Below are 53552 nucleotides of genomic sequence, written 5' to 3' on the forward strand. Positions count from 1 at the left end.
GCCGCCAGCGTACCGCTGGCTTGCAGCAGGTTGCCCGGCTGGACATTGCGGTCCTCGGTCACGCTGCCCACATCCGGCGTCAGCGTCGGCACGTCGTCGGTGCCGTTGATGGTGATGGTCACGGTGTGCGCGGTGCCATCCACGGACTTGACCACAAAGGTCTCGACCTTGGTTTCATCCTTGCCCAGGTACTGCACCTTGCTGTTGTCGACGTTGTAGGTCCACTTGCCATCGGCATCGATGGTCAGGGTGCCCAGTGCCCCGGCGCTCGCGGTGATGCTAGCCGCGTCGGTCATGAACGCCACCTCGTCGGCGCTGTCCACGTCGGTCACGGTCAACACGCCGGTATCGGTCAGTACATCTGGGCTGGCATCTTCAGTCACAGTGCCGATGTCGTCACCCGTGATGATGGCTGCGTCGTTGACCGGAGTAACAGTCCCGGTCACACCGCCTGTCGAGCTGTTCACACCATCGGTAATGGTGTATTCAAAAGAGATATCACCGTTGAAATCAGGGGCTGGCGTAAAGATCAGCTGGCCATTGCTCAAGGTGACGGAACCATTGCTGATCGCTACCGTGCCGCCTTCGGCAATGGTCTGGCCGTTGATAGCGGTAATGGTGAGGCGATCGCCATCCGCATCCGTGTCGTTGCCAAGCACATTGATGGTGACGGTGCCGTCCTCCGCCACGGTGAACTGGTCGTCACCCGGCAGGGGCGCAGCATTCACCACGCTATTGTCGGTCCCCTTGGGTGAGGTGTTACCCACAGAGTCGGTCAGAGTGGCATCCACCGTGATCGGGCCATTGACAGGCAGATCCGTGGTGGGAATGGTCAAAGTAACCTGAGTACGGCCGATATCATCGGCTGTCAGAATCTTGCTGGAATCAGTCACTCCATCACCATTCCAGTCAACATCGAGACGATCACCGACCTTGGCATCACCCGGTAAACGGATAATGACACCCACTCCGGTTTCACGCTCATTAGCGGAGATGACATTATCTGCCCCATCCTGGATTTCGACCTGGGGAGCGGAAGGTGCTGTACTGTCAACGCTGCCATCATCAGTCGCACTGCCGGTATTCCCCGCAGGATCGGTCACAGTGGCAGTGACGGTATAGGTGCCCTCGGCCAATGGGGTGACCACATCCACGGTGAAGGTACCGCTGGGTGTGACGATAGCGGTCAGGGTTTGTTGATTACCGTTTGCATCGGTGACCAGCAAGGTTACGGTGCTGCCAGCAGGAGCATCCGTGGTCCCGGTCAGGGTCGGAGTCGTGTCATTGGTGTTATCTGGCGCAACCACGGAAATGGTGGGCGGCGTAAGGTCGAATACTTCATCTTCGCCAGCAGCACCCAGCGGTGGCTCGCCATTGGTGTTGTAGGTGGTATCGAAAGTGGCTTCAGCAATGGTTGCGGAACCGGTACGGTCGATGGTGACAAAACCGCCGTTGCCACTGGCACCGGCGACGCCCCCAATACCGCCACCACCGGCGGCAGGTGCACCGCCTGCTGCAGAGGCTTCAAAGGCCTGGGTCGGGTCCGCGCCGCCCAAAATGGCCTGTTGCAGGGCACTGATATCATCAGGAGTACCTGCAGCGCCGTTTTGTGCCAGCTGGGGAGCATCCCCCTCTTCGGCAGGCTCACTCTGCTCGCTGGCTGGTTGCACATTGAACGACTGTCCGCCGCCCATGAAACTGGCGCCATCCGGCGACATGATCACCGCCCCTTTTGGCAGCACATCACCTTCAGCCAACAGCTTCCGGCTGCCATCTGCGGCAACCAGATAAATTTGTCCTTTAAGTTGGGTTACGGTTACGCCCTGTTCCAAGGTAACGGCATTGGTGATCATGTTCTCTCCTGAATCCTGATTTGAATGCAATAAGCCACAGCCTACTTTGCAGACTGAGGGGAAAAATAACCAGCTCGAAAATTCGAAAGGATAGACCGATTTGAGGCTGAACTGTTCAGCCAGACAGAAGTGTATAAAACGAGGTTGCGAGAATGGCAAAAACCAAAATTATCAATAAATTACAGAGTAATGACAGGAGCATGACAAAGCATGCTCCCGTCAGGATTAACCCTATACACCCGCCCAGAGGATGATAGCCAGCAGCTGTGGCGAGATGATCCGCAGGAACATCACCAGCGGGTAGACAGTGGCGTATGAGAGCGCACTGGCGCCACTGGTCGGGTGCATGGCGTTGGCAAAGGCCAGCGCGGGAGGATCAGTCATGGAGCCGGCCAGCAAACCGCACAGGGTCAGATAGTTCATCTTGCCGTAGAGGCGCGCCAGCACACCGACCACCAGCAGCGGGATCAGGGTGATCGCCATACCATAGAGCATCCAGGCTGGACCATCGCCGTTGATCAGGGTATCGACGAAGCCGGCACCGGACTTGAATCCGACCACCGCCAGAAACAGTACAATGCCGATCTCCCGCAGCGCCAGGTTGGCACTGGGGGGCATGAACCAGTAGAGCTTGCCGATGCTGCCGATCCGCGACAGGATCAGCGCCACCACCAGCGGCCCACCCGCCAGACCCAATTTGAGAGCGGCCGGGAAACCGGGCAGGTAGAAGGGGATGGAACCGAGCAATACGCCGAGACCGATCCCGATAAATACCGGCAACATCTGCACCTGCTGCAGTTTTTGCTGCACGTTGCCGACCACATTGGTCACCGCTTCGATGGCGTCGAGACGGCCAACCAGGTTGAGAATATCGCCAAACTGCAGGCTAGTCTGACTGGTCGGCACCAGTTCGATACCGGCCCGGTTGAGGCGCGAGATCACCACGTCATAGCGTTGTTTGATATCCAGATCGCGGATCTTCTTGCCAAGAACCTGCTCGTTGGTCACCACTACCCGCTCGACGCGCAGATCGGTGCCGCGGGTCGATAGGGAGGTGTCGACCTCTTCACCCAGCACCAGCAACACCTTGTGCAGTGCATGGCGCTCACCAACCAGGTGGAGCAAGTCACCCAGCTCGATACGGGAATCAGGGCGCGGCACCATCAGCTCGTCGCCACGCTTGAGCCGTGAACAGATAACATCAGACTCGTCGAGACTCGGGATCTCGCTCAGCATCAAGCCGTGCATATTGGGGTTGCGCACCGCGATGTTGATGGTCTGCAAGCTCTCCTTGGTTTTACCGGTTTGTAGCTCGAACTGGGCGGCTTCATCGTCGATTTTGATGCGAAAGAAGACCCTGACCAACCACATGGTGAGCAAAATACCACAGATGCCAAACGGATAGGCAACCGCATAGCCCATCCCCATCAGGCCGGTAGAACCGGGCGCGGCCCCCAGCTCGGCCAGGATCTGCTGGCCCGCACCGAGGGATGGCGTATTGGTGACGGCACCGGAGAATACCCCCAGAATGACCGGCAACGGCACATCGAAAAATTGATGCAAGCCAGCAGCCACCACGCAGCCAAGGATGACCAGCAAAGCGGCAAAGGCGTTGAGTTTGAGACCTGAACTGCGCAATGACGAGAAGAAACCCGGCCCGACCTGGATGCCGATGGTATAGACAAACAGGATCAGGCCAAATTCTTGAATAAAGTGAAGCGTTTGTGCATCCAGCGCGAGATCGGAGGCGCCTGCAAAGTGACCCACTATGATGCCGCCGAACAGCACCCCCCCTATTCCCAAGCCAACGCCATAGACTCGCCAGTTTCCCAGCCAGAGTCCTAGCACTGCCACCAGCGACAACATGCTGATGGAAAGCGCGATTTCACTCATTTCGTGCATCCTTTGCGAATTGAACTGGCCCTAGCTTGTCAGCAAACGCTGATGCCAACTGTGTGATACCGCACGAATTTATCCTTTTACGCGCTAAAAATACCAATTAAGGGCTAGTTGCAAGACGTTAGGCGACGTAGCCGTAAATGGCCATAAAGTGACAAACGCTGCCACCCAGCACAAAGAGATGCCAGATGGCGTGGTTATAGGGGATCTGCTTGGCCACATAGAAGATGACCCCGAGGCTGTAGATAAGGCCGCCAAGCCCGAGCAGCAACAGCCCCTCACCGGCCAGATGGATGTAGAGCTGATAGATGACCACCAGCGACAGCCAGCCAAGCATCAGATAGGTGAATAGCGACAACTTCTTGAAGCGGTTGATAAATACCAGCTTGAACACTACGCCAGCCAGCGCCAGGGCCCAGATCACCACCATCAAGCCCTTAGCCAGCGGCGTGTCGAGCGCAACCAGCAGGAACGGAGTGTAAGTACCGGCGATCAGCAGATAGATGGCGCAGTGATCAAACACCTTGCACCAGCGTCTGGCCCGCCCTTCCGCCATGCTGTGATAGAGGGTCGAGGCGAGATAGAGCAGCACCAGACTGCCGCCATAAAGGCTGTAACTCACCAGCGCCTGCGTGCCCTGCCCCCATCCTTTGATGAGCAACAGCACCAGCCCGACAATCCCCAGCAACAATCCCGCACCGTGGCTCAGCCGGTTTGCCAGCTCCTCCCGGGGGGAGTAATCCATCACACCACTCATAGCATCGACTCCACAATAACTGTGGCTCACTCTACCCAGCGCCATTTCGGAGTACAAGTGTTCGCTTAAAAAATGGAGTGGCTGTCACCTGCCAACCTTTGGTGTATGCTCTGCCGCCGATGCCTGAGACAAGCGGCATAGACACCTACCCCGGTGACCTGGTCTGGAGAACCTGATGAAGTTGACTGAGCTGTTTGCACAAGCGGATCCCGCCTTTGGCGAGGCGATGAACACCTTGCTGGAGAGCTTCCACCACTCCGACGACAGTCAGGCCCCCTATCAGCGCGACCTGTTCACCCATCAGCTCGATCAATCCCGCATGCCTGCTGTCGGCCAATCTATCGAGGAGTATCTGGCGCGGCTGGCTACTCTGGTGCCCGGCGCCTCGCACCTCACCTCGCCACGCTACATGGGTCATATGACGGCACCATTGCCGGCCTATACCGCCGAGCTGTCGCGCCTGCTGGTGATGCTGAACCAGAATCCGATGAAGATGGAGTCCTCCCGCATGCTCAGCTTTCTGGAGCGGGAGGTGCTGGCCAAGCTGCACCGCCTCATCTATGGCAGGGATGATGCCTTCTACGGCGAGCAGATGCATGCCAAGGATGCCGCCCTCGGCGTCATGACCAGCGGCGGCACCATCGCCAACGTCACGGCACTGTGGCTGGCACGCAACCGCGCCTGTGGCGACAACCTGTTCGCCCTCTATGAGCAGGGCTATCGCGGCGCCGTCATTCTGGGTTCCCGGCTGATGCACTACTCCTTCGACAAGGGGATGGATCTGCTGGGACTGGGCGCCCGCAGCGTCTGGCGCCTTGAGACTGACGAACAGAACCGGCTCAGTCTGGCTGCGCTGGAGCAGGCGCTGATCCAGTGCAAGGAACAGAAATTGAAAGTGCTGGCATTGGTCGGCGTGGCAGGCAGTACCGACTTTGGCTCCATCGACCCCCTGCCGGAGCTGGCGACCATCGCCGAGCGCGAGCAGATCCACTTCCACGTGGATGCCGCCTGGGGTGGCCCCACCCTCTTCTCCCCCCGCTATCAAAACCTGCTGGCAGGGATCGAGCGCGCAGATACCGTCACTCTGGATGGCCACAAACAGCTGCTGGTGCCACTCGGTACCGGCATGCTGCTCTGCCGCCAGCCCGACCTGATGATGGCGGTCAAGCGAGAGGCGCCCTACGCTATTCGCGCCACCTCATTCGATCAGGGCCGCTTTACCCTGGAGGGCACCCGCCCGGCCAATGCCCTCTATCTGGATGCCGCCTTCCAGCTCTTCGGCCAGCAAGGCTATGCCGAGCTTATCGAAGCCAACTACGACCGAGCCCGGCTAATGGCCGAGTTCATCGAAAGCGACCCCGCCTTCGAGCTGATGTCTGCTCCGGTGATGAACCTGCTCTCCTATCGCTGCATCCCGCCCCATCTGCAGGGCAAGGTGCTGGATGAGACGGCCAATGCGCAGATCAACGACTTCAACGTGTCCCTGCAAAAAGCCCAGCGGGCCGAGGGGCACAGCTTTGTCTCCCGCACCCAACGAGCGGTGGTACGCTACGGTGCCCAACCGCTCACCCTGCTGCGGGCCGTGTTGCTCAACCCTCTGATTGAAGAGCGCCATATACGCGACCTGCTGGCCGATCAGCAGCGACTGGGGATCTCCATTGCACGCCAACTGTTTGGCGACGGCGCGGAACCGGCGTAAAAATGAGCGGTCTTATTCATTTGCCGTTGTCCGCCATGCAGGTAGACTGGGCGAAATTTGCAGGCCATTTTTGAGGACTAGGCGCCAACAATGAAGCAATTTATTGAATTTATTCCACTTATCGTTTTCTTCGCGGTCTACAAGTTCTACGACATCTACATGGCCACTGGCGCACTGGTGGTGGTCACCGGTCTGCAGCTCGCCTATAGCTGGATACGCTATCGCAAAGTCGAGAAGATGCAGCTCTTTACCTTCCTGCTGGTCGGCTTCTTCGGCGGCCTCACCGTCTTCTTCCACGATGACACCTTCATCAAGTGGAAAGTGACTGTCATCAACGTGCTGTTCGCACTGGGTCTGCTCATCAGCCGCTACGGCTTTGGCAAGAACCTTATCAAACAGATGTTGGCCAAGGAGCTGCAAGCACCCGATGCAGTCTGGGACAAGGTCAATCTCGGCTGGGTCGGCTTCTTTACCGTCTGTGGCCTGCTCAACCTCTACGTGGCGTTCAACCTGCCGCAAGAGATGTGGGTCAACTTCAAGGTGTTCGGCCTGCTGGGGATGACGCTGGTCTTTACCCTGCTGAGCGGCGTCTATCTCTATCGCCATATCCCTGCCGATCAGTTGTCCCAGCAAAAAGACGAACCCAAAAAATAACCCTCATCAGAAAAGGATCCTCTCATGTGGTATCTCATCTACTCAGAAGATGTCCCCGATAGCCTGCCACTGCGCAAGCAAGTTCGCCCTGCCCATCTGGCTCGCCTGCAAGCCCTGCAGGATGAGGGTCGCCTGCTGACCGCCGGCCCCAACCCCGCTATCGATGCCGAGGATCCGGCTGATGCAGGCTTTACCGGCAGCACCGTCATAGCAGAGTTTGCCTCGCAGGCGGATGCCCAAGCCTGGGCCGATGCCGATCCCTATGTGGCAGCTGGCGTCTATGCCAAAGTGACCATCAAGCCGTTCAAAAAGGTCTTCTGACCGCAAAGCGAATAGCGAAATAAAAAAGGCCGGACTGGAAGTTCATTCCAGCCCGGCCTTTTTGCATCCCGATATCTCGCTTATGCCTTGGCGACAAACCAAGGGTTAAGTATGTCGGGCTTGTTGTAGACAAGGGACGAGCCATCGAGTTGGGTGACGCTGCCACCCGCCCCCTCCAGCACAGCCTGCGCCGCACCAGTGTCCCACTCGCAGGTAGGTGCGAGGCGCGGATAGAGCTCGGCGCCCCCTTCGGCGATGATGCAGAACTTCAGCGAACTGCCCATGGAGACTAGCTCGAGCTCGCCAAAAGGAGCCAAGAAATCGAGGGTCTCCTGCGACAGGTGGTTGCGACTGCCCACCACTCGCCACGCCTCGCCTTCACGATGAGGCCGGGTCTGGATAGGCTCGCGCTTGCCATCGGCGATGCGCCAGGCACCGAGCCCCTTTCCGCCATACCAGAGCTTGTCCAGCACTGGGGCATAGACCAGCCCCCAGCGCGGCGCCCCCTCTTCAATCAGCGCGATATTGACGGTGAACTCGCCGTTGCGGGAGACAAACTCCTTGGTGCCGTCGAGGGGATCCACCAGCCAGTAGCGGGACCAGCCGTGGCGCGCCGCCATCACCTCGGGGCCCGACTCCTCTGACAATACGGGGATGTCTGGGGTCAATCGCGCCAGCGCCTGCACAATCACCTCATGAGCCCCCTTGTCGGCCGCCGTGAGCGGGCTCTCGTCGCTCTTGTACTCCACCGCGAAGGGCTGGCTATAGATGGCCATGATGGCCGCTCCCGCCGCGCGGGCGACAGGTTCAAGTTCGGTGATCTCGGGGTGATACAGGGGATGCGCCATAACAATCTCGTCCAGCTCGCAGGGTCAACAAGTGTAACCCTTTTGCCATCAACTGCTTATAGCCGATTGTGCTGGGTTATTACTGCGCGGGTGCCGCCCTCGCTTGAACAGGGCCTGAAATAACAAAGGACGCCGCTGCGTCCCTTGTTATTTTTGGCAGCCTATCTCAGGCCGCCGGTCTGGTGAGTCAGATCCCCTGACGGGCTTCCTGCATCAGCAGGCGCATATCGCTCACGGCTTTGGCCAGACCATCGAAGGCGGCGCGGCCGATGATGGCGTGGCCGATGTTGAGCTCATAGAGCTCAGGGATGGCGGCGATGGCCTTGACGTTGTGGTAGTGCAGGCCGTGACCGGCATTGACCTTCAAGCCTTTGCCAGCGGCATAGGAGGCACCGGCGGCAATGCGCTTGAACTCGGCGTTGCGCTCGGCATCTGTGGTGGCATCGGCGTAACGGCCGGTATGGATCTCGATAAAGGGGGCGCCACTCTCGGCAGCCGCATCGATCTGGATGGGATCGGCGTCGATAAAGAGGGATACCTGGGCACCCACAGCAGAGAGGCGGGCAACGGCGTCAGTCACCTTGTCCAGCTGACCGGCCACGTCCAGACCGCCCTCGGTGGTCACCTCGGTGCGCTTCTCCGGCACCAGACAGACGAAGTGGGGCTTGATGCGGCAGGCGATGCCGATCATCTCTTCGGTCACCGCCATCTCCAGGTTCATTCTGGTCTGGATAGTCTGACGCAGGATCTCCACGTCGCGGTCGGTGATGTGGCGACGATCTTCCCGCAGATGCACGGTAATGCCATCGGCCCCGGCCTGCTCGGCCACGAACGCGGCCTGTACCGGATCCGGATACTGGGTGCCACGGGCGTTGCGCAGGGTGGCGATATGGTCGATGTTCACACCCAGATAGATTTCACTCATTGAGAACTCCTTGAAAAGCTTCATCTGTTGACTGCGCGGTCAGCGAATCCCCCCGCGCCAATATCCGTATGTCTGTAATCTGTGTCAGCCTTGCATGCTGGCTTTGCGTTTTAAAAACAGCTCCCGGCTCTTTAGCTGACGCTTGCCCAGATAGGGTTGCAAGGCCAGCCGGCTGAAACGCTTGGCCGCCTGCAGCAGGGGCGGAGTATCGAAACGTCCCTCGGCGAAGGCCAGCAGGTGGGCACCGAGAAACAGGGTACGGGGATCCGGCGCCCGCTCGCAAGCAACAAAGCCCAATTCACGCTCGAAGCCATAGAGCAAGGTCGGCTCGATGGGCGACTCGTCGTCCGCCGTGTATTCGAAATCCACCGCATAGCCGAGCGCCTGCAGCAGCAGGAACTCGAAGCGGCGCAGCGGCAGCTCCGGCGTCTCGCCATCGGCCAGCGCCATGATGGCACGGGCATAGGCATCGAACACTTCGGGGAACGGGGTGTGCGCTTCCAGCAGGTAGTAGACCAGCTCGTTGAGATAGAGACCGTAGAAGAGGCGATCACCGCCGAGACGCAGGGAGTGGTCGGGGCACTCGACCTGGGTGAGGTTCTTGAGATCCCCCTTGCCGCGCCAGGCGATGGTGAGCAGGGTAAAGGGTTGCAGCAGCCCCTTGAGAGGGGAGCGTGGCCCGCGAGAACCGCGAGCCACCAGGGTAAATCGGCCACTATCCTGGGTGAAGACCTCGACCAGCTGGCTGGTCTCCCGATAGGGCCGACTATGGATGACGAAAGCCGGGGTCAGCAATCAGTCGTCGCCATACCCGAGGCTGCGCAGGGCGCGCTCATCATCAGCCCAGCCCGACTTGACCTTGACCCACAGCTCCAGGTGCACCTTGTTCTGGAACAGACGTTCCATGTCGAGGCGCGCCTCGGTGCCGATGGTCTTGATCTTCTCACCCTTGTTGCCGATGACCATCTTCTTCTGGCCATCGCGCTCGACCAGGATCAGGCCGTGGATGTGATAAAGGCCGCTCTCTTCCACCTTGAAGCGCTCGATCTCCACCGTCACCGAGTAGGGCAGCTCCTCACCGGTGAAGCGCATCAGCTTCTCGCGGATGATTTCGGAGGCCATAAAGCGGGAGGAGCGGTCAGTCACGTAATCTTCCGGGAAGAAGTGGACGTTTTCCGGCAGCAGATCCTTGGCCCACTCGCGGATCTTCTCCACGTTGGTGCCCTTTTCGGCACTGATGGGCAGAATATGGGCGAAGTTCATCTGTTGGCCCAGCCACTCGAGGTGGGGCAGCAGATCTTCTTTCTCTTTGACGTTGTCAATCTTGTTGACCGCCAGCACCACCGGGCACTTGAGATTGCGCAGCTTGCCCAGCACCATCTCGTCGTCTTTGGTCCAGTGGGTACCGTCGACCATGAACACCACCATGGCCACATCACCCAGCGAACTGGTGGCGGCACGGTTCATCAGGCGGTTGATGGCCCGTTTCTCTTCAATGTGCAGACCAGGGGTATCCACATAGATGGTCTGGTAGTTCTCCTCGGTATCGATCCCCAAAATCCGGTGACGGGTGGTCTGGGGCTTCTTCGAGGTGATGCTGACCTTCTGGCCAAGCAGCTTGTTGAGCAGGGTGGACTTGCCCACATTCGGGCGGCCCACGATGGCGACAAAGCCGCAGTAGGTGGTATCTGTCATGACAGTTTTTCCAATGCTTGCTGCGCCGCGGCCTGTTCGGCCTTGCGACGGCTGGTGCCGACCCCGACGAGGGGACCATCCAGACCTTCCACATCACACTGGACGGTGAACTCCTGGTTGTGGGCCTCGCCCTTGACGTTAGTCACGGTGTAGGTCGGCAGGGATTTGCGGCTTCCCTGCAAAATTTCTTGCAGACGGGTCTTGGGATCTTTCTGCTCGATGCCCGGCTTGATCTCTTCCAGGCGGCTGGCATACCAGCTCAGCAGCAGTGTCCGCACCGTCTCAAGATTGGTATCCAGATAGACGGCACCGATCACCGCCTCGACCGTGTCGGCCAGAATGGATTCGCGGCGAAAACCGCCGCTCTTGAGTTCGCCGGGCCCCAGGATCAGGTGATCCCCGAGGTCAAACTCCCGGCCCAGTTCGGCCAGGGTCTTCTCGCGCACCAGGGTGGCGCGCATCCGGCTGAGATCCCCTTCCGCCGCTTGCGGGAAGCGGTGGAACAGATCATCGGCAATCACCAGACTCAAAATCGAGTCACCCAGAAATTCCAGTCGTTCATTGTGACGGGAACCGGCGCTGCGGTGAGTCAGCGCGCGGGTCAGCAGTTCCAGATCCGCAAAAACATGCCCGAGACGGGACTGCAGTCTGTTCATCTTGATATTCATTTACTTGATTCCGCCAATGCGGTTGAAGCGCACACCTGTCGGTACCCAACTTGGCAGCAGGGAGCCTTCTTCGCGCTCGAATTCAAAACTTATCCAGATAGCGACCGCCTTGCCGACCAGATTCTGCTCGGGCACAAAGCCCCAGAAGCGGCTGTCGGTGCTGTTGTCGCGGTTGTCGCCCATCACGAAATACTGGCCTTCCGGTACCACCCACTCGTCGGGGTAGGTGCCGGGCTGGCGATAGTAACGGCCAACCATGTCGGGCATCAGCGGATTGCGCAGGGTCTCGTGGGAGACATCACCCAACTGCTCGGTATAGCGATCAAGGGGGATCCCCATCTGGGTAAATTCGCCTCTTTGTTCAAACTTGACGTCGAGCTTCTTGAAGCCCGGGCACGTTTTCCCTTCCTGCTCTTCGCACTTGGGCCGGATCATCAGCTCCTTGTTGCGATAGATAACCCGATCACCCGGCATGCCGACCACCCGCTTGATGTAGTCAACGCGCGGTTCAAGGGGATACTTGAATACCACCACGTCGCCACGCTTGGGCTCGCCAGTCTCGAGGAACTTGGTGTTGGTCACCGGGTCCCGCAGACCATAGGCAAACTTTTCCACCAGGATGAAATCGCCCACCAGCAGGGTGGGCATCATGGAACCTGACGGGATCTGGAACGGTTCAAAAATGAACGAACGCAGGATCAGCACAAAGGTGATGACCGGGAAGACCCCGGCGGTCTGCTCAATCCAAACCGGTACAGGGGCCACCTTGGCCAGAGTCTTCTCATCCAGGTGGGCACCGCCATGGGCACGAGCCACGGCAATCTTGGCGGCGCGCTGCTTGGACCAAATCATCTTGTCCAGACACCAGATAACACCGGTGATCGCGCAGACCACCACCAGGATCAGGGAAAACGTGCTTGCCATCTATTAATCCTTTCCGACGTGGAGAATCGCGAGGAAGGCTTCCTGCGGCACGTCGACACGGCCGAGGGACTTCATCCGCTTCTTACCTTCTTTCTGCTTGTTCAGCAGTTTCTTCTTACGACTCACGTCACCACCGTAGCACTTGGCGGTTACGTCTTTACGCAGAGCCTTGACGGTGCTGCGAGCGATGATCTGGTTGCCGATGGCCGCCTGAATGGCGATATCGAACATCTGGCGCGGGATCAGCTCGCGCATCTTCTCCACCACCTGACGACCGCGATACTGGGCGTTGTCCTTGTGGGTGATGATAGCCAGGGCATCGACGCGCTCACCGTTGATCATGATATCCAGACGGACCATGTCGGAGGTTTCGAAACGCTTGAAGCCATAGTCCAGCGAGGCGTAACCACGACTGGTGGATTTCAGACGGTCGAAGAAGTCGAGCACCACTTCCGCCATCGGGATTTCATAGGTCAGTGCCACCTGCTTGCCGTGATAGACCATGTTGGTCTGCACGCCACGCTTCTCGATACAGAGGGTGATCACGTTGCCCATGTACTCCTGCGGCAGCAGGATATGACACTCGGCGATCGGCTCGCGCATCTCCTTGATGCTGGTGATGGCGGGCATCTGGGCCGGGCTGTCGATATGGATGGTGGAGCCGTCGGTCAGCTCGATCTCGTACACTACGGTCGGCGCCGTGGTGATCAGATCCAGATCGTATTCACGCTCCAGACGCTCCTGAATGATCTCCATGTGCAGCATGCCGAGGAAGCCGCAACGGAAGCCGAAGCCCAGCGCCGTGGAGCTCTCCGGTTCGAAGAACAGGGAGGCATCGTTCAGGGAGAGCTTGTCGAGGGCGTCACGGAACGACTCATAGTCATCGCTGGAGATGGGGAACAGACCCGCATAAACCTGCGGCTTCACCTTCTTGAAGCCAGCCAGCGCCTTGTCGGCACCGTTCTTGGCCTGAGTCAGGGTATCGCCCACCGGCGCGCCGTGGATGTCCTTGATACCGCAGACAACCCAACCTACCTCGCCGCAACCCAGACCCTGGGTATCCACCTGCTTGGGCGTGAAGATACCGATACGATCGACACCCCACACCTGACCGGTGCTCATCACCTTGATCTTGTCGTTCTTCTTCAGGGAACCGTTCTTGATCCGCACCAGAGAGACAACGCCCAGATAGGAGTCGAACCAGGAGTCGATGATCAGCGCCTGCAGCGGGGCATCCGGGTCGCCTTCCGGCGCCGGGATCTTGGCAACGATCTCTTCCAGCACCAGATCAACACCCAGACCGGTCTTGGCGGAGCAGCGCACCGCATCGACCGCGTCGATACCGACGATGTCTTCGATCTCCTCGGCAACCCGCTCGGGTTCAGCGGCCGGCAGGTCAATCTTGTTCAGCACCGGCACCACTTCCAGATCCATTTCCATGGCGGTGTAGCAGTTGGCCAGAGTCTGTGCCTCAACCCCCTGGCCGGCATCCACCACCAGCAGCGCCCCTTCACAGGCCGCCAAAGAGCGGGAGACCTCGTAGGAGAAATCCACGTGGCCCGGGGTGTCGATAAAGTTCAGCTGGTAGGTGTTACCGTCTTGTGCCTGGTAGTTCAGGGTCACACTCTGTGCTTTGATGGTAATGCCGCGCTCGCGCTCCAGATCCATGGAGTCAAGCACCTGAGCCTGCATCTCGCGGTCGGACAAGCCACCGCAAGTCTGGATCAGACGGTCCGACAGGGTCGATTTACCGTGGTCGATGTGCGCAATAATCGAAAAGTTACGAATGTGTTTCATCGAGCAAGAGTCACTCAAAATTAGTTAAGGTCAGTTATGGAGGCGCGATTTTACTGGATAACCCGGCTGACGGCCATTCTTTAGTCGCCAGCGCCAGTGAAATAGCGCCTGTTCGGTCAGGGGAGGATGCGGACAGGGACGACAACGCCGAGCATCTGCGGGCCGTAGCGCCCCTGATCCAGGCGGTTGGAAAAGTAACGAACCAGTAAAAAGCCCAGCACGCCCCCCAGCAGGCAGCAGAGAATGGTAATCCCCTCCCCGCCCGAGAGCAGCGGCGCCAGCCAGAGCTGCCCCAGCAAGGCGCTGGCCAACAGACAAAAAAGCGGCAGCACATAGACCAGCGCAGCCCCGCGCAGCAGACTCTCCTGCGGGATACCGAGCCTCACTTGCTGGCCAACCCGCACCTCAGCGGTCAGCCTGACCCGCAAGCGGGGAGCTTTCAGGGGAAACGCCTTGGCCACGGTGCCGGTACCGCAGTTGGATTGCTGCTGACAACCACTGCAGGCGGAGCGACGCTCACATTCCACCCAGGCATGGTCACCCTCAATGGCCACCACGGTCGCCAGCTCTTCACTCATCTCATTCACGGCAACACCTCGGGTTCACACAATCAGGGGATCTGACCACGACTCGCCACACTCGGCAAGTGGGGGACAACCCCGCAGCCCCCGTTACTGCACCGCTTCGTTGCGGGCCAGCGGCTGGACTGACTCGGCGATGCGCTTGGCGGTCTCGGCAGGCACCTCGCCGACCACGGTGATCTCGACCCCCACCTCGTTGACATAGCTCACCAGCGAAGTCGCCCCCTGGCGGATCAGCTGCTGGCGCACCGCCTGCTTGGGATCGACCCGGGAGACATAGACCGAGAGATCCACCAGCCCATCGGAGAGCATCATGTAATCCACCGGCATACTGGTGGTCACCAGCTGGTGCCGGTCTTGCGACAGCACCTTGAAGCCATCGGGCAGCCAGGTGATCTGCCAGTTCAACTGCTGTTGTGGCGCTGGATAGGCATCCTCCAACGCCAGCGCCGGAGGCTGCTTGCTGTTGGCCAGCTTCACCAGCCAGGGGGCCGGTTTGCTCTGCAGATCCAGCTCGACACCGAGCACCTGCTCCACCAGATTGCCTTCCCGCTCGACCATATCGATCCGCAGCAGCAAGTGGCTCTGCTCGTCAATCCAGAGCACAAAACCATATTTGTCGGCCTCTTTAGGCACCAGCCTCACCACCTGCGCCACCACACCGGCAACCCGGCTGCGGCCGGCCAGCACAGGATCATAGCTCTCCAGCACCTGCGCCAGCGGCATCTTCACCAGGGTCGACCAGATGCCGGGGAAGCGGGCATCCTTCAGGGTGTAGGGATCGTGGCTGTTTTCAAAGAAGGTGTATTCGTTCTGGCGCTGGAGATACTCGATCGCCTTGCCGTCAAGGTAACTGAGGTGGGCAACTTCCTTGCCGTTGATGACGGCATGGCTGATCCGGATCGGTTCAAGACGCCCCTGACGGGCCTTGACCATGGACAACTCGAAATTCTGTTGTTGCACGGCACTCTGCATCTGCTGCAACAAGGCCTCGGCCGACTTATCGTCGGCCGAGGCCTTGGCACTGATCAGCAGGAGAGAGGCCAGCAAAATACGGCTGGACTGGCGCACGTTTGTATCCCTGACAATTCGTTATTGTTGGATCTGTCTGTCTTGCAACAGGCGCTGTTGCAACTGGTGGTCACGCAGGAAGGCGTTAATCCGCTCCCGCTGCTCCTGCATCTGCTGTTCGGTCAGCCCCTGCTGACGGGCACGGGCGCCATCCTGTTGCGGATAGTGAACACTCACCGGCGCCGCACTGCCACCGATTGGAATGGTATTGAGCACCGGATTAGCCGGAACGCCATCCTGTCCCTGATACTGCTGCACCCCGAAGATAACGGCAGCGGCCACGGATGCCGCAATGGCATATTGACCCAGTTGCTGACCGACACGGCGGAACAACGGAACCACATTGGAATCTGTCTTGACCGGCGCAACGACAGGTTGCAGCACGGGAGCCGTCTCGACCGGCTTGGGTGCCAGTATGGTGGGCTCATCCTCCAGCGCAGCCATGATGCTGTCACTGAGATCCAGTTGCAGATTGACCGGCAGGTCACCCCGCATGGCATCGCCGATCAGGTGGTAACGACCCCAGGTATCTTGCAAGTCGGAGTCCATCTCCAGCTCGTTCAGTACCTCTGCGTCACTCAGGTCACCATCCATCAGGGCAGAGATTTGCTCTTTATTTGCCATAAGTTAACCCGTCTTTCCCCAGTTAATTCTCGATCAGAGGTTGCAGCTTTTTATCGATTGCTTCCCTCGCCCGGAAGATACGGGATCTGACCGTACCCACTGGGCAATCCATGATTTCGGCAATCTCTTCGTAGCTCAGCCCTTCCAGTTCGCGAAGGGTGATAGCTGTCCTCAGGTCTTCCGGCAATGCCTCTATGGCTGAAAACACGGTGCGTTTGATCTCGTCAGTCAGCGCCAGGTTTTCGGGGGTTGAGACCTCTTGCAAGGCTTCACCACCACCATAAGACTCCGCTTCGTCAGCCTCCACATCACTGCTGGGCGGCCTGCGCCCCTGGGAGGTGAGATAATTCTTCGCCGTGTTCACGGCAATTCGGTACAACCAGGTGTAAAAAGCACTTTCGCCACGGAATGTCGGCAATGCACGGTAGGCTTTTATAAAGGCCTCTTGCGCCACATCGGGCACATCACCGGGATTGTTGACATACCTGGCAACCAGGTTGACCACCTTATGCTGGTATTTTTTTACCAACAGGTTGAAAGCTGCTTTATCGCCGCGCTGGACCCGTTCAACCAGCTGTTCGTCCAGTAGATTCTGGTCGCTCATCAGAGCCGTAAAACCCCCATCAGGTTATCGTTTTTCTTTTCCGGCCCTTCCTAAGCGCACAAGTTCAGACAGGGAGAATCAGAGAAAGTTCGCTTCAATTGAAAAAAATGTGATGCAGGCTGCATCCTCGCCCTCGCTTGGGCTACCATGGTGCCAGTTCTTAATCCAGGCCAATGATACTTATGAAAGCAAGTGTTGAATACCTTTGCGATGTACTGATCATTGGCAGCGGTGCCGCTGGTTTGTCCCTCGCGTTGCGATTGGCAGACCACGCCAAAGTCCTGGTTCTGAGCAAGGGGCCCATAAGTGAAGGGGCCACTTTCTATGCGCAAGGAGGCATCGCTGCCGTTTTCGACGAAACCGACAGCATCGAATCCCACGTGAGCGACACGCTCAACGCGGGCGCCGGGTTGTGTGACCCGGCAGTGGTCGAGTTCACCGCACGCCACGCCCGCGAATCCATCCAGTGGCTCATTCAGCAAGGGGTCCCCTTCGATCAGGAGGAGAACGCCGACGGCGAGTCCCAGTACCACCTGACTCGTGAAGGGGGCCACAGCCATCGCCGCATCTTCCACGCGGCGGATGCCACCGGCAAGGCGGTGCAGCTCACCCTGATCGATCAGGTTCGTGCCCACCCCAATATCCAGTTGATGGAGCGCTTCAACGCGGTCGACCTCATCACCACCCGCAAGCTCAACCTGCCGGGCAACAAGGTACTGGGCGCCTACGTCTGGAACCGCAACGCCGAGCAGGTCGAAGTGATCCGCGCCCGTTTCGTGGCACTGGCCACCGGTGGCGCCTCCAAGGTCTACCAGTACACTTCCAACCCGGATGTGAGCTCTGGCGATGGCATCGCCATGGCATGGCGGGCTGGCTGCCGGGTGGCAAACCTGGAATTCAACCAGTTCCACCCCACCAGCCTGTTCCACCCCGATGATCCCAACTTCCTGCTGACCGAAGCGCTGCGTGGCGAGGGGGCCTATCTGCGCCGCCCGGACGGCAGCCGCTTTATGCCGGAGTTTGACGAGCGGGCCGAGCTGGCGCCGCGCGATATCGTCGCCCGCGCCATCGACCACGAGATGAAGCGACTCGGCGCCGACTGCATGTATCTGGACATCAGCCACAAACCGGCCGACTTCATCATCAAGCACTTTCCGACCATTTATGAGCGCTGCCTCGCGGTTGGCATCGACATCACCAAGGAGCCGATGCCCATCGTTCCAGCCGCCCACTACACCTGTGGCGGCGTGATGATCGACAACAACGGCCAGACCGATATCCCCGGCCTCTACGCCATAGGTGAAGTGACCTACACCGGTCTGCACGGCGCCAACCGTATGGCCTCCAACTCCCTGCTGGAATGCGTGGTCTATGCCCATCAGGCGGGGGCCGACATTCTGGCCAAGCTGCCGATGAGTGTGGAGCCGCCGCGCCTGCCGGTGTGGGACGAGAGCAAGGTGGAAGATTCCGACGAACTGGTAGTGATCCAGCACAACTGGCACGAACTGCGGTTGATGATGTGGGACTACGTGGGGATAGTGCGTACCAACAAACGCCTGGCCCGCGCCAAGCGCCGCATCGACCTGCTCAAGCAGGAGGTGCAGGAGTACTACGCCAACTTCCGCGTCTCCAACAACCTGCTGGAGCTGCGCAACCTGCTGCAGGTAGCCGAGCTTATCGTCAACTGCGCCCTGCAGCGCAAGGAGTCTCGCGGCCTGCACTACAACCTGGATCATCCGGATATACTGCCGGACTCCAAGCCGACCGTGCTGACCCCGGAGCGGGATTAATCCCCCTTCCCGCCAAGCGTTGCAGCTATCAGTGACCCCGCCCCGGCGGGGTCACTTGTTTTCAACCGCTTTTCAGCCACAAAAAGAGTGCCGCCAGCCACATTGCAGCAGCTTATCGCGATAACTCAGCGCATAGTCATCACGGAAAGCAGGTGTCAGCGCCGAGACGGCAGAAAGTGGATGGCTCGCGCCAGCAGGCGGTAATGTTCGGGGGGAAGGGCGTCGGAGAAGATCCACAGTTGCCGTGGCGACACAACTCCACTCTCTTGCTGCTCGGGACAAAGCGCCAACCTGAGCACGCCGGGCAGAATGCGGCTTTTCTTGTCGAGCTGATAGCGGCAACCTTGCCACTGTAGCCACTGGCCATCCCAGACGAGCTCGCACGGGGGCGCGGCGAGCGCACGCCAGCTCAGCCAGAGCGACACCAACCAGACGGGCAGCCACAGTGCCCACTGCCAACCGGCAATCAGGCCAGCCACCGGCCAGAGCAGCAACAAAAAGAGGGCCACCAGCAAATATTGCTGATGGCGGGAGGGGTGAACCGTCATGATCACCCGCTCCACGGTATTACCCCTGGCGGTCGTGGCGCGCCTGATTGCGCTCCAGGATCATCGGGATCATGGCGGCAAATGCGGGATCGGCAGGGACACCATGACCCATGCACCATTTGAACAGATCCGGATCGTCGCTCGCCAGCAGGCGGATAAAGGTCTGCTGATCGGCTTCGCTCAGGGAGTCGAACTCGTGTTCGAAAAAGGGCATAAAGATCACATCCAGCTCGAGCATACCGCGACGGCAGGCCCACTTCAGGCGGGATTTTTCAACTGGGCTCAACATGGCACTCTCCTTACAAAGACCGGGGGATGGTACCAGCTGGATTTTCCGGCTGACAAACATTAGTTACGTCTTTACCATGCAGCTCACATACTTTCTCTCTGGAATACCATCGTGAGCCTGCAACCACCTGTTTTTCCTGCCGAGCCGACCCGCTTCCCCCTGACCAAGCTGGCCATCACCCGTATCAGCGGCCAGGATCGCGCCAAATATCTGCAAGGTCAGGTCACCTGTGATGTCAACGCCCTGCAACCGGGGCAACAGACCCCGGGCGGCCACTGTGATCCCAAGGGCAAGCTGTGGAGCAATTTCCGCCTGCTCTGCCTCGACGACAGTCTGCTGCTACTGACCAGCCCTTCGGTACTTGAGCGTCAGCTGCCGGAGCTGAAGAAATTTGCCGTCTTCTCCAAGGTCGAGATCGCCGCCGATGAGCGTCACGCCACCGGGATCGCCGGTACGGGCAGCGATGGGTGGATCGCCGAGCAGTTTGGCCTTCTGCAGAGCGGTCTTATCGACGGCGGCATGGCGGTGAAGATTGAACAGGATCGCTGGCTGCTGGTAAGCAATCAGCAAGCCGACGCCCTGCCGCAAGGTGACGAGTCACTCTGGTGGGGGCTCGAGATCAAGGCGGGCCTGCCACACATGGAAGCGGTGCATCAGGGGGAGTTCATCCCGCAGATGCTCAACCTGCAGGCACTGGACGGCATCAGCTTCAACAAGGGCTGCTACATGGGGCAGGAGACGGTGGCCCGCGCCAAGTATCGCGGCGCCAACAACCGCGCCCTGTTCCTGCTGGCGGGCAGTGCCAGTGAGCCGGTCAATGCGGGCGATACCCTGGAGCTGCAACTGGGTGACAACTGGCGCCGCAGCGGCATGGTGCTCAACGCCTGGCAACAGGCCGGGCAGGTGTGGCTCACCGCCGTACTGCCGAAAGATACCGAGGCTGACGCCCAATTCCGCCTCAAGCAGGACGAAGGCTCCCGCCTCACCCTGCAACCCCTGCCTTACGCCCTGACCGAGTAAGGTCGGCTAGCGAGGCACGCGCGCCAGCAGTGCCTCCTTCAGCCAGCGCCCCGCCTGCCCCAGCGGGCGGGCGCGATGCCACTGCAACTCCAGCGCCAGCGCGTGGCTGGCGATAAAGTCGGGCTCCAGCACCACCACCTCGCCCCGCTTCAGCGGTTGATGCAGCAGAAATTCCGGAATGGCGGACCAGCCAAGGCCCCGCTTGACCAGCTCCAGCACCCCGAGATCCCCCTCGACCCACCACACCTGAGCCGAGATGCGAAAACGCTGGCGCTCGCTCCCTTCCCGTCGGCCGGTGACCATCAGCTGGCGTGCCCCCTGCAGATCGACCTCCCGCAGCGGCTGCTTGCGGGCCAGCGGATGATCCGGTGACACCACCAGCGGCATGGTCACCTCCCCCAGCGAATGGGCGACAATCTCTCGCTGGGGATGCACCTTCTGATAGCTGATGCCGAGCTGGGCCCGGCCGGTCACCAGCATCTCGGTCACATCTTCCATCAGCGGGAAGAGCAGCTCCAGCTCCACGGTCGGGTAACGAGTGGCGAACTCCTCCAGCAGGGTGCCGAGCCAGGGGAGGTGGGAGTCATCATCGATGGCCAGAGTGAGCCGCGTCTCCACCCCGGCCGCCAGCTCCCCGGCAATGGATTGCAATCGTTCACTCTGCGCCAGCAGGATCCCCGCCTCCTGCACCATGCGGGCCCCCGCCTCCGTCAGCTGCGGATAGCGGCCGCTGCGGTCAAACAGGGTGAGCGCCAGATCGATCTCCAGATTGGCGATGGCGCTGCTCACCACCGACTGCGCCTTGCCCAGCTTGCGGGCGGCAGCGGAAAACGAGCCGGTTTCGGCGGCCGCCAGCAAGATCCTCAGTTGTTCCAGTGATGGCGTCATCTTATGGCCCTCCGGCAAGCTCTCTAATCCATCTATTTTAGCGATGGATACCAACATGAATCTATCGCTAAAGATCTATAGATTAACCAGCAATCCGTGAATAAATCTGATTGAGAGAGTGACTTATGCGTACCCGTAACGATCGCCTGCGCCATGCCATTGGCTTTGAATTCATTGGCCTGCTGATTGCCGCCCCGCTGGCCAGCTGGGTTACCGGGGTCGGGCTCAACCATATGGGCCCGCTGGCACTGTTCTTCTCGGTGCTGGCCACCGTCTGGAACTACATCTACAACATCGGGGTCGACAAGCTGCTGCTGAAATATCAGGGCCATACCCACAAGACCCTGTGGCAACGGGTGCTGCATACCTTCGGCTTTGAGGGCGGTCTGCTGATCGTCGCGCTGCCGGTCATGTCCTGGTGGCTGAGCGTCAGCATGCTGGAGGCGCTGGTGCTGGATCTGGGCTTCGTTGTCTTCTACCTGATCTATGCCTTCGTCTACAACTGGGGCTATGACAAGGTGTTTCCCATTCCCCGCGAAGTGCCGCACGGCATGCCCCAAGAGGCGCGCTAAGGCACGAATCAGTTGGATTGAAACCGAGAAGTGAAGGTCAACAAGGGAAGGCAACAGAAGAAACGGCACGGCCCCATCATGGCAGACATGATGGGGCCGCAACAGGGATCAGCGCTGGCAGGCCGGCTGATTCAGAGGTAAGGATTCAAGCCTGCCCGTCGCTCAAGCCTGGGCCTTGAGCTCTTCGCCACTCTCGTCGGCAGCGGCAGCCTCTTCAGGCTGAGCCTGGGCGGCCTGCAGCGCTTCCAGCTCGCTCTGATAATCGCTCAGGATCTGCTGGGCAACCGCCATATCTCCCTTGTGTTTGCGCTCGAACAGATGGTGCTGCACCACACCGTTGAGATACTCCACCGTGATGGGCTGCTCCAGGGTGGCCATCAGCTCCTCTTTCTCCAGCTCGGCATTGATTTCATCGGCGGTCGTGCGCAGCAGCCCGGCCAATTGAACCAACATGCGGCGCTCACCTTCGCGCAGCAGGCTCAACATGCGGTTTCTCTGCTGCTCATTCTGTTGGGTCATACATTTCCTTACGTCAATTGGGAACAAGCCCGCTCATTCTGCCCTGTCCCCATGACAGCGTCTATCTCATGCCCCCCACAAATTTTTAGCGCTGGCTCACAAATGGCTACAGATGCTATTTGAAGCGGCTCTGGGGTATAGTAGTCGCTGATTTTCAGGCGCTTTTTTCACCTTCATCCGCAGAAAAGGATGACACGGCAAGGGCGCCTGCCCGGTTTACCCCAACGAGGTGAAGATCCGCTTTATGACCGACGCCATTGTGGTGCTCTGCACCTGCCCAGATCAAACCAGTGCCGACCTTCTCTGCGAACAGCTGCTGAACCAGCGGCTGGCCGCCTGCATTAATCAACTGCCGGGCATTACCTCCGTCTATCGTTGGCAAGGCAAAGTAGAGCGCGCCACCGAGATCCAGCTCATCATCAAATCCCGCCAGCCACTCTTTGCCGAGCTGCAGGCATGTATTCAAACCAATCACCCCTATGAGGTTCCCGAGCTGCTGGCCCTGCCGGTGAGTGCCGGACTACCCGCCTATCTCGACTGGCTCAATGGGGAGACCTCATGACGTTCACCCGCTTGCTCTCTCCCCTGTTGCTGCTCTGTGCCCTGTTGATGACAACAGTGGGCAGCGCCCCTGCCCACGCCAGCAGCGCCGATCTGCTCAGCTCGCTGGGCATTGAGGCCAATGCCAAACCCAAATTTTTGCAGGTCGATGAGGCCTTTCAGATCGAGAGCGAACAGCGTGGCGATCAGCTGCTGCTGACCCTCCACATCGCCGATGACTACTACCTCTATCGCCACAGCCTGCGCTTCAAGGGGAACAACCTCACCTTCAGCGAGCCGACCCTGCCGGAAGGCACCGAGCACGAGGATGACTTCTTCGGCAAGACCCGGGTCTACTACCAGCAGGTGAGCATCGCGGTGCCGCTAAAGGAGGTGGGGGAAAATGCCACCCTGCGGGTGCGCTATCAGGGCTGTACCGACGGCCTCTGCTACCCGCCGACCGACAAGCTGATCGATGTGGCCCCGCTGGTCACGGCAACCACAGTGTCCACTGCTGAAACGGCACAAAACGTCGCACCGGTTAGCCAGCAGGATCAGCTGGCCGCTGCCCTCGGCCATCAGGGGTTCTGGCTCAGCATCGTCGCCTTCTTCGCACTGGGGCTGGGGCTCGCCTTCACCCCCTGCGTCTTCCCCATGTACCCAATCCTGACCGGCATCATCGCCGGCGCCGGTCATCGCCTCTCCACCGGTCGCGCCTTCCTGCTCTCCATGGTCTATGTGCAGGGGATGGCGATGACCTACACCCTGCTGGGGCTGGTAGTGGTCTCGGCAGGGCTGAAATTCCAGGCGGCGCTGCAACACCCCTATGTGCTGATCGGCCTCTCGGTGATGTTCGTGCTGCTGGCCCTCTCCATGTTCGGGCTCTACACCCTGCAACTGCCGAGCAGTTTGCAAACCCGGCTCTCCGGCCTCTCCAACCGCCAGCAGGGCGGCTCGGTAGTCGGGGTCGCCATCATGGGGATGATCTCCGGGCTGGTCTGCTCCCCCTGCACCACAGCACCGCTCTCGGGGGCGCTGATCTACGTAGCCCAGAGCGGCGATCTCTGGCTCGGCGGGGCGGCGCTCTATGCGCTCTCACTGGGGATGGGTCTGCCGCTGCTGCTGCTCGGCACCTCGGGTGGCAAGCTGCTGCCCAAGGCGGGCGCCTGGATGGATGTGATCAAGCAGCTGTTTGGTTTTGCCCTGCTGGCGGTGCCGATCCTGCTGCTGTCACGGCTATGGAGCGATCAAGTTACTACCCTCGCCTGGCTCGGCTGGGGGCTGCTGCTGTGCGGCTACCTCTATCACCACAACCAGCACCAACCCCACTCGGTGGCCCAAAGCGTGCGCGGCTTCGTGCTGTTGCTGGCGATGATCAGCGCCGTGGTGGTGGGCAAGGATCTGCTGCAACCGGCCACCCCTGCTGCCGTCACGGCGGGCGCTAGCCAGAGCGCCCCGCAGTTTATCCGCATCAAGACGCTGGATGATCTCAAGGTGCAGCTGGCCGCCGCCCGCGGCAAGCCGGTGCTGCTCGACCTCTACGCCGACTGGTGCGTCGCCTGCAAGGAGTTCGAGCACAAGACCTTCAGCGATCCCGCGGTGCGGGAGCGCTTCGGCCAGATGGTGCTGCTGCAGGCGGATGTTACCGCCAACGACGATGCCGATGTCGAGCTGCTCAACACCCTCAATGTGCTGGGGCTGCCGACCCTCATCTTCTTCGACCGCGAGGGCAAGGAGCTGACAGGGCAGCGGGTCACCGGTTTTATGGGGCCTGCCGAGTTTCTAGGCAGGCTTGATCAGCTACGCTGACCAGCGGCCCCCTGTCGAAAGACAGGGGGCCGCCTCATACGTTACGTACTGATTTTTCTGGCAATCTCTTGTATATGACCGGCAGCATGGCAGAATTTGCCCTTCGATTGTCTCGCCCGTCCGGAGTTTTGATGAAAAAGTGGTTCATCCCCCTGCTAGCCCTCTGGCTTTATGGCTGCAGTGCAGGGCCCGGTGAAGAGGATATCCGCCAGCAGGTCACCGCCAAGCTGCTGGCCGAGACAGACGCCAACCTGTTCGATATCAGCGACTTCACCATCCTCGGCAAGGAGGAACGGATGGAGGGGGTCTATCTGGTCAAGGTGAGTTACCAGCTCCACTTCAAGCAGGGGCTCGATCAGTTGCAGGTGTTGCACGACGAGGATCTGGTCTACGACCGGGTTGGCCCCTTCCAGCAGGAGATGGGGCTGATGGAGCTCGAGCGAAAATATGGCGAGTTCGAGACGGGCCAGGTGCTGCCGCAAGAGGCAGAGGTGTGGATGATGAAGAGCGAACAGGGATGGCGGCTGGCGGAACCGGCCCAATAAAGCGCTTTCCGCCCCTTATGCTCTGCCACGACTCTCCTGCCGTTGCCAACCAGCTCAAACCTGGGTATCGACCCGATACCCTTTTCGCTCGGCAGGTTCGTTCGGCAGCTTGCTGGACAACCCTGACAGCACCTCCTTGAGGGTGACCCCGCTCTCTGCCGCACCACTGCTCTCCAGCAGCTTGGTCAGCTGGCTCTGCAAGGGGTTGACCGCTTCACGCTCGGCTCCTTGCTCGCTCTCTTTTTCCTGTCCGCCCTGCTGATCCAGCGTCTCCAGCAGGCGCTCCAGATCTCGCTTGAGCGGGTTCTCGCTGCTGTCGGCGATGGCGAGTTTGCGCTGTTCCTGCTCTTGCCGCTGTTGTTGCTGCAATGCCAACTGTTGCTCCTGCTGCTGTTGCAGGGAGCCCATCATGGTGTTGATGAACGCTTCCAGCGAATCCCTGATTGAAACAGTGCCACCGCCGCTGCTCTCCCCTTGCGGTGACAGCCCCAGCTCATCCAGCACAGCGCCAAGGTCGCGCACCAGGCTGTCACTGCCCGTTGATGGTGAAGTTGCAGCCCGCTCCTGTGCCTGCACGGCGGGAGAACCCTGCCGTTGCGCCAGCGGGGTGAGCCCGCCTGACGCGACCACATTTATCTGCATCTTGGCCCTCCTCTCCCCGTCCTCGGCCCTTTCTCGGCAAATATTCCGGCAATCTGACAACCCCTTGCCCCTTGGCAGATAACCGCTCTCACACCTAAAAGATAGCGCCAATCGGACGAGATTGGCGCGAATGCATCTTTTGGTCTATCGGGCGGAACGATAGTGCTAACCCGCTATAAACAAGGGCTGGCAAGGGGGCTTAGTTCAGCCATCACTGCACAGGCTGACAATCGGGGTCAGAAGATATCCTTCATCCGGTGCCACAGCATACCCAGTGCCAGCAGCGGGGAGCGCAACGCCGGGCCGCCGGGGAAGGTGATATGGGGCACGCTGGCAAAGAGATCGAAACCCCGGCTTTCGCCGCGGATCGCCTCGGCCACCAGCTTGCCCGCCATATGGGTAGCGTTGAGGCCGTGACCCGAGTAGGCCTGGGCGTAGAACACGTTGGGGTGTTCCTTGAGACGGCCAATCTGCGGCAGCCGGTTGGCGCCAATCCCGATCATGCCGCCCCACTGAAACTCGATGGCAGTGCCAGCCAGCTCGGGGAATACCCGCAATAACTTGGGTAGCATGAAGGCCTTGATATCGCGGGGATCCCGGCCGGAGTAATTGCAAGCGCCGCCAAACAGCAGGCGGCCATCGGCAGAGAGGCGGTAGTAGTCGAGGGCCACGTTCTGATCGCACACCGCCATGTTTTGCGGCAGCAATCTCTGGCGCAAGCGGCGATCCAGCACCTCGGTGGCGAGGATGTAGGAACCGGCCGGCAGCACCCGCCCTCCCAGCTCTGGATTGAGGTCGTTGAGATAGGCGTTGCAGCCGATCACCAGATAATCGGCGGTGACCCGGCCATGAGCCGTGGTCACCTCCACCTGCTTGCCGTAGTCGATATGGGTCACTCTGGAGTGTTCAAACAGGGAGACCCCGAGGCTGGCGGCGGCGCGCGCCTCGCCTAGCGCCAGATTGAGGGGATGGAGATGGCCGGAGCCCATGTCGATAAGACCGCCGATATAGCGATCCGACCCCACCACTGTATGGATATCTTCCCGCGGTACCAGCTTCAACTCGTGCTCGTACCCCAGACTCGCCAGATGGTCGAGCTCCTCTTCGAAACCAGCCAGATGGCGCTGACGGGTGGCCAGATCGCAGTAGCCCCAGGTGAGATCGCACTCGATCTTGAAACGCTCGACCCGCTCGCGTACCAGTTGCACCGCCTCCAGCCCCATCAGGTCGAGCTCGCGTACCCCTTCCTCACCAATCCAGCGGGCGAACTGGCTGGTATCGTGGCCGATACCGCGAATAAGCTGACCGCCGTTGCGCCCGGAGGCGCCCCAGCCGATGCGGTTGGCCTCCAGCAGCACCACCTTGTAGCCCGCATCAGCCAGATTGATGGCGATGTTGAGGCCAGTAAAACCGCCGCCGATGATGCAGACGTCAGCCTTGTGCTCCCCCTCCAGCTCGGGCCACTGTTGCGAGTCGTTGCGGGTGGCCGCGTAGTAGGAGGCGACGTGCTCCTGATATCCGTTGTGCTTTCCTGCCTGCATACTCAGCATCCTGCCTTGGTTGCAAATTGTTTAATAAAATAAGCAAAGTTGTTTCGATAATACCCAGTTCCTCCTCCACTCACCAACCGGTGCGGATCACAGAAATGCAAAAGGCGCCCCGAAGGGCGCCTTTTCATGCAATCAAGGTGCTGTAACGAATTACAGTACGTCGATAGCGTTCAGGTCGGAGAATGCTTTCTCCAGACGAGCGATCATGGAAGTCTGACCTTCACGCAGCCATACGCGCGGATCGTAGTACTTCTTGTTCGGCTTGTCGGCGCCTTCCGGGTTGCCCAGCTGGCCTTGCAGGTAAGCTTCGTTCTTCTTGTAGAAGTTCAGCAGACCTTCCCAGGTTGCCCACTGGGTGTCGGTGTCGATGTTCATCTTCACTACGCCGTAGGAGATGGACTCGCGGATCTCTTCCAGAGTGGAACCTGAACCACCGTGGAATACGAAGTCCAGAGACTTGGCTGGAACGCCAAACTTCTCGGAAACGTACTTCTGGGAAGCGTCCAGGATGGACGGGGTCAGCTTGACGTTACCCGGCTTGTATACACCGTGTACGTTGCCGAAGGAGGCAGCGATGGTGAAACGCGGGCTGATCTTGGACAGACGCTCGTAAGCGTAAGCAACATCTTCCGGCTGGGTGTACAGAGCGGACTGATCCATGTGGCTGTTGTCGACGCCGTCTTCTTCGCCACCGGTGCAACCCAGTTCCAGCTCCAGAGTCATGTTCATCTTGGCCATGCGGGTCAGGTACTCGCAGCAGATGTCGATGTTCTCTTCCAGAGACTCTTCGGACAGATCCAGCATGTGGGAGGAGAACAGCGGCTTGCCGGTTTCAGCAAAGTGCTTCTCGCCCGCTTCCAGCAGACCGTCGATCCACGGCAGCAGCTTCTTGGCTGCGTGGTCGGTGTGCAGGATTACCGGCACGCCGTAGGCTTCGGCAACAGCGTGAACGTGCTTGGCACCAGAGATGGCACCCAGGATGGCAGCTTTCTGACCTTCCAGCTTCAGACCCTTACCGGCGGTGAACACGGCACCACCGTTGGAGAACTGAACGATAACCGGCGCTTTAACCTTGGCGGCAGCTTCCAGTACGGCGTTAACGGAGTCGGTACCAACGCAGTTTACGGCCGGCAGAGCAAAGCCGTTCTCTTTAGCGATGGCGAACACTTTCTGAACGTCATCACCAGTGATCACGCCGGGTTTTACGAAGTCGAAAATTTTCTTAGACATGTTTAATCGTCCTGTCTCGTATGCCGTTAATAAAAAATGGGGGGTTCATCATGAACCGGCACAGCGGGCACATGATAAACGAAACGGGAGGCTTTTGCCCCCCGTTCCGGGTCAATTAGGCTTTGGCGCGCTGTTCCAGAATCGCAACAGCCGGCAGTACCTTGCCTTCTACGAACTCCAGGAAGGCGCCGCCGCCAGTGGAGATGTAGGAGACTTTGTCAGCGATGCCGAACTTGTCGATAGCAGCCAGGGTGTCACCACCGCCAGCGATGGAGAAGGCCGGAGAAGCTGCGATGGCTTCAGCGATAACCTTGGTGCCTTCGGCGAACTGGTCGAACTCGAACACGCCAACCGGACCGTTCCACAGGATGGTCTTGGCGTTCATGATGATGTCAGCCAGGGCCTTGGCAGAATCCGGGCCGATGTCGAAGATCATGTCGCCGTCGGTCACGTCAGAGACGGACTTGATGGTCGCCGGAGTAGACTCGGAGAACTCGGCACCTACAACCACGTCGGTGGTCACAGGAATGTTGGTCTCGGCAGCCAGTTTCTTGGCGGTGTCGATCAGGTCGTGCTCGCACAGGGACTTGCCGACGTTGTGACCGGCAGCAGCGATGAAGGTGTTGGCGATGCCACCACCGACAACCAGCTGGTCAGCGATTTTGGAGAGGGATTCCAGAACGGTCAGCTTGGTGGAGACCTTGGAACCGCCAACGATGGCAACCATCGGGCGCTCGGGCTTCAGCATGGCTTTGCCCAGCGCTTCCAGTTCACCCGCCAGCAGCGGACCGGCACAAGCGACCGGAGCGAACTGGGCAACACCGTAGGTGGAACCTTCGGCGCGGTGAGCAGTACCGAACGCATCCATTACAAAGACGTCACACAGGGCGGCGTATTTTTTGGCCAGCTCTTCGGTGTTCTTCTTCTCGCCTTTGTTGAAGCGGCAGTTTTCCAGTACAACCAGCTCACCGGCAGCGACTTCTACGCCATCCAGGTAATCCTTGGCCAGGCGAACCGGGCAGGACAGAGCGTCTTTCAGATAGTTGACAACCGGAGCCAGGGAGAATTCTTCGTTGTATTCACCCTCGGTCGGACGACCCAGGTGGGAGGTGATCATCAGCTTGGCGCCCTTTTCCAGAGCCAGCTTGATGGTCGGCAGAGTCGCAACGATACGTGCATCGGAGGTGACCTTGCCGTCTTTTACCGGTACGTTCAGGTCAGCACGGATCAGAACGCGTTTACCCGCCAGATCCAGGTCAGTCATCTTGATAACAGACATATTCAGTCCTCTATATTTTCCAGGTAATGTTAAAAACAGTAACCTTTCGCCCGGGGCAGGCTCAGCCTGCGGCCATCATGGCCCGGGTGGTATCCAGCATCCGGTTTGCGAAGCCCCATTCGTTATCGCACCACATCAACATCTTGACGAGGTTGGCATCGCTCACCCGGGTCTGGGTACCATCAATGATGCAGGAGTGTGCATCATGATTGAAGTCTACGGAGACCAGAGGTTCTTCCGTGTAATCCAGAATACCGTGTAATGTACCTCTGGATGCCCGTTGCAGGGCTTGATTTACGTCAGTAACTGTCACTTTTTTACGAACAGTAATACTGAGATCCATCGCTGTTACATTGATGGTCGGCACCCGCACCGCGATCGCCTCAAACTTGCCGGCGAAGTGGGGCAGGATACGCTCCAGCCCCTTTGCCAGCTTGGTGTCCACCGGAATGATGGACTGACTGGCAGCGCGGGTTCGGCGCAAGTCACTGTGGTAGGCATCGATGACTTGCTGATCATGCATGGCCGAATGAATTGTCGTAATAGTACCACAATTTATCTCGAATTCTCGATGCAATGTTTCAATCACCGGCACCACGCAGTTGGTAGTACAGGAGGCGTTGGAGACAATCCGCTCCGCTCCGGTGAGGGTATGATGGTTGACCCCGTAGACCACGGTGGCATCCACATCCGCATCCGCCGGGTGGGAGAAGAGCACCTTGCCCGCCCCCGCCGCCAGATGCAGCTCGGCATCGGCCCGCGAGCCAAATACCCCGGTGCAATCGAGCACCACGTCCACCCCCAGCGCCCGCCACGGCAGCTTTGACGGATCCCGCTCGGCAAACAGGGAGATGAGATCCTCCCCCACCAGCATGCTGTTGCCCGCCAGTTGCACCGGATGGTGGAAGCGACCGTGACTGGTATCGTAACGGGTCAGGTGCACCATGGCCTCGGGGGCCGCCAGCTCGTTGATGGCGACGATCTTGATGGTCTTGTCGCGCCCGCTTTCATAAAGGGCTCGCAACACGTTGCGACCGATCCGCCCGTAACCATTGATGGCAATCTTGATCATCGAGAATCCGTTTCCTTGAACCAGCAACAGGACGGCGCACCGGCCGCCCAGGAGCCCCGGCTACGACAGCAGGGCCTCCTTGAATTCACCGCGGGCCAGCAGTGCCGCCCCGAATACCCCGGCACTGTCGCCAAGGGCTGGAGCAATAATGGGGGCACTGAAACGGGGATTAAAGAGGAAGGGCAAAATAGTCTGCCGCCCGGCGCTGTAAAGGCTCTGCACATTGCCCACCCCACCGCCGATGACGATCACATCCGGGTCGAGAATGTTGACCACGTTGGCCAGCGCCTGACCAAACAGCAGGTGCAGCCGGTCGATGGTGAGCTTGGCCACATGATCGTGGGCGGTGGCCGCCGCGATTTGAGCGAGCGAGAGGTGGCGCTTGGCCTTGGCCTCGTACCAGGCCTCCAGCGCCGGACCGCTGATCAGGGTCTCGACGCAGCCACGCTTGCCGCAGTAGCACTCGGGGCCATCAGGGGAAAGCACGTTGTGGCCCCACTCACCGGCGATGCCGTGGTGGCCGTTAAGGATCTGGCCGTTGATGACGATGCCGGAGCCGACCCCGGTGCCCATGATGATGCCGAACACCACTTTCGCATCGGGATGGTGCTGGCGCACCGCACCAAGATGTGTTTCTGCCAGCGCGAAGCAGTTGGCGTCGTTGGCGATCAGCACCGGCACACCCAGCTTGCGCTCCAGATCCTCCTTGAACGGCTTGCCGTTGAGCTCGGTGGTGTTGCAGTTCTTCATCAGGCCGGTCTGCGGATCCCGCGCCCCCGGCGTGCCCATGCCGATGACAGTCGGGCGCTGGCCAATCTTCTCGGCACACTCAGCTACCAGTTTGGCGATCTGGCCGATCATGTGCTCATAACCGCCCGCCCGCTCGGTGGGGATGCGGTGGCGCAGCAGCACCTCGTCGCCATCCAGCACCACGCATTCACACTTGGTACCACCAAGATCGATACCCCAATCCAGTGACTTGCTGCTCATCTTGCCTCCTGCACGGCCGCCACGCTCTCGTCGTCACGGCGCCATTTTTTAATGTAAAACGGGGCCTGACGGCCCCGGATTTCAAACACACTCTTCTTCTCTCGCCCCGGCCTTAGCGACCATGGTACTGGGCGGAGAGCTCGTGTACCGCGTTGACGAACACACCGGCATGTTCCGGGTTCACATCCTGATGGATGCCGTGGCCGAGGTTGAATACGTGACCATTGCCGTGACCGAAACCGACCAGAATGGAGGCGACCTCTTCACGGATGCGAGCCGGAGTGGCGTAGAGCATGGAGGGATCCATGTTGCCCTGCAGCGCCACCTTGTCACCGACCCGGCGCTTGGCATCGGCGATGTCGGTGGTCCAGTCCAGACCCAGCGCATCGCAACCGGTGGCGGCGATCTGCTCCAGCCACTGGCCGCCGTTCTTGGTGAACAGGGTGACCGGCACGCGGCGAGCGTCGTGCTCGCGGATCAGGCCATCGACAATCTTGTGCATGTACTGCAGGGAGAAATCGCGGTAATCGCGCGGGGTGAGCACGCCGCCCCAGGTGTCGAACACCATGACCGCCTGGGCACCCGCCTTTATCTGGGCGTTGAGGTAGGCAATCACGCTGTCGGCCAGCTTGTCGAGCAGCAGGTGCAGGGTTTGCGGCTCTGCGTACATCATCTGCTTTATCTTGGTGAACGCCTTGGAGCTGCCCCCCTCCACCATGTAGGTGGCCAGAGTCCATGGGCTGCCGGAGAAGCCGATGAGCGGCACTTCGCCCTTCAGTTCGCGGCGAATGGTGCGCACCGCATTCATCACATAGCCCAGCTCATCTTCCGGATCCGGAATGGGCAGCGCCTGCACATCGGCCATGGAGGTGATCGGACGCTCGAAGCGCGGGCCTTCACCCTGCTCGAAGTAGAGGCCCAGCCCCATGGCATCGGGCACGGTGAGGATGTCGGAGAAGAGGATGGCGGCATCGAGCGGGTAGCGGCGCAGCGGCTGCAGGGTGACTTCACAGGCCAGCTCGGCGTTGCGGCACAGGGACATGAAATCCCCCGCCTGGGCGCGAGTCGCCTTGTATTCCGGCAGATAACGGCCAGCCTGGCGCATCATCCATACCGGGGTCATATCCACGTCCTGACGCAGCAGGGCGCGCAGGTATCGATCGTTCTTCAGCTCTTTCATCCCAGTTCCTGAGTTCGTATCACGCATAAAATGGCGGTCATAATACCACTTTGCCCAGTCAAGCGGACTGCCCAAAACGTGGCAAATGGGCGCGCGGTTGCAAAGATGTGAAGGGGCGCAAACCAGAGCGCCCCGTTTTTAAAAAGAGGTGCAAAAAGGTTGGCGAAAAGATAAGCGCCGTTACCCCTCGCCAGCCAGTGACAACTCGATCAGCCGCCGGGCAATGGTGCCGTGGGGTGGCAAGCGCGGCAAGCGGTCAGCAACAAAGAAAGCGGCAGCGACCAGTTCGTCATCCTGCACCCTGATCTCGCCGCTCTCGTAGTCGGCGGTAAAGCCCATCATCAGGCTGTGGGGGAATGGCCAGGGCTGGCTCGCCACATAGCACACATTGCGCACCCGGATGCCGCTCTCCTCGAACACCTCCCGCGCCACGCACTGCTCGAGATTCTCCCCCGCCTCCACAAAGCCGGCCAGCACGGTATACATGGGATCGTCAGCCTGATAGTGACGGCGATGGGCCGCCAAGAGGATCTCCGGCCCCTTGCGCACCGCCACGATAATGCAGGGGGAGATGCGCGGATAAACCGTATGTCCGTGCTGGCACACCTGCGCCCACTCCCCCGCCTTCGGGGTCATGGGGGCGCCGCACTCGCCGCAGAAACGGTGGGTGCGACGGAAGGTAACGAGCTGCCAGGCACGACCTGCGAGGCGAAAGCCCTCTTCGTCACCCGCCACCATCAGCTGGCGCAGGGGGGCCATCATAGTCGTGTCGGCCTCAGCCCCCAGATCCAGCAGATAACAGGGCAGCCCCTGCCACTCGTCAAAACGCTCGAAACGGGCGTCAGCCAGCGCTGCGGGCAGGCACGCTTTACTGCCCTGTGGCACCTGACCCTGCTGATCGAGCAGTACCAGATGATCGCCCCCCAGCACGAACCAGCGGGCTTGTTCGGTTAATGACATCAGATAAACACTCTCGTTAAAACAGAACCCTGACCACGGCTGGCCGACCAAGGGGCAAACGCCGCGCGAATGGCTCCCATCTTACGACCAGCAAGGGTCGCTGACGACCCCGCCGTGGCCGATTGTCCCATTCGTAAAAAACGGATGGTGCAAATAAAGAAGCCGCCCGAAGGCGGCCCGTTGTTATCCGGTATCCCGTATCCGGCCTCTATCGACGCAGATCAGGCATCGCCCATCGCCAGCAGGGAGGCGTTGCCGCCCACCGCCGTGGTGTTGATGGTGCGGGTCTTCTCGGTAACGAAGCGGCTCAGGTAGTGGGGGCCACCCGCCTTGGGGCCGGTGCCGGAGAGCCCCTGGCCGCCGAACGGCTGCACCCCGACCATGGCGCCGATCTGGTTGCGGTTGATGTAGACGTTGCCGACGTTGATGCGGCTTGCCAGCTCCTCGGCGTGGGATTCGTTGCGGCTGTGGATCCCCAGCGTCAGACCGTAGCCGGTGCCGTTGATGTCGCTGATCACCTTGTCCAGATCCCGGGTGGCGTAGCGCACCACGTGCAGGATGGGGCCGAACTGCTCCTTGGCCAGCTCGCGGATGGAGCCGATCTCCAGCGCGGTCGGCTGGACGAAGTGTCCCTCCATGGTCGCGGCGGGCATCGGCGCCTGCGCAATCAGGCGAGCACGTGGGATCATGTAGGCGAGGTGAGCATCGAGACCGGCCTTGGCCTCGGCATCGATCACCGGGCCGACGTCGGTGTTGTGCTCGGCCGGGTTGCCCACTTTCAGCTCCTGCATGGCGCCGGTGAGGATCTCCAGCACCCGCTCTGCAATCTCCTCCTGCAGATAGAGCACCCGCAGGGCCGAGCAGCGCTGACCGGCGCTCTGGAAGGCGGCGCTCACCACATCGCGTACCACCTGCTCCGGCAGGGCGGTGGAGTCAACAATCATGGCGTTTTGGCCACCAGTCTCGGCGATAAGCGGCAGGATGGCGCCATCGCGCTGGGCCAGGGTCATGTTGATGAGCTTGGCGGTCTCGGTGGAGCCGGTGAAGCAGACGCCGCCGATGCGCGGATCCGCCGTCAGCTTGGCGCCGACGGTGGCGCCGTCACCAGGCAGCAGTTGCAGCACGTCACCCGGAATACCAGCCTGATGGGCCAGCGTCACCGCCAGATGGGCGATAAGGCCGGTCTGCTCGGCAGGCTTGGCGATGACGGTGTTGCCGGTGGCCAGCGCAGCGGCGATTTGGCCGAGGAAGATCGCCAGCGGGAAGTTCCACGGGCTGATGCAGACAAACACCCCGCGTCCCTGCAGGAACAGCTCGTTCTGCTCGCCGGTGTAACCGGGCAGCAGGGTCGCCTGCCCCATCAGACTGCGGGCCTGCACCGCGTAGTAGCGGCAGAAATCGACCGCTTCACGCACCTCGTCGATGCCATCTTGCAGCAGTTTGCCCGCCTCGCGGGTACAGAGGGAGACGAACTGCTCGCGGTTCGCTTCCAGCAGATCCGCCAGCTTCTCCAGCGCGGCGGCCCGCTCGCTCACCGGGGTTTCGCGCCAGCGCGGGAAGGCAGCGTGGGCAGATGCCAAGGCCTGCTCCACCGCCTGCTCGTCGGCCCAGTGGATCTTGCCGACGGTGAGGCTCACATCCTGCGGGCTCAGCACGGTGCGTGCCTCGCTGCGCTTGAGGGTCTCGCCATCGACGATGGGGCCCGCCAGCCACTGCTTGCTCTCCAGCTCTTTCAAGCGGGCGAAGAAGGGGCGCTGGATGGAGAGGATGTTCATGTTGACGCCGCTGGAGTTCTTGCGGTCGCTGAACAGGTTCACCGGCTGCGGAATGCGGTCGTTGGCAAAGCCGGAGTAGCGCTTGAGGGTGCGCAGCGGATGCTCGGCCAGTGAATCCACCGGGGTGTTGGGGTCCACCAGCTTGTGAACGAAGGAGGTGTTGGCCCCGTTCTCCAACAGGCGGCGCACCAGATAGGGCAGCAGATCCTTGTGGGCGCCGACCGGCGCATAGATGCGACAGTGCAGGCCGGGATTGTCGTTCAGCACCGCGTTGTGCAGCTCCTCCCCCATGCCGTGCAGGCGCTGGAATTCAAACTGGCGATCACCGGCCATCTCCAGAATGCTGACCACGGTATTCGCGTTGTGGGTGGCGAACTGGGGGGCGATAAAGCCGCGAGTCGGCTCGCTCAGCAGGTAGCGGGCGCAGGCGAGGTAGGAGATATCGGTGCCCGCCTTGCGGGTAAAGAGCGGGTAGCCGGGCAGGCCCGCCTGCTGGGCATATTTCAGTTCGCTGTCCCAGTAGGCGCCTTTTACCAGTCGCACCGGAATGAGGTCACCCTGCTCGCGAGCCAGGGCGGTGAGCCAGCAGAGTACCGGCAGCGCACGCTTGGAGTAGGCCTGCACCACCATGCCGAGCTTGCCCCAGCCGCGGTTGGCGTCGGAGCGGTAGAGCTGTTCGAACAAGTCCAGCGACAGCTCGAGGCGGTCCATCTCCTCGGCATCGATGCTGATGGCCACATCCTTGTCGCGGGCCAGACGCACCAGCCCCACCAGCCGCTCGCACATCTCGCCGAGCACCCGCTCGCGGTTGGCCACGTCATAGCGCGGATGGAGCGCCGAGAGCTTGATGGAGATGGAGGGGGCCGGGCCGCCGTCGCTGATCCGCTCGTTGCCCACCGCCTCGATGGCGTTGCGGTAATCGGTCAGATACTTGTCGGCATCCTGCATGGTCAGCGCCGATTCACCCAGCATGTCGTAGGTGTGGGTGTAGCCCAGCTCGCGGGATTTGCGGCTCGCCTTGAGTGCCTCCTTCATGTCGCGCCCCAGCACGAACTGCTTGCCCATGATCTTCATGGCGGCGTACATGGCGGAGCGCACCACCGGCTCCCCCAGCTTGTTGACCATGCGCCCCAGCAGGTTGGCCGGGTTGCCGTCGAGCTTCTTGTCGAGCTTGATGATCTTGCCGGTCAGCATCAGCCCCCAGGTGGAGGCGTTGACCAGAGTAGAGTCGCTCTTGCGGAAATGAGATGACCAGTTGGCGCCGGAGAGCTTGTCCTTGATCAGGGCATCGGCGGTCTCGGCATCGGGAATGCGCAGCAGCGCCTCGGCCAGACACATCAGGATGATCCCCTCCTGGGTATCGAGACTGTACTCCTGCAGGAAGGCGTCGATACCGTCACCGGAGCCGCTCTCCTTGCGCACCTTGGTCACCAGAGTACGGGCACGCTGGGTCACCTGCTCCAGCGAGGCGCCATCCCCCGGCAACATGGCCGACAGTTCGGCCAGATAGGCATTTTCATCCACCACATAGTTCTGGGTGATGGCTTCGCGCAGGGCGGCCAGATCGGAGGGGATATAGTCAGCGGCAAGCACTTGAGTAGCTTTGAACATATGGGGTCTTCCTGTACGCCCTAGGGCTGATATCGACAAAGGCGGACGCGCCGCCGAAACGCCGATAATGTATACAATGTTGCACCCTATATGAAATGAATTTGTTGCCACTCTTTAACAAAGATCGCTCATTCACCCCATGAACTCCCTTTTGAAGCCAATACGCCAGCAAGCGTGAGGGTCATCTGACTTCATTTTGTATACGATCTGCCACCGCCCGCCCTGTCGCAAAGCAACCACGCATTCCGCCCAATACCGGATGTCCCCAATGCGCCCAAAAAAAGAAGGGCCGCCACGGCGACCCTTCTCAGCAATTCATTCAGCCAGATGCTGTCAGTTCATCCAGCGATCGCCGCGGCTGCGACGACGGGGCAGCATCGGCAACAGGATGCCAAGCAGGATCCCCGCCCCCACCATGGCGCCACCACGGATAAACCAGTCCATCTGCATGTCGTGCTCCTGGTTGTCGTAGCTCTGGGTCAGGGCATCATTCTGCTCTTTGAGATTGCTCATCTCCTCACCCTGACTGACCAGCTGGGCCTTGAGGGCGGCGATCTCCTTGCTCTGGGCAGCGATCTGGCCATCCTTCTCGGTGAAGCGTTTCTCGTTGTCACCGTTGAGGTTCTGCAGGCGATCTTTAAGCTCATCGCGCTCTTTTTCCACCTGGGGCAGACGCTCGCGCAGGCTGATCTGGCTCTGCAGTTCGCTGTTCTTGATCCACCCCTCGCGGCCACGACCGTCCACCACCTGGGTGAAACCGGCCTCGCTGTTCACCGCCTTTACCTCCAGCGGTTCACCAGCCTTGACGCTGCCAAGGATCCGGTACTGGGTACCCGGGCCATTGTGGATATAGGTAAAGATGTTGTCTGAAACATAACGGGTATCGGCCAGTGCCTGTTGGGCACACAAGCAGATCAAAATCCCGAGAAGGGCGCGCATGGTCGATCGGTTCTCTTTTTCAGGTTTGGACAAGAGGTTGAATGTTAAGCCGCCAGCAGGTTAAAGGACAAGCAAAGAAAAAGCACCTCCCCCGGATTAAAGAGCGCAGAGTTGCGAGTCACCTCGCAACTTGCCCGTCTGCGGTCTCACTTGTTTTTCAGCTCCTGCACCTCGCTGCGCAGGGCACGGATCTCCCGCAGCAGCTCCTCTTGCTGGTTGTTGTAGTGATGACGCCACTTGTCGGTCTCGCCATCCCCCTTGTTGGGCTGCAAAAACAGGCTGGCCATAAAACCGCTGATGGCACCGAACAGACCCACTCCGAACAGGATCAGCAGGCTGGCGACAAACCGCCCCTCCTCGGTCTTGGGCACCAGATCCCCGTAACCGACTGTCGAGAGGGTCACCAGCGTCCACCAGAACGCGTCGTAAGGTGTCTCAATCTGGCTGCCGGGCTGGCCTGACTCAATCCAGTACATGACGCCGGAGCCCACCCCCAGCAGCAGGAAGAAGAGGAACAAGATGCCGGAGAGGGTGGTCTCGTTGCGCTCGCGACGGAACATGGCCCAGAGATCCGGGTGCTCCTTGAACAGCTGATAGACCCGCCACAACTGGATCAACCGCGCCCAGCGCAGTTGCTCCGCCATCGGCAGGCTACCCGGCAGATAGATCCAGTTGGCCTTGAAATAGGCCTTGCGATCAGAGGCCCGGATCCAACCATAAGCAAAGTGCGCGAGGAAGAAGTAGCAGATCAGACTGTCGAGGTCATAGAAGAGCTGCAGGGTCTGTGGTGTCAGGCTCTCATGGCCCCACCAGCGGGCCGTCACCAGCACAACCGAGATAATCGACAGAAATGCCATCAGCAGATCCATCGCCCGCAGATGAGTTAAGTGATGTCGCATACATTTTCCAACTTTAAGCACAGTGCAAATTAATAAAAGAGAAGATAATGCCGATAGTCCTGAGGGCAAAGGAAAAAACGGCTTTTAAAAGGAGAATGACAATGCAGCTGAACCTGCTGGAGAAAAGAATGAGCAACATCCGGTTGGTACCCAAAGTGGTGCTGCTGATGGTGTTCAGTACCCTCCTGCTACTGACAAAACTCTGGTTTGACGCCAACAATCTGGAAGCGACCCTGCTCAGCGAAGGGCTCGATCCCGCCAAGGCGGATGCGATCTCCAATCGCCTGCTCTGGACCGGTCTGATGGAGACCGCCATCATGGGGCTGCTGTTCGTGATCCTGCTGCTCACCGGCTCCCGCCTGATGGTCAAGCAGGTGCACTATCTGGTAGGCCTTCTGGAACGCTTCGCCAAGCGGGACCTCAGCCACAAGGTACTGCTCAAGTCACGTGACGAATTCGGCGACATCGCCAAGGCGGTCTCACACTCGCAGGAGAACCTCAAAGAGGTGTTTGGCAACCAGCGCGCCGCCTGCAAGGAGCTCAACGACATCGCCTCCCAGGTGACCCTTTGCATGGAAGAGGCCAACGAAGCGATCAACGAAGAGTTCACCCAGATCGAACAGCTGGCCAGCGCCATGAGCCAGATGGTCGGCGCCATTCGCGAAGTGGCCGCCCATGCGGATCAGGCCTCTCACGCCACCGCCGAAACCAGCCAGCTGGCGGAAGAGGGGAGCCGCTGCGTCGCCGACACCGTCAGCACCATCGATACCCTCTCCGGCAACATCCAGCGCTCCGCCACCGTGGTCAACGAGGTGGAGCAGGGGGTCGAGCGCATTGGCTCGGTAGTCGACACCATTCGCGGCATCTCGGAACAGACCAACCTGCTGGCACTGAACGCGGCCATCGAAGCGGCTCGCGCCGGTGAAGCGGGTCGTGGCTTTGCCGTGGTGGCCTCCGAAGTGCGCGAGCTGGCCAACCGGGCTCAGGCCGCCACCGTCGAGATCCAGAAGATGATCGAACAGCTGCAGGGCAATGCCCATCAGGCCGGCGAGCTGATGGCCCAAAGCGTACAGCAGGCCGACAAGGGGGTGGAACAGGTGACCCAGGCCGGTACCCAGCTCGCCACCATAGTGCAGCGGGTACAGGGTGTCGCCGACATGAACCGCCACATCGCCGCCGCCTCCGAGCAACAGAGCTCGGTCGCCGAAGAGATGCGCGGTAATCTGGAGCAGGTCAAGCAGATCGCCGAAGGCTCCGTCGTGGTGCTGCGTGAACTGCAAGAGGCCTCCGAGCTGGTCGAGCAGCACAGCAAGGAGCTCGACAGCCAGATCCAGTCCTTCAAACTCGTCTGACTGTTTTCATGCCCCAATCCGGTTAGACTGGAAGGCCCCTTGAGGGGGCCTTTCTCATTTCCAGCGCACGGCAAGGAGCCAATATGCAGCAAAATGCAACGCACCCACCACTCGAGCTCAGTGACGACAAGGGGCGGCTCGATGTGCCGCTGATCCACCGTTTTCTCTCCGAAGAGGCTTACTGGTGCCGTGGTATTCCCCACAGCACTGTGGTGCGGGCTATCAACCACTCCCTCTGCGTTGGCGGCTATGTCGATGGTCAGCAGGTTGCCTTCGCCCGGGTCATCACCGACAAGGCCACCTTTGGCTATCTGGCCGATGTCTTCGTGCTGCCTGAGTACCGCGGCCGGGGTTACAGCAAGGCACTGGTGGCAACCATTGTCGACCATCCCGAGTTGCAGGGATTACGTCGTCTCGCTCTCGCCACCTCTGATGCTCACGGCCTCTATGCCGGTTTTGGCTTTGCGCCCCCAGCAAGTCCAGACAGCCTGATGGAGATCTACAACCCTGCCATCTACCAGCGCACCTGATTGACTGGCGGCCAATAATTCCCACCGGATCATGCTTCTCGCCCCTGCGCTGTGACGCGGGGGCCTGACAGTGCTAGATTGGCAGCCACCATTTTGAACCGGCAGCGTTGTTAACCTCGTATCGTTAACCCGCTGTCGTGAACCACAAGGACGGCAACCGTGGCCCAGCACCCTCCCTCTTTCTCCGCCCTCTCCCCCCTGCTGCAAGAACAGGCCGAGCGCCAGTGGCAGCGACTGGTCGAGCTGGCCCCCGACTATGGCTCGCTGCCCGAGCCTGTTCGCCAGCCCCTGCTGACCCTGCTCGGTCTCTCCGATTTTGTCGCCGACTCCCTCTTCAAACAGCCGGAGTTGCTGACCGAACTGCTCACCTCCGGGGATCTGGATCAGGCCGAGCGCTGGCCCGCCTACCAGAGCGATCTGACCGCCCTGCTCGCCGCGGTGAGTGATGAAGAGGCGCTCAAGCGCATCCTGCGCCAGTTCCGCCGCAGCCGTATGCTGGTGATCGCCTGGCGCGAGCTGCTGGGCCACGCCGCGGTAGAAGAGAGCTTTATCCATCTCACCAAGCTGGCGGATGCCCTGATCTGCTCCGCTCGCGACTGGCTATACGCCAAACAGTGCGGCGAGCTGGGCACCCCGATGGACGGCAATGGCAATCCGCAGCCGCTGCTTATCCTCGGCATGGGCAAGCTGGGAGGTGGCGAGCTGAACTTCTCCTCGGATATCGACCTTATCTTCACCTTCCCCGAGAACGGCTACACGGTTGGCGGGCGGCGCGAGCTCGCCAACCAGCAATTTTTCATCAAGCTGGGCCAGCGCATCATCAACGCCCTCCACCAGCCCACGCAGGATGGTCAGGTGTTCCGGGTCGATATGCGGCTGCGCCCCTTTGGCGATGCGGGGCCGCTCGCCATCTCCTTCGCCGCCATGGAAGATTACTACCAGCACCACGGCCGCAACTGGGAGCGCTATGCCATGGTCAAAGCGCGGGTACTGGGCCCCCAGTGCGAGCACGCGGTGGAGCTGGCCGAGATGCTTCGCCCCTTTGTGTTTCGCCGCTATATCGACTTTGGCGTTATCGACGGCCTGCGCCAGATGAAGGCGATGATCGCCGCCGAGGTGCGCCGCAAGGGGCTGGAGGGCAATATCAAGCTGGGGGCTGGCGGCATCCGTGAAGTGGAGTTTATCGCCCAGGCGCTGCAACTTATTCGCGGCGGCCGTGAACCGGCACTGCGGGTGCGTCACCTGCCGGAGGCGCTGGCTGCCATTGCCCAATGTGGCGCCCTCGAATCTGCCCATTGCGATCGCTTGCTGGAGGCCTATCGCTTCTTGCGCCGGGTCGAGAACATCTTGCAGGAGATCGGCGATCAGCAGACCCAGACCCTGCCCACCGAAGAGCGGGATCGCCAGCGGCTGATCGCCGCCCTCGGTTTTGCCGACTGGGGCGCCTTTATGGCTCATCTCGATGAGGAGATGGCCGCCGTCCATCAGGAGTTCGCCGCCGTGGTGGGGGAAGAGAAAGAGGCACCCGCCCATCTGGAGCAGCTCTGGCTCGATCTCTGGCGCACCGAGCTCGATGCCACCGAGCTGGAAAAATTGCTGACCGCTCAGGGGGTGGCCGAGCCCGCCCCGCTCTGCGCCGCGCTGCTGCGTTTCAAGGAGGAGTACAAGCGCCGTCAGGTGGGCCCGCAGGGGCGCATCGCGCTGGACTGGCTGATGCCGGAGCTGCTGCGGCTGGTGGTCGCCAGCGAGCAACCCGCCCGCCTGTTCGAACGGGTGTGTGAGCTGCTGACCCGCATCTTCACCCGCAGCGCCTATCTGCAACTGCTGGCGGAAAACCCGGGCGCCCTGCGCCAGCTGGTGCGGCTGTGCGACGCCAGCCATCTGGTGAGCGAGCAACTGGCCCGCTACCCGATTTTGCTGGATGAGCTGCTCGATCCCCAGCACCTCTACCACCCCACCCCGCTCGATCAGTACAAGCCCCAGCTGCGTCAGTTCCTGCTGCGCATCCCCGAGGAAGATGTGGAGCAGCAGATGGAGGCGCTGCGCCAGTTCAAACAGGTGCAACTGCTGCGCATCGTGGCGGCCGATATCGCTGGCGCCCTGCCGCTGATGAAGGTGAGCGACCACCTCACCTGGCTGGCGGAGGCGATCACCGAAGAGGTGGTCAATCAGGCGTGGGCCCAGATGAGCGAACGCTACGGGGTGCCGCCCGAGGTGGCGTTAAGCGGCCAGCGCGGTTTTGCGGTGGTGGCCTATGGCAAGCTGGGCGGTATCGAGCTCGGTTACGGCTCGGATCTCGATCTGGTATTCCTGCACGGCGGCGACCCCAACAGCTACACAGATGGCCGCAAGCCCATCGACAGCCGCCAGTTCTACCTGCGCCTGGCCCAGCGGATCCTGCACCTGTTCAGCACCCGCACCCCCTCCGGCATCCTCTACGAAATAGACATGCGGCTGCGTCCCTCCGGCGACTCCGGCCTGCTGGTCTCGTCGCTGTCGGCCTACGAGCAATACCAGCAAAACGAGGCATGGACCTGGGAACATCAGGCGCTGGTGCGGGCTCGCCCCATCTATGGCGATGACGCCATCGTTGCCGAATTTGCCCGTATCCGCCGCGATGTATTGGCCAAGGAGCGGGAGCTGCCGACCCTGGCCCGCGAGGTGCGCGAGATGCGCCACAAGATGCGGGATCATCTGCTGAAAGCGGGGGCTGGCGAGTTCGACCTCAAGCAGTCCCCCGGCGGCATGGTGGATATCGAGTTTATCGCCCAGTATCTGGTGCTGGCCCACGCCTGCGGCGAACCCGATGCCCTCACCCGCTGGTCCGATAACGTGCGCATCTTCGACGAGTGTGTGATGGCGGGGGTGCTGACCCTGGAGCAGGCGGAGGGGCTGAAGCAGGCCTATCTGGAGATCCGCAACCTCGGCCATCGCCTCAACCTCTCGGAGATCTCCCGCAAGGTGAGCGACGATCAGCTGCAGAGTGAGCGCAGCCATGTGCTCGCCGTCTGGCAAACCCTGCTGGGGGAGTAATTCCCGCCAGCGGCAATGAAAAGGGGCCCGCCTGAATTGCTTCAGGCGGGCCCTTCTCTTATCTCCTTACGGTTGCTCAGCCGTGATCCATCACCGTCTCCACCAGCATGCTGTTGAAACGCTGATAGGCCTCTTCCTCAAGGAGCCCCGGATAGCTCAACACCCGCAGCGCATGACCTTGATAGTCAGGATGATAGGGTGGGTGGAGATGGGCATAATCGTTGAGACAAAAGCCCAGCCCCTGATAGAAGCGCAGACGGCGAATGGCAATCTCATCCTCTGGCGGATCGATCTCGAGAATGACGGTTTTGCCTGCCCGCTCGCAAAATTCGGCCAGCAGGCGGCTGCCGTAGTTGCGGCCGCGCAGCGCCGGATTGATGGCCAGATGTTCGATATAGATCTGCTCGCCACACGCCCACCAGAAGATGAAACCGAGCAGCAGGCCGTCCTGATAAAAGATTTGGCAGTGATAGCGAGGATCCCGCATCTTCTGTGGCTGATGCTGTGACTGGCGCTGCTCGTAGCGGGGAAAACTCTCGCCATAGATCTGCCAGACCAGCGGCCACGCCGGATGGTTTACCTCTCTAATCACTTCACTCTCAATCATCAGAACTGCCTCTCGTTTATTTTGCAGAACGTTCATCTATACATGAAAAGTTCTGCCACAGCATCCTCTGATGAAATAAAAGCCAGAACGCCCGATTAGCGGGCGCCATCCGGTTGCGAGACAAACTGCTGCTGGCTGCCATCTGGCAACAGCGCCAGCACGCTTTGAGCGGCCAGTTTGATCCCTGACAGCTCGGTGGCCGAGCCGAAGTTGGCAATCAGTCGAGTGCCATCGGCAAACTCGCTCTGCTGCACCACGCCTCTTTTATCGAGCCAGCGAAAACCGGTGAGGGACTGGTTGTAGAGCCGCTCATGCAGCGGGCGGAAGAAGGCATCGAGCCCCTTGAGATAGGGAATGCGCACGCTGGCACTATCCAGACTGAGGTTGAGCAGCGGCGGCACGTTGTAGAGCTGCTGCAACAGCTCGGTGACCTGACGGCTCTCCCTGAATTTGAGGCTATCCATCGTCCAGTGGTGGGTGGTCACTATGCTGTCGTGAAAGACACTCTGGAACAGCGGCAGCCGCAGCGCCGGATCGAAGTAGAGCCCCTGATACTCAGGTTTTAGATGGCTCTGGCGAAAGAAGAACGCGGGCTGATAGTCGGGATACCAGGCTCCCAGATAGTAGGGAGAGCGCTTGTTGCGGCGCATATCGGGATCCTGCCAGCCAAAGCCGCTGGTCTGGGGGCCGTGGGCAAAGGCCGCGGTGCGGTTGGCAACCGCGCCGCCCTCCTCGGAGCCCACCAGCACACCCTGACTCCTGGCAATCCAAGCCATTCCGGCCATCCGGTTTTGCGCATCCTGCGCCTGACTGGTCGGCTTGGCCGGATCGAAGTCGTCAAACACCATGCCGGTCGCCGCCACATCGAGGAACCAGCTGTTGTAGTGGCTCGCCTGCTGCAACCAGGATACGCGCTGTTCCATCACCGGGCGCACGCAGGCCTGATTGGTGTAGACGCCGCTGTTTTGAAAGCCGCTCTTGCGCCGCCCGTTCTCCTGCATGATGCCGCAGCGCAGGTAAATATCCTGCCCCATCTGGGCGGTGAGCCAGCTCGGCTGGCGATTACCCTCCGGCAGCGCGGTATCGTAGGAGTCGTAAGGAGCGATGAGATAGCCCGCCGCTTTGGCAAGTTCAATCCCCTGCGGCGCGGCAAAGCCCGCCGTCCACTGGGGCAGCCCCAGCCAGAGTCTGGGTAGTCCAGCCTGCTTGAGAGCCGCGATCATCTTGGCCGAACTGCCATCGCCCCAACTCTGCGGCTCGTTGAGCGCAGCCCCCAGTTGCGTGGCCGCCAGCGTGCGCCGGGCAGCGAAATCGGCCGGTTGCTGACCCGGATGGCGCAGCGCCAGCGCCTGCTCAACTCCGGTCAGCACCCGGTTTTGCAGATAGCGGTTGCGCTCAAGATCGGGCGCTTGCAGCGCACTCTTACTCTCCCCCTTGAGCCAGTCGGCGGGGATCAGGCGGCGCAGCACGGGCCAACTCTTCACATCCTGTGGCACCAGCAGTCGCTCGCCCCAGAGATAGAGGTGAGAGGCACCGATCAGCCGCTTGCCATCCGGTACTGCCGCCAGCTTGCTCTCGAGCGGGACCAGCTCGCCCCGCTCCTGCAGCCAGCTGCGATAGGCCTTGCCCGCCGCCAGCCAGTCGTTGCCCGGTTGCAGCGACACCGCCACCTCATAGGGGTCGGTCAGATTGAGGCGATTGACGCTATGGGTCGCCGTCAGGGCAATGCCATCTTTCCCGGGCGTAAAAGTGAGCCGGTTGTTGAAGGGGTTGGCAAAGAGGATCGCCAACTGCTGATCGCCGTGATCCAGCCCAACCACCGGCAGGGTCAGATTATCCGTGGTGTTGATCCCCTGATACTCCTGCGCCAGCGCCTTGCGCCACGCAGTGTGCGTAGCCGGAATGCGAAATCCCTCGTGGATCGGCAGCATCAGCGCCTGCGCCCCTGCCGGTACCCGCGGCCACACCAGCTCGCCAGCAGTTGCACGGCTGAGGGTAAGGATCAGACGGTTACCCTCAAGGCGAGCCAAGGCACGCACCTCGCCATCGGCGCGGGTCAGCCAGCTGGCACGCTCCCCCTCCTGCTGCAAGGCGGTGACCGGCTGGCGCGGGCCGGGGGAAGAGATGGCAAGGTGCTGGCCCGAGGGCAGCACAGCCTCGGCCGCCAGGGTGGCGGGATCCAGCTCGATGCGCCACTGATCGTTGGCAAGGGTCAGCGCCTCGGCAGGCAGGGAGAGCAGCGGCATCAACAGCAGCAGCGGGCGGATCCGGCTCGTTAGCACGGGAAGAAGAGTCATGGTCGGTGATTCCTGATAACACACGGGAATCGCCATTTCAGCAGATCGGCAGCCTGCGATTGTCAGGCCAATGTCAGGATTGCATGCACCTGCCTATAACGATGCGCATTAATCCACTGGCCCCGCCTGACTGTGGCTTAGCTGCAACACCAGCTGGCCGCGCTGGCTGGTCTGCACCAGCGAAAGGGTACGCCAGCTGTCGGGCGTGGCGGTTGGCCAGTTCACCGGCTCATCAGGCGCAATCCGGTGCCACCAGAGCAGGGAATATTGCGGGCGGGCCAGCACCGTCTGCTCAAGCCAGAGCGGTGTACAGGAAGCGGGATTGGCGGGGGGATTGGCCACCGCCGGCGGCGAGCGGGAGAGCCAGTCCAGATCCTGCACCGCAGGCAGCGGCAACGCCACCTGCCACTCCTTGCCCGCCACCGTCAGCCGCAGCTGATAGAGTCCGGCTGGTAAAGGCGTCGGCAGATCGGCCCCCACGACCCGGACCCCTTTATTCTCTTCCGCCTCCCACTGGGCACCTGCCAGTCGGTCACGGCCAGCGGGATCGATAAGTTCAGCGGCGGTGATGGGCCCCTCCCCGGTCAGCTGCACCCGATAGTCCCGCAGCAGCGGCGCATCGCGCTGGATCAGCTCAAGGCGCAGCTCGCTCACCCCATCGGGCAGAGTGAGCGGGAAATCCTTGCCGCAGTGCTGGGCACTCAGCGCAGTCAGCATCCCCTGCCAGTTGCGGCGCTCGGCATCGCTGTTGAGCGCAGGCCAAGCCTGCTGCAAAGATTGCCAGGCGTGCCGGTTATCCCCCTGCAACAGCGCCAAGGTAGCCGGTTGCAGCGGGTCGGCGCGCTCGGTTTCTTGGAGGCGATCGGTTGCCATCACACAGCTTGCGTTCAAAAGGCCGACGCTTAGAACCAACAGCAGCCCAGCCAGCCTTGTGTGCTTCACTGTGCCACCTCCAGCCGGTAGCCGATGCCGCGCACCGTCTCGATGGCCAGCCCTGGCAGCTTCTGGCGCAGTTGCAGAATATGGGTATCGACGGTGCGGGTGGAGGGAAACGCCTGATAGCCCCATACCCGGTTGAGGATCTCCTCCCGGCTCAGCACCCGCCCCGCCATCCGCACCAGCAGGGTGAGCAGGGCAAACTCGGTAGGGGTAAAGCTCACCTCCGCATCCTGCCAGCTCGCCTGCATCCGGGCGGGATGAAGCTGCAAGCCGCCCACTGCCTGAGTGCCATCCCCCAGCTGACGCAACTGGGCCCGGATCCGCGCCAGCAGCTCGTCGTGGGAGAAGGGTTTGGTCAGGTAGTCGCGCGCCCCCGCATCGAGCCCGGCCACCCGATCGCTCACCTCCACCCTTGCGGTGAGCACGATCACCGGCAGCGCCTTGCGCGCCAGCCACTGGGGTAGCCAGTCGAGGGCATCCCCCTCCGGCATGGTGCGATCCAGCAGCACCAGATCCGCCGCCAGCCACTGCTGCTCCGCCGCTGTCAGGGTGTCGCACCAGAGGCAGCGATACCCTTCGCGGGTCAGATAGCGTTGCAGGTTCTCCGCCAGCAGCGCCTCGTCTTCGACAAGCAGGATGGTCTTCATGATTCGGGGTCGCTCCAGAGTTGGCAGGGCAGCGTCAGGGTGAAGGTGGTGGGTGGGCCGGAAAGGGTGAGACGCCCGCCAAGACGGCGCAGCAGATGGCGCACGATGGCAAGCCCCAGCCCCAGACCATCGGCACGGGCACCGCGGTGCAGCAAGGTGGCGAGCCGGTAATTTGGCAGCTCGCCGCCATCGCTGACCGCGAGGATCAAACGCCCCGCCTGCCAGCTGGCACAGATCCGAACCGGCGCGCGGCCATGCTGGCTGGCGTTACGCAGCAGGTTGTCGAGGGCGAGATCGAGCCAGTAGAAGGGGAGCGCCAGAGTCATCTCCCGCTCAAGGCAGAAGGTGGCTTCATGCCGCTCGCAAGCCAGGGTGAGCCACTCGGTGAGACTGACCGCCACCCGCTTATCTTCCAGAGTCTCAGCCGCCAGATAGTGGCGACTGGCCTGCGCCAGCTGATGCAGGCGGGCGACACTGCCCAGCAGCTGACCCACGCTCTGTTGGGCGGAAGGGGGCAGCCGGTCGAAATCGTGGCGCAGCTCCTCGCTGATGCCGGAGAGAGCCATGATGGGAGTGCGCAGCTCGTGGGTCAGCATCTGCAATGCGACACGCCGCTCCCGCAGCAGGCGCCAACGCTGCCAGCTGGCCCACCCCAGCAGCAGGATGAAACCAAGAGAGCTGGCCAGCGCCAGCCACTGCCAATGCAGCGTGGGGCGCTCGTTGATGCAGATCCCCCCAACCCGCTCCTGGCAGGAGCCATCGACCCGGCTATCCAGCGTCACGCCAAGCCGCTCGGCCAGCGGCTGCCACTGCCCGGCACCGTAACGACGCCACTGCCCATCGGCAAGCAGCCAGAGCTGACCCGATTGCAGCAACCAGCGCTCGCCCCGCAGCAGGGCATCGAGGTTGTCATTATCGAGCTCGCCGAGCTGCCCCAGCTGATCACGCCGCTCCCGCACATGGAGCAGAGCGTCGAGCCCGGCCGCCGGATGACCTGCCAGCCAGCGGGCTGCGCTGGAACCGCCCAGCGGATAGATGGGGTGAGCGGCAAACCAGCGGGTCGAGGGCGTAGCCCCTTGGCCACAAAGCGCCCTCAGCAGCGGCAGCCACTCGGCAGGCAAGTCATTCTCTGTCACGCACTCCTGCTGGTAGCGATAGATGGCTTGCAACTGGCGCAGCTGATAACGCTGCCAGGCGGGATAGAGGGAGTCGGGAGCGATCAGGCGCCGGTCGAGCCGCTGCACCTCGTCAAGAGGCAGCGCCTGTTCGGGAGCCTGCTCGGCCAGCGCGCCCGCCAGACGATCTGCCAGCGGCCCGGCCAGCACGGGATACGCCGTGCCGTAGCAGATCAGGGAGCAGAGCAGCAGGATCAGGCGCATGGATTCAACTCGAGATGACTCCGGATCAAGGCGCAGCAGATCACTGCGCCATAAAAAAATGTCAGCGCCATTTTTCAATGGCGCTGACATCCGGTCAACCGCTAACGGCATTGGCGCGGCTCCCGCCAGCCCATATGAACCGTCACCTATTTGAACAGTCCTTTGAGCAGCTGGTCAGCCACCCCTTTGACGGCTTCATTGTCGACCTTGTCCCCCAGCAGCTTCTTGAGGCCGCGTTCGGCCTCCTTGCGCGCCTTATCCTCCAGCAATTTGTTGTTGCTAAGCAGCGCCTTCACGTCGAGCTGATAGCTGGGAGCCTGCCAGTGGCCGCCGATCCGCACCGGAATGGTGATCTCTTTGAGCTCATCCACATCCTTGCCCCCCTGCCCCTTGCTGCTCTCGACAATGGAGGTGAGGAACAAGAAGTCGAGGCTCTCCGGCACCAGCGCCGTCTGCCCCTCGCCCTTGACCCGCAAGACGGGGGCAAAGAGCTGGATGTCGTTGCTACGGGCGATGCCGTCGGCAATCTGGAAGCTGGCGGTCAGAGCGCTGAAGTCGGTCTTGCGCGCCTCCTTCACCTGCTCGGCCCCCTTGCCGGTGAGGGTGGCCCGCGCCTCGCGGATCATCTCCGGCAGGTTGATCCCGTGCAGGGCACCGTCGCTCAGTTTCAAGGTAACCTTGCCCTGCATCCCGTTGCGCAGAGCCAACTCAGAGAGACCACGGCCCTGCACCTGCACATCGAGATCGCCCTTGCCTTCCAACAGATCACTCTGGGCCAGAGTCTGCAGCAAGGGACGAATGTTCACCCCGGCCACCTGCTTGTGCACCTTGTAGGTGGCGGGTTGCTGGCGCGCGTCGAGTACCCCGTTCGCGTTTACCTGACCGCCCGCCACGGTCGCGCTGAACTGTTTGAGCGTCATCAGTCCTTTTGCCAGAGCCACCTGCAGATCGACTGCGCCAAGATCCAGCCCTTTCAGGCGCAGGCTGCCGAGTTGCAATCGACCATCCAGATCCACCCCTTTGAGCGCGCCCAGATCAGGTTCAACCGCAGAGAGGGCTTCGCTCTTGCCGGTTACCGCTTTATTGTCACTTGCAGCGGCATTGGAAGCACCGGCCGCCGGTTTGTCCTCTTTCGCCTGCGCTGGTGTGGTCGGTACCGATTTGGCGACCCATTTGTCGAGATCCAGCTTTTCCCCCTTGAGATCGAAGCTGATTGCGGGAACGGCACCAAGCTGCACGGTTCCATCACCACTCAGCAGCGCCTCATCGGCACTCATCACCAGCTTGCTCAGGGTAATCAACTGCTTGTCGAGCTCGGCACGGGCAAAGCCGGCCAGTTTCAGCTTCATCTGCGGGCGCGGCAGTGCATCACCTTCCAGCGCTGCCGTCAGCAGCACATCGGAGAGCTCGGCCAGCTTCATCTCTTTATCGAGCCGTCCCTTGAGTGTTCCTTCCAGCGAGCCAGCCAGTGAAGCTTGCTGCCCCTCTACCTTGGCCCCCTTCAGCGCCAACGTGAGGTTGCTCCACTCACCAAGGGCCAGTCGGTCTGCCTTGATGGAGAAACTGTCGAGTCGCAGGGATGGGTCACTCAGGCTGCCACTGAGGCTCAGATCTTTCAGTTCACTCGCCATCACCTCCTGCGCCAGCTTGATCTGGGTCTGCCCTTTAACATCGAAAGCGAGCTTGTCGGCACTTCCCTTGGCGGCCAGCGTCACGGGTACCCACTGACCGGTGGCCAGCTGCCCCATATCGAGATCGAGGCGATCCATTCGCAGCGATGTGCCGTTGCGATCATCCTGTACCAGCGCACTGGCCTGGGAGAGCGCGACACCCTGCAAGCTGATCTGCCAGGGCTTGCTATCAGCGGCTGGCGCAGGGGTTGCGGGGACGACCGGTTCGCTTGCATCAGCAGCGGCATCTTTGATCAGTCCGCTCAGATTGGAGCTGCCATCCGCCTTGGTCTGGATAAAGAGATGGGCGCCACTCAGGGTCACCTTGCCGATCTCCAGTCGATGGGAGAGCAGCGGCAACAGGGCCACCGAGGCATCCCCCTGTTCGAAACGAACCAGATCCGGCTCGGCAAAACCGGCCGGATTGCGCAGAGCGACCTTTTCCAGCGAGAGGCCGAGACTCGGCCAGAAACGCCAGTCAATCTCCCCCGCCATCACCAGTTCCCGGCCCGTGCTCTTGCGCACCTGCTCAGCCAGTTGGGGCTTGAATTGATTGGGGTCGATAAGGCTTATCAACGTCACTATGGCCAGCAAGGCCGCCACGGCGATGCCGAGCAAGATGAGAACTATCTTCTTCACGATATGCTCCTTGAATCCGGATCCACTGCTGACTATACCACTCACCGTCTGACGAATGGCGTCTGCGAGACAAAAGCGGACAAGGATGAGACAGGGATGGTCGCTGCCAATCCCCATCGTCATCAGCAGGGATCAGGCTTGCAAAGAGGATTGCTGCAGCAGAGCCATAGCGGTGCGCGTCGACTCGAAAGCAAAGCGGGGCAAGGGAATATCGCTGATCTTCAGCCACTGACAGGCGGCCACATCGTCAGCCGGCTGGATGACCGGTTTTTCACTCAGCTTGATGGCGAAAAAGGTGTCACAGGTGTGATAGGTGATGCCATCGTAGGGATAGATATTGGGGAAGGAACCGAGATAGGTAAAAGGTTGGGCGCTAACATCGAGCCCCAGCTCCTCCTGCAACTCGCGCACCAGCGCCCCCTCCAGCGACTCGCCGGGATCGACAAATCCGCCCGGCAGATCCAGCAACCCCTTGCCCGGATTGCGGGCACGCACCGCAACCAGCACCTCGTCCTGCCAGCAAAGCGCCACCATCACCGCCGTCGCCACATTCTGGAAAAAATGAAAACCGCAGCCACAGCGAAACTCTTTCTGACTGACGCTCTGCAGGGTTTGACCGCCGCATTTTGGACAAAACATGGGCTATCTCCGACGAAATAAAGCACCATTTTACGCTGTTGTGACCGTTTTTTATGAGTAAAACCGACGGGGAAAACTAGGCATTCAAAGGGAGAGGAATAAAACGGGACAATTATCAGACGATTTAATAAATTGCAGGCAATAAAAAACCCCGCTCGATGAGCGGGGTTTCTTGTATTGGGTGCCTGGCAGTGTCCTACTCTCGCATGGCGAATGCCACACTACCATCGGCGCTACCGCGTTTCACTTCTGA

The 53552-nt window shown here is 60.8% G+C and carries 48 protein-coding genes; 12 read left to right on the forward strand and 36 right to left on the reverse strand.

Annotated features, from left to right (window positions below; translation table 11 throughout):
* The 3 genes from OKB77_RS21465 to trhA form a co-directional block, all read right to left on the reverse strand.
* Positions 1-1853 (reverse strand): retention module-containing protein (locus OKB77_RS21465; RefSeq protein ID WP_199428479.1); only part of this gene is annotated, 1853 nt, incomplete at its 3' end.
* 231 nt (positions 1854-2084) lie between these two features.
* Positions 2085-3746 (reverse strand): putative transporter, encoded by a 1662-nt coding sequence (locus OKB77_RS21470; RefSeq protein WP_043822686.1) that lies wholly within the window; start codon positions 3744-3746, stop codon positions 2085-2087.
* A 127-nt stretch (positions 3747-3873) separates the two neighbouring features.
* A complete protein-coding gene (gene trhA, locus OKB77_RS21475; RefSeq protein ID WP_005335337.1) occupies positions 3874-4509 on the reverse strand; it encodes a PAQR family membrane homeostasis protein TrhA in 636 nt (211 codons plus the stop codon).
* Positions 4510-4684: 175 nt separating this feature from the next.
* Here trhA and OKB77_RS21480 point away from each other — a divergent pair, with 175 nt between their 5' ends.
* The 3 genes from OKB77_RS21480 to OKB77_RS21490 all read left to right on the forward strand — a co-directional run bounded on the left by OKB77_RS21480 (position 4685) and on the right by OKB77_RS21490 (position 7183).
* Positions 4685-6208, forward strand: a complete 1524-nt coding sequence (locus OKB77_RS21480; protein ID WP_123172448.1) for an aminotransferase class V-fold PLP-dependent enzyme — start codon at positions 4685-4687, stop codon at positions 6206-6208.
* Positions 6209-6298: 90 nt separating this feature from the next.
* Complete coding sequence (locus OKB77_RS21485) at positions 6299-6862, forward strand: septation protein A (RefSeq protein WP_123172447.1); 564 nt, start codon at positions 6299-6301, stop codon at positions 6860-6862.
* Positions 6863-6886: 24 nt separating this feature from the next.
* Positions 6887-7183 (forward strand): YciI family protein, encoded by a 297-nt coding sequence (locus tag OKB77_RS21490; protein ID WP_005354350.1) that lies wholly within the window; start codon positions 6887-6889, stop codon positions 7181-7183.
* A gap of 80 nt (positions 7184-7263) precedes the next feature.
* Here OKB77_RS21490 and cysQ read toward each other — a convergent pair whose 3' ends face one another.
* The 11 genes from cysQ to rpoE form a co-directional block, all read right to left on the reverse strand.
* Positions 7264-8031, reverse strand: coding sequence for a 3'(2'),5'-bisphosphate nucleotidase CysQ (gene cysQ / locus OKB77_RS21495; RefSeq protein ID WP_123172446.1), 768 nt, complete (start codon positions 8029-8031; stop codon positions 7264-7266).
* 187 nt (positions 8032-8218) lie between these two features.
* On the reverse strand, positions 8219-8956 hold the full coding sequence (gene pdxJ / locus OKB77_RS21500) for a pyridoxine 5'-phosphate synthase (protein ID WP_005335389.1): 738 nt from the start codon (positions 8954-8956) through the stop codon (positions 8219-8221).
* Between the two features lie 84 nt (positions 8957-9040).
* A complete protein-coding gene (recO, locus tag OKB77_RS21505) occupies positions 9041-9751 on the reverse strand; it encodes a DNA repair protein RecO (protein ID WP_005335391.1) in 711 nt (236 codons plus the stop codon).
* Positions 9752-10651 (reverse strand): GTPase Era, encoded by a 900-nt coding sequence (gene era, locus OKB77_RS21510; protein WP_064341348.1) that lies wholly within the window; start codon positions 10649-10651, stop codon positions 9752-9754.
* Positions 10648-11319, reverse strand: coding sequence for a ribonuclease III (gene rnc / locus OKB77_RS21515; RefSeq protein ID WP_005335394.1), 672 nt, complete (start codon positions 11317-11319; stop codon positions 10648-10650). The genes era and rnc overlap by 4 nt, the downstream gene beginning before the upstream one ends.
* Positions 11320-12243 (reverse strand): signal peptidase I, encoded by a 924-nt coding sequence (gene lepB, locus OKB77_RS21520; protein ID WP_005335395.1) that lies wholly within the window; start codon positions 12241-12243, stop codon positions 11320-11322.
* A 3-nt stretch (positions 12244-12246) separates the two neighbouring features.
* Entirely contained in the window at positions 12247-14040 is a 1794-nt protein-coding gene (gene lepA, locus OKB77_RS21525; protein ID WP_005335396.1) for a translation elongation factor 4, read from the reverse strand.
* Positions 14041-14156: 116 nt separating this feature from the next.
* Positions 14157-14618 (reverse strand): SoxR reducing system RseC family protein, encoded by a 462-nt coding sequence (locus OKB77_RS21530; RefSeq protein WP_123172444.1) that lies wholly within the window; start codon positions 14616-14618, stop codon positions 14157-14159.
* Positions 14619-14711: 93 nt separating this feature from the next.
* Positions 14712-15692 (reverse strand): MucB/RseB C-terminal domain-containing protein, encoded by a 981-nt coding sequence (locus OKB77_RS21535; protein ID WP_005335407.1) that lies wholly within the window; start codon positions 15690-15692, stop codon positions 14712-14714.
* 21 nt (positions 15693-15713) lie between these two features.
* Positions 15714-16316, reverse strand: coding sequence for a sigma-E factor negative regulatory protein (locus OKB77_RS21540; RefSeq protein WP_123172443.1), 603 nt, complete (start codon positions 16314-16316; stop codon positions 15714-15716).
* Between the two features lie 22 nt (positions 16317-16338).
* Entirely contained in the window at positions 16339-16920 is a 582-nt protein-coding gene (gene rpoE, locus OKB77_RS21545) for an RNA polymerase sigma factor RpoE (RefSeq protein WP_005335411.1), read from the reverse strand.
* 182 nt (positions 16921-17102) lie between these two features.
* Between rpoE and nadB the strand changes: the two genes are divergently transcribed.
* Positions 17103-18710, forward strand: a complete 1608-nt coding sequence (gene nadB, locus OKB77_RS21550) for an L-aspartate oxidase (RefSeq protein WP_123172442.1) — start codon at positions 17103-17105, stop codon at positions 18708-18710.
* A gap of 155 nt (positions 18711-18865) precedes the next feature.
* Here nadB and OKB77_RS21555 read toward each other — a convergent pair whose 3' ends face one another.
* Both OKB77_RS21555 and OKB77_RS21560 read right to left on the reverse strand, forming a co-directional pair.
* A complete protein-coding gene (locus tag OKB77_RS21555) occupies positions 18866-19258 on the reverse strand; it encodes a protein YgfX (protein WP_123172441.1) in 393 nt (130 codons plus the stop codon).
* Between the two features lie 19 nt (positions 19259-19277).
* Complete coding sequence (locus tag OKB77_RS21560) at positions 19278-19547, reverse strand: FAD assembly factor SdhE (RefSeq protein WP_005335417.1); 270 nt, start codon at positions 19545-19547, stop codon at positions 19278-19280.
* A gap of 111 nt (positions 19548-19658) precedes the next feature.
* On the opposite strand from OKB77_RS21560, the gene ygfZ reads away from it, so the two are divergent.
* The gene (ygfZ, locus tag OKB77_RS21565; RefSeq protein ID WP_162518310.1) at positions 19659-20567 is read left to right on the forward strand and encodes a tRNA-modifying protein YgfZ; all 909 of its coding nucleotides are present in this window, start codon (positions 19659-19661) and stop codon (positions 20565-20567) included.
* Between the two features lie 6 nt (positions 20568-20573).
* On the opposite strand, the gene OKB77_RS21570 is transcribed toward ygfZ, so the two are convergent.
* Complete coding sequence (locus OKB77_RS21570) at positions 20574-21455, reverse strand: LysR family transcriptional regulator (RefSeq protein ID WP_005335421.1); 882 nt, start codon at positions 21453-21455, stop codon at positions 20574-20576.
* A gap of 125 nt (positions 21456-21580) precedes the next feature.
* Here OKB77_RS21570 and OKB77_RS21575 point away from each other — a divergent pair, with 125 nt between their 5' ends.
* Positions 21581-22027, forward strand: coding sequence for a PACE efflux transporter (locus OKB77_RS21575; protein WP_005335423.1), 447 nt, complete (start codon positions 21581-21583; stop codon positions 22025-22027).
* Positions 22028-22189: 162 nt separating this feature from the next.
* Here the strand turns inward: OKB77_RS21575 and OKB77_RS21580 are convergent, their stop codons facing one another.
* Entirely contained in the window at positions 22190-22546 is a 357-nt protein-coding gene (locus OKB77_RS21580; RefSeq protein ID WP_005362699.1) for a hypothetical protein, read from the reverse strand.
* Positions 22547-22790: 244 nt separating this feature from the next.
* Here OKB77_RS21580 and cutA point away from each other — a divergent pair, with 244 nt between their 5' ends.
* From cutA to OKB77_RS21595, 3 genes are all read left to right on the forward strand, one after another.
* On the forward strand, positions 22791-23108 hold the full coding sequence (gene cutA, locus OKB77_RS21585) for a divalent-cation tolerance protein CutA (RefSeq protein ID WP_064341342.1): 318 nt from the start codon (positions 22791-22793) through the stop codon (positions 23106-23108).
* A complete protein-coding gene (locus OKB77_RS21590; protein ID WP_199428483.1) occupies positions 23105-24895 on the forward strand; it encodes a protein-disulfide reductase DsbD in 1791 nt (596 codons plus the stop codon). The genes cutA and OKB77_RS21590 overlap by 4 nt, the downstream gene beginning before the upstream one ends.
* Positions 24896-25026: 131 nt before the next feature.
* Positions 25027-25440 carry a hypothetical protein gene (locus OKB77_RS21595; RefSeq protein ID WP_123172439.1) on the forward strand — a complete coding sequence of 138 codons (414 nt, stop codon included), beginning with the start codon at positions 25027-25029 and terminating at the stop codon, positions 25438-25440.
* A gap of 54 nt (positions 25441-25494) precedes the next feature.
* On the opposite strand, the gene OKB77_RS21600 is transcribed toward OKB77_RS21595, so the two are convergent.
* The 11 genes from OKB77_RS21600 to OKB77_RS21650 all read right to left on the reverse strand — a co-directional run bounded on the left by OKB77_RS21600 (position 25495) and on the right by OKB77_RS21650 (position 39567).
* The gene (locus OKB77_RS21600) at positions 25495-26082 is read right to left on the reverse strand and encodes a hypothetical protein (protein WP_064341339.1); all 588 of its coding nucleotides are present in this window, start codon (positions 26080-26082) and stop codon (positions 25495-25497) included.
* Positions 26083-26318: 236 nt separating this feature from the next.
* Entirely contained in the window at positions 26319-27623 is a 1305-nt protein-coding gene (locus tag OKB77_RS21605; RefSeq protein WP_123172438.1) for an NAD(P)/FAD-dependent oxidoreductase, read from the reverse strand.
* A 159-nt stretch (positions 27624-27782) separates the two neighbouring features.
* Positions 27783-28862: a class II fructose-bisphosphate aldolase gene (gene fbaA, locus OKB77_RS21610; protein ID WP_005340963.1), complete on the reverse strand. Its 1080-nt coding sequence runs from the start codon at positions 28860-28862 to the stop codon at positions 27783-27785.
* A 115-nt stretch (positions 28863-28977) separates the two neighbouring features.
* On the reverse strand, positions 28978-30141 hold the full coding sequence (locus tag OKB77_RS21615; protein ID WP_005335436.1) for a phosphoglycerate kinase: 1164 nt from the start codon (positions 30139-30141) through the stop codon (positions 28978-28980).
* 61 nt (positions 30142-30202) lie between these two features.
* Complete coding sequence (gene epd / locus OKB77_RS21620; RefSeq protein ID WP_005335438.1) at positions 30203-31213, reverse strand: erythrose-4-phosphate dehydrogenase; 1011 nt, start codon at positions 31211-31213, stop codon at positions 30203-30205.
* 60 nt (positions 31214-31273) lie between these two features.
* Complete coding sequence (locus tag OKB77_RS21625) at positions 31274-32203, reverse strand: ROK family protein (protein WP_123172437.1); 930 nt, start codon at positions 32201-32203, stop codon at positions 31274-31276.
* Positions 32204-32315: 112 nt separating this feature from the next.
* Positions 32316-33383: a uroporphyrinogen decarboxylase gene (gene hemE / locus OKB77_RS21630; RefSeq protein WP_123172436.1), complete on the reverse strand. Its 1068-nt coding sequence runs from the start codon at positions 33381-33383 to the stop codon at positions 32316-32318.
* Positions 33384-33563: 180 nt separating this feature from the next.
* Positions 33564-34343: an NAD(+) diphosphatase gene (gene nudC, locus OKB77_RS21635; protein WP_123172435.1), complete on the reverse strand. Its 780-nt coding sequence runs from the start codon at positions 34341-34343 to the stop codon at positions 33564-33566.
* 221 nt (positions 34344-34564) lie between these two features.
* Positions 34565-37729, reverse strand: a complete 3165-nt coding sequence (gene putA, locus OKB77_RS21640; protein ID WP_123172434.1) for a bifunctional proline dehydrogenase/L-glutamate gamma-semialdehyde dehydrogenase PutA — start codon at positions 37727-37729, stop codon at positions 34565-34567.
* A gap of 333 nt (positions 37730-38062) precedes the next feature.
* Positions 38063-38668 carry a TIGR04211 family SH3 domain-containing protein gene (locus tag OKB77_RS21645; RefSeq protein WP_005335443.1) on the reverse strand — a complete coding sequence of 202 codons (606 nt, stop codon included), beginning with the start codon at positions 38666-38668 and terminating at the stop codon, positions 38063-38065.
* A 146-nt stretch (positions 38669-38814) separates the two neighbouring features.
* Entirely contained in the window at positions 38815-39567 is a 753-nt protein-coding gene (locus OKB77_RS21650) for a potassium channel family protein (RefSeq protein ID WP_005354446.1), read from the reverse strand.
* Between the two features lie 101 nt (positions 39568-39668).
* On the opposite strand from OKB77_RS21650, the gene OKB77_RS21655 reads away from it, so the two are divergent.
* The 3 genes from OKB77_RS21655 to glnE all read left to right on the forward strand — a co-directional run bounded on the left by OKB77_RS21655 (position 39669) and on the right by glnE (position 44482).
* Positions 39669-40919 carry a methyl-accepting chemotaxis protein gene (locus OKB77_RS21655; RefSeq protein WP_005335445.1) on the forward strand — a complete coding sequence of 417 codons (1251 nt, stop codon included), beginning with the start codon at positions 39669-39671 and terminating at the stop codon, positions 40917-40919.
* 83 nt (positions 40920-41002) lie between these two features.
* Positions 41003-41449, forward strand: coding sequence for a GNAT family N-acetyltransferase (locus OKB77_RS21660; protein WP_064339507.1), 447 nt, complete (start codon positions 41003-41005; stop codon positions 41447-41449).
* A 159-nt stretch (positions 41450-41608) separates the two neighbouring features.
* Positions 41609-44482, forward strand: coding sequence for a bifunctional [glutamate--ammonia ligase]-adenylyl-L-tyrosine phosphorylase/[glutamate--ammonia-ligase] adenylyltransferase (gene glnE, locus OKB77_RS21665; protein ID WP_123172433.1), 2874 nt, complete (start codon positions 41609-41611; stop codon positions 44480-44482).
* 76 nt (positions 44483-44558) lie between these two features.
* On the opposite strand, the gene OKB77_RS21670 is transcribed toward glnE, so the two are convergent.
* The 7 genes from OKB77_RS21670 to OKB77_RS21700 all read right to left on the reverse strand — a co-directional run bounded on the left by OKB77_RS21670 (position 44559) and on the right by OKB77_RS21700 (position 53299).
* On the reverse strand, positions 44559-45089 hold the full coding sequence (locus tag OKB77_RS21670) for a GNAT family N-acetyltransferase (RefSeq protein ID WP_069651902.1): 531 nt from the start codon (positions 45087-45089) through the stop codon (positions 44559-44561).
* 95 nt (positions 45090-45184) lie between these two features.
* On the reverse strand, positions 45185-47386 hold the full coding sequence (locus OKB77_RS21675) for a glycoside hydrolase (RefSeq protein ID WP_265775533.1): 2202 nt from the start codon (positions 47384-47386) through the stop codon (positions 45185-45187).
* A 108-nt stretch (positions 47387-47494) separates the two neighbouring features.
* Positions 47495-48259, reverse strand: coding sequence for a DUF2861 family protein (locus OKB77_RS21680; RefSeq protein ID WP_234915508.1), 765 nt, complete (start codon positions 48257-48259; stop codon positions 47495-47497).
* A 65-nt stretch (positions 48260-48324) separates the two neighbouring features.
* Positions 48325-48972, reverse strand: coding sequence for a response regulator transcription factor (locus tag OKB77_RS21685; protein WP_199416895.1), 648 nt, complete (start codon positions 48970-48972; stop codon positions 48325-48327).
* A complete protein-coding gene (locus OKB77_RS21690) occupies positions 48969-50462 on the reverse strand; it encodes an ATP-binding protein (protein WP_234915507.1) in 1494 nt (497 codons plus the stop codon). The genes OKB77_RS21685 and OKB77_RS21690 overlap by 4 nt, the downstream gene beginning before the upstream one ends.
* A 35-nt stretch (positions 50463-50497) precedes the next feature.
* On the reverse strand, positions 50498-52660 hold the full coding sequence (locus tag OKB77_RS21695; protein ID WP_265775532.1) for an AsmA family protein: 2163 nt from the start codon (positions 52658-52660) through the stop codon (positions 50498-50500).
* 132 nt (positions 52661-52792) lie between these two features.
* Positions 52793-53299, reverse strand: a complete 507-nt coding sequence (locus OKB77_RS21700) for an NUDIX domain-containing protein (protein ID WP_150389575.1) — start codon at positions 53297-53299, stop codon at positions 52793-52795.
* Between the last annotated feature and the right edge of the window lie 253 nt (positions 53300-53552).

Source organism: Aeromonas sp. Y318-3 (assembly GCF_027706185.1).
In the GTDB taxonomy this organism is placed as follows: domain Bacteria; phylum Pseudomonadota; class Gammaproteobacteria; order Enterobacterales; family Aeromonadaceae; genus Aeromonas; species Aeromonas veronii.

Bases quoted from the DNA above. Each gene is read 5' to 3' on its own strand.
- OKB77_RS21470 (WP_043822686.1), bottom strand. From the start codon at position 3,746: ATGAGTGAAATCGCGCTTTCCATCAGCATGTTGTCGCTGGTGGCAGTG.
- trhA (WP_005335337.1), bottom strand. From the start codon at position 4,509: ATGAGTGGTGTGATGGATTACTCCCCCCGGGAGGAGCTGGCAAACCGG.
- OKB77_RS21480 (WP_123172448.1), top strand. From the start codon at position 4,685: ATGAAGTTGACTGAGCTGTTTGCACAAGCGGATCCCGCCTTTGGCGAG.
- OKB77_RS21485 (WP_123172447.1), top strand. From the start codon at position 6,299: ATGAAGCAATTTATTGAATTTATTCCACTTATCGTTTTCTTCGCGGTC.
- OKB77_RS21490 (WP_005354350.1), top strand. From the start codon at position 6,887: ATGTGGTATCTCATCTACTCAGAAGATGTCCCCGATAGCCTGCCACTG.
- cysQ (WP_123172446.1), bottom strand. From the start codon at position 8,031: ATGGCGCATCCCCTGTATCACCCCGAGATCACCGAACTTGAACCTGTC.
- pdxJ (WP_005335389.1), bottom strand. From the start codon at position 8,956: ATGAGTGAAATCTATCTGGGTGTGAACATCGACCATATCGCCACCCTG.
- era (WP_064341348.1), bottom strand. From the start codon at position 10,651: ATGACAGATACCACCTACTGCGGCTTTGTCGCCATCGTGGGCCGCCCG.
- rnc (WP_005335394.1), bottom strand. From the start codon at position 11,319: ATGAATATCAAGATGAACAGACTGCAGTCCCGTCTCGGGCATGTTTTT.
- lepB (WP_005335395.1), bottom strand. From the start codon at position 12,243: ATGGCAAGCACGTTTTCCCTGATCCTGGTGGTGGTCTGCGCGATCACC.
- lepA (WP_005335396.1), bottom strand. From the start codon at position 14,040: ATGAAACACATTCGTAACTTTTCGATTATTGCGCACATCGACCACGGT.
- OKB77_RS21530 (WP_123172444.1), bottom strand. From the start codon at position 14,618: ATGAGTGAAGAGCTGGCGACCGTGGTGGCCATTGAGGGTGACCATGCC.
- OKB77_RS21540 (WP_123172443.1), bottom strand. From the start codon at position 16,316: ATGGCAAATAAAGAGCAAATCTCTGCCCTGATGGATGGTGACCTGAGT.
- rpoE (WP_005335411.1), bottom strand. From the start codon at position 16,920: ATGAGCGACCAGAATCTACTGGACGAACAGCTGGTTGAACGGGTCCAG.
- nadB (WP_123172442.1), top strand. From the start codon at position 17,103: ATGAAAGCAAGTGTTGAATACCTTTGCGATGTACTGATCATTGGCAGC.
- OKB77_RS21555 (WP_123172441.1), bottom strand. From the start codon at position 19,258: ATGACGGTTCACCCCTCCCGCCATCAGCAATATTTGCTGGTGGCCCTC.
- OKB77_RS21560 (WP_005335417.1), bottom strand. From the start codon at position 19,547: ATGTTGAGCCCAGTTGAAAAATCCCGCCTGAAGTGGGCCTGCCGTCGC.
- OKB77_RS21570 (WP_005335421.1), bottom strand. From the start codon at position 21,455: ATGACGCCATCACTGGAACAACTGAGGATCTTGCTGGCGGCCGCCGAA.
- OKB77_RS21575 (WP_005335423.1), top strand. From the start codon at position 21,581: ATGCGTACCCGTAACGATCGCCTGCGCCATGCCATTGGCTTTGAATTC.
- OKB77_RS21580 (WP_005362699.1), bottom strand. From the start codon at position 22,546: ATGACCCAACAGAATGAGCAGCAGAGAAACCGCATGTTGAGCCTGCTG.
- cutA (WP_064341342.1), top strand. From the start codon at position 22,791: ATGACCGACGCCATTGTGGTGCTCTGCACCTGCCCAGATCAAACCAGT.
- OKB77_RS21590 (WP_199428483.1), top strand. From the start codon at position 23,105: ATGACGTTCACCCGCTTGCTCTCTCCCCTGTTGCTGCTCTGTGCCCTG.
- OKB77_RS21595 (WP_123172439.1), top strand. From the start codon at position 25,027: ATGAAAAAGTGGTTCATCCCCCTGCTAGCCCTCTGGCTTTATGGCTGC.
- OKB77_RS21600 (WP_064341339.1), bottom strand. From the start codon at position 26,082: ATGCAGATAAATGTGGTCGCGTCAGGCGGGCTCACCCCGCTGGCGCAA.
- OKB77_RS21605 (WP_123172438.1), bottom strand. From the start codon at position 27,623: ATGCAGGCAGGAAAGCACAACGGATATCAGGAGCACGTCGCCTCCTAC.
- fbaA (WP_005340963.1), bottom strand. From the start codon at position 28,862: ATGTCTAAGAAAATTTTCGACTTCGTAAAACCCGGCGTGATCACTGGT.
- OKB77_RS21615 (WP_005335436.1), bottom strand. From the start codon at position 30,141: ATGTCTGTTATCAAGATGACTGACCTGGATCTGGCGGGTAAACGCGTT.
- epd (WP_005335438.1), bottom strand. From the start codon at position 31,213: ATGATCAAGATTGCCATCAATGGTTACGGGCGGATCGGTCGCAACGTG.
- OKB77_RS21625 (WP_123172437.1), bottom strand. From the start codon at position 32,203: ATGAGCAGCAAGTCACTGGATTGGGGTATCGATCTTGGTGGTACCAAG.
- hemE (WP_123172436.1), bottom strand. From the start codon at position 33,383: ATGAAAGAGCTGAAGAACGATCGATACCTGCGCGCCCTGCTGCGTCAG.
- nudC (WP_123172435.1), bottom strand. From the start codon at position 34,343: ATGTCATTAACCGAACAAGCCCGCTGGTTCGTGCTGGGGGGCGATCAT.
- putA (WP_123172434.1), bottom strand. From the start codon at position 37,729: ATGTTCAAAGCTACTCAAGTGCTTGCCGCTGACTATATCCCCTCCGAT.
- OKB77_RS21645 (WP_005335443.1), bottom strand. From the start codon at position 38,668: ATGCGCGCCCTTCTCGGGATTTTGATCTGCTTGTGTGCCCAACAGGCA.
- OKB77_RS21650 (WP_005354446.1), bottom strand. From the start codon at position 39,567: ATGCGACATCACTTAACTCATCTGCGGGCGATGGATCTGCTGATGGCA.
- OKB77_RS21655 (WP_005335445.1), top strand. From the start codon at position 39,669: ATGCAGCTGAACCTGCTGGAGAAAAGAATGAGCAACATCCGGTTGGTA.
- OKB77_RS21660 (WP_064339507.1), top strand. From the start codon at position 41,003: ATGCAGCAAAATGCAACGCACCCACCACTCGAGCTCAGTGACGACAAG.
- OKB77_RS21670 (WP_069651902.1), bottom strand. From the start codon at position 45,089: ATGATTGAGAGTGAAGTGATTAGAGAGGTAAACCATCCGGCGTGGCCG.
- OKB77_RS21675 (WP_265775533.1), bottom strand. From the start codon at position 47,386: ATGACTCTTCTTCCCGTGCTAACGAGCCGGATCCGCCCGCTGCTGCTG.
- OKB77_RS21680 (WP_234915508.1), bottom strand. From the start codon at position 48,259: ATGGCAACCGATCGCCTCCAAGAAACCGAGCGCGCCGACCCGCTGCAA.
- OKB77_RS21685 (WP_199416895.1), bottom strand. From the start codon at position 48,972: ATGAAGACCATCCTGCTTGTCGAAGACGAGGCGCTGCTGGCGGAGAAC.
- OKB77_RS21690 (WP_234915507.1), bottom strand. From the start codon at position 50,462: ATGCCGTTAGCGGTTGACCGGATGTCAGCGCCATTGAAAAATGGCGCT.
- OKB77_RS21700 (WP_150389575.1), bottom strand. From the start codon at position 53,299: ATGTTTTGTCCAAAATGCGGCGGTCAAACCCTGCAGAGCGTCAGTCAG.